The organism is Leuconostoc rapi (assembly GCF_016908715.1).
Lineage (GTDB): Bacteria > Bacillota > Bacilli > Lactobacillales > Lactobacillaceae > Leuconostoc > Leuconostoc rapi.
Window position 1 is genome coordinate 230,687 of sequence record NZ_JAFBEK010000002.1, and the last position, 57,671, is coordinate 288,357.

A 57,671-nucleotide genomic window follows, 5' to 3' on the forward strand; every position below is an offset into this window, starting at 1 on the left:
TGCCATTCTGATGGTATTAATTTTGGTAATACGCTTGTACATGAAAAATAAAAAACGAAGCATGCGTTGATGCTTCGTTTTTTATTTGATTTATGACGATACAACTAGTTATTTGTGGCTCAACTTTTTTGCTAAATAATCACCAATCAGTTGAACAACAAGCACGAAGATCAAAACGAGTAATGTTGCCACAAGTGTTGTATCTGTGGCAAAACGATTATAACCATAGGCAATTGCCATGTTACCTAATCCACCGGCACCTATAGCACCAGCCATAGCTGTTAAACCAATGAGACTAATCAAAGTCACTGTTGACACGCGAGCAATCTCAGAACGTCCTTCACGTAAGTAGACACCAAAAACAATATCCCAAAATGAAGCACCGACAGCTTGTGCTGCTTCAACAATACCACTATCAACCTCTGATAAGGCAACCTGTATTTGACGAGCGTAAAATGGAAAAACGCCAAGAGCTAAGGGAACCAAAGCAGCGGTCGTACCAATTTGCGTACCAACAACCAGTTTAGTGAAGGGTGCGATGAACGCTAAGAGGATGATAAATGGAACAGCACGGAAAATTGAAACGACCTTATCAAAAATCCAGAATGTCCATTTATTGGGGGCAATGCCGTTTGGTGCTGTGATAATTAATCCAATGCCGAAAATTAATCCGAGTAGGCCACCAAAAATAGCCGACCAAAAAGTCATATATAGTGTTTGTACGATTGAAGTCCACCAGCCGGTGTCACCAGTCCAACCTTGATAAACAACGTTTGGAAATGTATCTGAAAACCATTGTGTCATAATTATTTACCGCCTTTTAATATTTCAATTTCAACATGATGATCGGCTAAAGTAGATATGGCTGCTTTAATTTGATCATCTGTACCTGATAAAATGACTAGTAATGAGCCAACAGGTGTATTTTGCAAAATTTCAACATTGCCATATAAGATATTAGCTGTGACTTGGAAGTCACGAAATAGACTAGCAATCAACGGTTCATCAGTGGTATCACCAACATATGATAGGCGAATAAACAATTCATTTTCATGAAGATTTTTTACCAATGGTTGGGCGGAAATTGTTGCAATGGCTTTATCAATATTTGTTGCTGTTTCGATGAATTCCTTCGTTAATTGTTGCGTAGGTTTGGCAAAGATTTCAAGCAATGAACCACGTTCAATAATTTCACCATCTTGCATGACAGCAACTTTGTTAGCAATCTCTTTGACAGCTTGCATTTCATGCGTAATTAGGACAATCGTCAACCCAAGTTCTTCGTTTAACTTTTTTAAGAGACTGAGAATTTGGTTCGTTGTTTTAGGATCTAAAGCTGACGTTGCTTCATCAGAAATTAAAATTTCAGGGTCATTAGCTAAAGCACGAGCGATAGAAACACGCTGTTTTTGACCACCCGACAGTTGGGAAGGGTATTGTTCAGCACGGTCTGATAAGTTAACTAAGGCCAGTAGTTCAGCAACTTTTGCCTTTTTTTGTTCGGCGTTTAAGTCGCTATGCTTTAAGGCAAACGCCACGTTTTCAGTGACTGTACGTTCGTTTAATAAATTAAAATGCTGAAAGATCATACCAATTTTACGACGACGATTACGTAGGTCATTTGTTGTGATGCGTGTTTTTTTATTGGCTTTTTTATCAGATTGAAAAAAAGTTTCATCATTAACAACGACTGAACCATGAGTGGGTTCTTGCAGCAGATTAATGACACGTACTAATGTTGACTTACCGGCACCAGAATAACCGACAATACCATATACGTCGCCACGATTGATCGCAATAGAAACATCTTTAACAGCTTCAATGGTACGTTTTTTTTGATAAAATGTCACATCGATATGGTTTAGTGAAATTATGGGGTTACTCATTTATTTACTCCTTTTTTTAAACCAACAGTATGGCGATTATCAAGACACATAACTTTTGATAAGTGTTTTGATGACATCAATATGTTGGTTATAATCCGCTAAGCGAATATTTTCATTTGGTGCATGATCTTTTGTATTAGCGTAGCCAACACCAAGACTTGCAATTGGTGCTTTTAAAGCTTGATGAATGATCGCCATAGGTCCTGTACCTGGTGATGTTGGGATGACAACAGGGGCGACATGATAATAATCAGCCGCAACATCTATGACACGTAAGATCTCTGGATCAGACATGTCACTACGATAACCAGGCTGCCCCAACGTCTTAGTGATGATAATGTCAGATAAACCTGCTGCTCGTAAGTGATCAGAGATACGTTGTAAGGTGAGGTCTGGGGACATATTGGGTACCAAACGTGATTCCAGTTTAGCTGTAGCCGTGGCAGGTAAAACAGTTTTAACACCAGTACCATTATAACCTGAGGTGATACCTTCTATGTTAATTGTTGGTTTAAAATATAGGGTTTCTTTAAGGTCATCACCATTTCGGTCAGAATAAAGAGGTGCTGTTAAACCATGTTGGGCGATAAGTGATTCTCTTGTCAGAGGTAACGCCTGTACAAGTGCTTTCTCACGATCGTTTGGTGCAATCACATCATCATAAAAATGTGGCACAGCGATATTGCCAAGTGAATCAAATAAGGTAGCAATAGCACGTGATAGTCGCATTGGTGCGGAATCTACAACGGCAGCAAGAGATGAGTGTAGATCATTTGCTGCCGTTGTGACAGATAGGTCGAAAGTCACAATACCTTTATTCCCACCAAATATTTCAATAACATCTTCGGCATTTTTACCGCCAGATTCCCAAATTACGAGATCAGCTTGTAACTGATCTTGATATTTAGCTAAATACTCTGTTAAATAACGTGAGGCGGTTTCTTCTGATCCTTCAACAATGAAAGTGATGTTTATAGGTAGTTCTTGATTATTTTCAGATAAATATTCTGCGATAGCCGCTAATCTTGCGGTGAGATTACCCTTATCATCATCGACACCACGTCCGTACAATTTGCCATGATGCGTAGTCAAAGTCCAAGGATTAGATTGCCACAAATTTAGTGGTTCGGCTGGCTGTACATCATAATGGTTGTAAATAACCACTGTTTTTGCATTAGGCTTTTGGCTGAAAAATTTAGCTACAACAAAAGGTGCAAAATAAGTATCATCATAGATTACTTGTGCGCCAAGTTGACGAAATGCATTTGCAATAAGGGTTGCAGTTTCTGGCAAGTTGGTTTCGAGTGCTGAGACACTAGGTATCGCAACAAGCTGTTCCAGGAGTGTCATATATTGTTGACGAATATTCATCAGATTTTCTCCTATAAAAGACGTTCGTTATGTACCTGCAAAATAAATTGCAGATTGATCATTCATGTTGTTATTTTTTATAATCCCAAACAGTAATTTGGGCTGTACCATAAAACTTTTTAACAAGTGATTTTGTTTTGTCTGTTTGTAATGACTTAACAACGTCTTTATAAACTTGCTTATCTTTGTCTTTTTTGTTGGCCGCAATAAAGTTAAAGTATTGTTGAGAATCCTTATTTAACTTTTCAACGTAAATAGCTGAGTCGACATCTATTTTAGCTGATTTGGCGAAGTTCGTGTTAATAACAGAAGCACTTATAGTTGGGTCTTTCAAAGAAGAAGCTGTTTGTGAGGCATCAACAGGCGTCACTTTCAAGTTCTTAGGGTTAGATGTAATATCTTTTGGTGTGGCCTTAGTGGTGTCCTTAACTTTAATTAGACCTGCTTCAGCCAAAAGGTGAATACCACGGTTTTCGTTAGTTGGATCATTTGAAACTGTGATTTGATCACCAGATTTTATATCAGACACGTTTTTGTATTTGTCAGAATAGATACGCAATGGTGTGGTCCAAGTGTCACCAATAGAAACAATGTCTGTTTTGTATTGGTTATTCCAGTTATCAAGGAATGGATAGTTTTGGAAAGCATTTAAATCAATATCCCCTGATGATAAGGCTTTGTTTGGTTGTAGGTAATCAGTAAACTTTTTTGTTTTTAATGTGATACCATACTTGTCTTTGGCAGTCTTTATAACTGACTTCCAAATTTCGTCTTCATTTTTATCACCCGCCATCACACCAATTGTAACTGTTTTATCAGCTGCTTTGTTGCCTTGGTGACCAAAAATCGTATAGGCGCCTGCAGCAATGACAACAACAGCAACACCTGCGATAATCCAATTTGTTTTTTTACTCATAACTTGATTCCTTTCAAATTAACGATATGACTTATACGTTATTACTTACTAAAATCTTTACCCCAAGCGGCTAACTCAACACCATCATAGGCTTTGTTGATTGCATCTTTTGTGGCTTGTGTTTGATATGCCTTAACAACATTTTTCAAGTTAGTTTTGTTCTTATCTTTTTGTTGGGCAGCAATAATATTTACCCATTGGTGAGAATCCTTGTTAATCGGTTCAACAAAGATAGCCTTTTTATAGTCTAATCCAGCAGTATCAGCGTAAGTACCGTTAACAACAGCGCCTTGTACATCACTCAATGAACGGGCTGTTTGATCAGCAGCTAATTCTTTGATTTTTAAGTCTTTCGGGTTTTTTGTAATATCTTTAACGGTGGCTGTCGTCAAGCCTGGTTTGAGATCAATTAGACCGGCTGCTTTCAAAACGTAAAGCGAACGGCTTTCGTTTGAAGCATCGTTTGGTACAGAAATCGTGTCACCAGACTTGTAGTCTGATATTTTTTTGTAAGTATTTGAATACAAACGGATTGGTGAAATCACAGTGTCACCAATAGCGACAATTTTGTCACCTGTAGATTTGTTAGACGCATCAAGGAAAGCGTAATGCTGAAAGGCATTAATATCAATATCCCCAGCAGCTAACGCCTTGTTAGGTTGATTATAGTCTGAGAACTGTTTGAATTTTAAGGTAATACCATATTTGTCTTTAGCTGTTTTAGCCACTGTATCCCAGATGGCTGTGTCTTGCTTAGAGCCAGACATAATACCTACCTTAACGACCTTACTATCTGTTTTTGATTCTGACTTGTGTCCAAAACTGGCATAACTAATACCACCAATGACAACGACAGCAGCGCCGCCAATAAGCCATCCTGTTAATTTACTCATGATTTATTCTCCCAAATTTTCTTCTGTGAAGTGTCAATGATTTTAGAAAAAACGTGTGAAAAGTGGCGCGTGACTAGTGCATTATTTGGTCAAAAAAGCCGCTTCTGTACACTTAAATACAGAAGCGGCTAAAAAAGCGCGTTACCATTCTGAGTTGTAAGTTATCATTACCAATAACTTGCTCACTAACCATCAGATATCGGGAAATGACCCTAGTCGAATGGTGTGCCCAGTAACGAGGGCCAAACCGTTGTTAACTAAATGGTAAACCAATTCGTTAACACCAATCACAGGTCATTTTCACAATCTCACGCATGCTAATTTTCATCAACCATTAGCTTTCTAGGTTTTGCTTAATTGTTACTTTTCTGTTCAACTTGTTTATTCTAAAATCGTTAATATTTATAATACCTACAAGCTGAACATTTGTCAACTATTTTCTTCTGAATGATCAAAAAGTAGAAAAAATATACCGAGTAAAATGATAACTGAACCAATTAAAGTTGTTTGTCCAAGATATGTTGCTAAAAATGCTGACAGGAAAGCACCAATCAGGAACGCTAAAATAATGACTGAGAATAATCTCACATTTTTTAGTGCTGTAGGATTTTTTGTGTAATAGTATTGCACTAAATTAACACCGACATTTCGTAAATTACCCGTTGACATGACGCTTGTAAATGGCAAACCACGTACTCTAGGAAAGGCGTCTAATTGAATAGCTAGGAAAAAGGAAATTAACGTGATGAAAACGGTACTTGATATATGATCGTTAATAGCAATGATGATGCTAATACCTATGATTTCAACTAGCAAACTATGCTGTTTACTGGATAGTTTTTTTTCCGTCAATCGATGCCTAATAATGCCATTGAATGCGGCGCCTAGTAGGAAAAATAAAATAGGCATAAAAAAACTTAAAGAACCATTGAAATCTTTTCTAGCAAGCGCAATACCTGCTTGAATAATATTACCTGTTTGTAAACTGGCAAATCGCTCAGCATGATAGTGGAAGGTATAGGCATCAACGAATCCAGAATTAGTTGCTAATAACAAAGCAATTTTCAGTCGTTCGTCAGTTGGGTGTTTGGCATGTTCGGGCATAATCGATGTGTTAACAAGATGGTATCAATCGTGATAACATCTTGTTATTCCTTTCCAAATGAAATGAATTTCTGGTATGTACGTGTGAACGGTAACAAATGTGGTTAGTTTGTGTCATCATTGGTTTTAAAAGATAATTTTGATATACTTTTGTATAACATGGACAATGAGAGGGAGAAAATGAAAACCATAGCAAAATTGACAATGGCTGTATTGTTTAGTTTGTTAGTTGGCATAAAAGTTGTGCAAGCAGACTATCATATTACCAATTATCAACAACAAGTGCAAATTGGTCAAGACGGGACCGCTAAAATTGATAAAACCGTGACATATAAATTTGATGATGACATGAATGGTGTGTACCTTAAAGAAAAGCTCATGCGTTCCAATAGTGGTGGTCAACCGTATCAATGGGGTGGTATGCAATCAGTGGTCATCTCAAAAAATGGTGGTCAATTTCAATCAGTAGCTGTACACAAAAACGGTTCAGACATTGGTTATGTCGAATCAAAAACAGACACACATGTGCAAGAAAAAGTTTATTATCCGATTAAGGCACATGACAAAATAATTGTAAAATATACTTACCAACTGAAAAATATTGTTATCAATTGGGACGATGTCGCTGAAATTAATTGGCTCATCATTGACGATTGGGATCGGCCACTCAAGCAGATTAAGATTGTTGTGTCGCTGCCACAAAAACCAGCGAAAACACTTAAAGGTTGGGTTCATAGTGGCGCGAAAGGTCAGATTGATGTCGATAAGGAAAATGCTCGCCTTGTCATCACTGCATTTGATGTGAAAGCAAATGAAAAACTAGAATTGCGGGCATATTTTGATAAGGCGCAAACACCTGCAAACACTAATATACAAGCGGGTCAACGTGCTAAAACAATTTCTCAAACTGAAGCTCAAAAAGCAATTAAGCATAATCAAAAATTACGTCTCATTGCTATTTTTGGATTTATTATCATACCAGTTATTGTTTTAGGAATGGTCATCTTGACATTATGGGACGTGTTTCATATTAGAGCAAAGTTACGCCGAGCAAAACAACGGAGTGGCGTTGATCAAACAGCTGTGCATATTTATGAATTACCAAATGATCTTGGTCCAGCAATTATTAATGATAGAATTCAACAACGAGCAGAAATGCCGCAAGTTATTGTAGCGACTTTGATGGATTTGATTGCGCGTCGAAAAATTACGATCACCTATCAAGACGTGCGTGATGTGGATCAGGCACTTTACCAGGTTATTAATGAAGATAACTTGGCTGATTTTGAAATGAGTTTTATGACGATGATTTTTGGTAAAAAACGAGAACCAGTACATCAAGATGATTTTCAAAAACCAGAATCACGCGTCTCGAGACGTATTCGCCAAAAGATAGGACAATTCCAACGTGATGTGGCTGACGAGTCGATCAAAAAAACAATTATTGATGCGCGTACGACGCGGAAAATGACGCATGACAAAATTGCGATCTTGAGCGTATTGTCATTTATTAGTGTTAGTGCAATGATTGCTTTAATTGTGATGGCAAATTACAGCGATATTTGGCAATTGTGGCTTGTATCAGGTGCGATACTGGTTTTGAGTAGTGCGAGCTTAGTGATGTTAGGTATACAATCCACGACATTTTTTACAGAGCCTGATGGTTTTGTAGAAAAGTGGCAATGGGCTGGTTTTGCGTCAATGTTACACGATATTGCTAAACTAAATGATAAGACTGTATTAGATGTCCAGTTGTGGGATAAACTATTAGCATACGCTGTGATTTTTGGTGAAGCAAAAACAGTAGCTAAAACACTCAAAGTTTGGGCAAATGATATGAATATATCGACAACGTCTTTGCCTGTCTATATGATTTATAGTAGTTTTGGTATGAACTGGTCGTCTAATTTGACGAGTCATATCCAAACAGATGTGAGTTTTGATAGTAATGTGTCAGGCTCAGGTGGTAGTTTTTCAGGTGGTTATTCCGGCGGTGGCGGTGGTGGCGGCGGTGGTGCTTTTTAGGGGTGTTAAAGTGATCATTTATTTTCTGCAAAACCTTGCACCGAAACAACTGCTTTGGTACAATTGACTTATGATAATTCCTGAGGGAGTAACTGGCGGATTTTCCGCGATAATACCGTCAAAGCAAGCAAATCAATTTTGCTTATATCGAACGAGACTAGTTCCGGTACTATCTTAAATGGTGAGACTCATGTAAATGGCTAGCGTAAATTCGTTTAGTTGCTATTTACATGAGTTTTTTGTTTGAAGTGAAACTTAAGGTATAAACGCTTTAGCGTAGGAGGAAAAATATGGCAGAACAGCCATTGTATAATCAAGATGTCAAACAGGTACTCTCTCAATTGCGAACAAATGGGGAAACTGGGCTAACGCAGTCTGAGGCAACCAAACGTTTAAATGATGACGGCCCTAACCAGTTGAAAGAAGCAGAATCAACCACGCTTTTTCAAAAATTCATCAACCAATTTAAAGATTTTATGATTGCTATTTTATTGGTAGCGGCTGTTGTGGCGGCTTTTACTGGTGAACTTGTTGATGCCATCTTCATCTTAGCTATTGTGATCATCAATGCCGTGTTTGGTGTTTTTCAGGAAGCAAAAGCAGAAGATGCCATTAACGCTTTGAAAGAGATGTCTACGCCAAATGCAAATGTCATCCGTGATAGCAAAGAAATGTCTGTTAAATCAACAGAGTTAGTTGCTGGAGACCTTGTACGTTTAGAGGCAGGTGACATTGTTCCGGCCGATTTACGTTTTATTGAGTCTGCCTCTTTGCAGATAGAAGAGGCTTCATTAACTGGTGAGTCAGTACCAGTCGACAAAGTAGCAACGACATTAACTGATTCTGATTTGCCATTAGGTGATCGTAAGAACCTTGGATTTATGAACACCAATGTGACTTATGGTCGTGGTGTTGGTATTGTGATAAGCACTGGTATGGCTACTGAAATTGGACATATTGCTGGCATGCTTGAGTCAGCAGATGAAACTAAAACGCCTCTGCAAGAAAACTTGATTCGATTGGGTCGTGTATTAACATATCTTATTTTGATTATTGCTGCCATAACGTTCGTCGTTGGTCTAGTGCGTGGCAAAGAAACAATTATCGATATGCTTTTGACATCAATTTCACTTGCTGTTGCAGCTATTCCAGAAGGATTGCCCGCCATTGTTACGATTACATTAGCACTAGGCACAACACGTATGGCATCACGAAACGCTTTAATACGAAAATTACCTGCTGTGGAGACGTTAGGCTCAACAGATATTATTGGATCTGATAAAACTGGTACATTAACACAAAACAAAATGACAGTTGAAAAAGTTGTTGTCAATGCTGAGGTATCTGATGCGACAACAATTAAAGACTTTTCAGGCACATATGGTCGTTTAGCAGATATTTTAGCGTTAAACAATGATACCAAACGTACAGAAAACGGGTATGTTGGTGATCCAACTGAAACAGCCTTAATTGCTTTTAATGAAAGCCATCATCGTAATATTGATCAGTTGTTTCAGGAAATGCCACGTTTGGCCGAAATACCATTTGATTCTGAACGAAAATTGATGTCAACTGTCCACCCAGCGCCTAATGGCCATATTGTAACCGTTAAAGGTGCGCCGGACGAACTACTCAAGCGGGCCACAAAGATTGAAATGGCTGGTGAAGTCGTTGAATTGTCCGATGATATACGCGCTAAGCTTTTGGCAATCAATTCAGAATTAGCTACTCAAGCTTTACGTGTTCTTGGCTTCGCCTATAAGACGTTAGATGCAGTACCAGAAGACATGATTTCTGAAGTCGTAGAAAGCAATCTTGTGTTTACAGGATTTGTGGGTCTGATCGATCCAGAACGACCAGAGGTTGCTCGTGCCGTTGCTGAAGCTAAAACTGCAGGTATTCGTTCAATGATGATCACAGGTGACCACCGCGATACGGCAGCAGCCATTGCAATTCGTTTGGGCATCTTAGATGAAAAAGATAAAGATACAGCTGTGATTTCTGGTTCTGATTTAGATGCCATGACCGAAGAAGATTTTGCTGAAAATGTCAACAAGTATAGTGTTTATGCACGTGTAGCACCAGAACATAAAGTTAAAATTGTGCGTGCATGGCAAAAGAAAGGCAAAGTCGTTGCGATGACTGGCGACGGGGTTAATGATGCCCCAGCCCTAAAGACTGCTGATATTGGTATTGCTATGGGTATCACAGGAACAGAAGTCTCAAAGGGCGCATCAGATATGGTGTTAGCAGATGATAACTTTGCGACAATTGTTCATGCTGTTGAAGAAGGCCGTAAGGTCTTTGCCAATATTCAAAAAGCCTTACAGTACCTATTAGCTTCTAACTTGGCTGAGGTTATTTCTATCTTTGTCATGACATTATTGGGTTGGAATATTTTGGCACCTATTATGATTTTATGGATTAACCTAGTGACTGACACATTACCGGCCATTGCTTTAGGTGTTGAGCCAGCCCAAAAAGATGTGATGACTCAGCGCCCTAGAGGTCGAGGTGCAAGCTTCTTGTCTGGTGGTGTTGGCGCAGCAATCATTTGGCAGGGTATTTTACAAGCAGTCATTGTCTTATCTGTTTATGGCTTTGCTTTGGCGTATCCGGTACACGCAGCCGAATTTGAAGCACATCGTGATGCATTAACAATGTCATTTATGACACTTGGATTGATGCAGATGTTCAACGCTATTAACGTGAAGTCAGTTTATGGGTCAATGTTTGGCCCACAAGCTTTCCAAAACAAACTATTTAATTGGGCGCTATTAGGCTCATTAGTAGTTATGGCAGCAGTTGTTGTTATTCCTGCACTAAACCCCATATTCCACGTTTCTCACTTAGATGGTTACCAATGGGCAATTGTATTATGCGCAGGTATTAGTATCATTGTTATTGTAGAGATTGTTAAGTTGATACAACGTAAAATTTTTAATAAAGGATAATAGGACATTGGCAAAATTTAATCCAAAACAAGCACAAATATATATTCAAACTTTACAAAATGTGTTAACAAACACAGAAGAAACAGCAGAACGTGTGACGCCATTTTTCACAAAACTTGATGACGCCAAGCAGGCAGATAAGATTTCGGATATTCCAACTGCGGAATTTGCTGAAATTAAAGCAGAATTCGAAGATACTGTGGAAAACTACAAGCAAAATGCCGCACAACTAAATACTGCGTCAGCACCAATTCGTCTACTGGGCATTCATAAATCATTGGTATCAGCTTACCAAAACTATGCTGAAGCGACAGCTTTGATGGCAGATGCCGTTGTTGTTGCAAATCACGCCATTGATAACGATAAGTATGAAAAATCAGAGAACGATCAAGCGATTTATCTTGAAAAGATACACGCTGCTGTTTCAAAGATTATGACTACTAGCATGTAATTGTAGTTACAACTCAAAAAGCCAGAAACCGATTAGTTATCGGTTTCTGGCTTTTTATGTGCATTGATAATTTAAGCTACTTTGCTTCATCAGGGTCAACACCGTAAATTTCAATATGGAACCCGGTAATATTAAGACCGCTTGCTTGCCGTGCAGCTTCAAATAAAGGTGCGACATCAAAGTTATCCGCATCAATAATTTCATTCGTATTATTATTAATAATATGATAGTGTGGTTCGCCATAATAATCGTAATGACGTTTATCATCTTTTTGTGTATCAATGACAATAACAAGTCCCACATCAACTAGCTTTTCTAAAGTGTTATAGATAGTAGCTAAGCTGATTTCTTTCAAATCAAGGTGAATCATATCAGCTGTGGGATGTGTTTCGTGTGTCATTAGATAATCTAAAATGGTGATGCGTTGGAATGTCGCTTTTAAACCACGAGTTTGTAACATATCACGTAAGTTTTGATCTGTCATTTTATTACCTCATACTTCATAAAATATTATAGCACGTAAAATAGAATGTTTCTAATTATCTTGATTTTTTGTCAAATGTTTGGTATAACTAAATTAGAATAATTCTAAAAGAGGAAACAAAATGGACAAGCAAAGTTTAATGCAACGTAACAACTTAATTCGAGCTGGTGTTATGGGTGCAAACGATGGTATTTTGTCAGTATCCGGTATTGTTTTAGGTGTGGCGGGGGCTACAAGTAATACAGGGACAATTTTATTGGCAGGTTTTGCGGGCATGTTAGCTGGGACTGTATCTATGGCAATGGGAGAATATGTGTCAGTCAGTTCACAACATGACGCGCAGGAAAAGGTGCGTCGAATCCAAACAGACGCATTAGCAACAAACTATGATGGTGAATTTTCGTACATACAAGATAAATACACAGCGGATGGTATTTCCCAAAAATTAGCACGTCAAGCAACAGAAGAAATGATGAGCAAGGATGCGTTAACGACCACTGTGCGTGAACGCTATGGGTTCACATTGGACCATGAGCTTAGCGCAGGTGGTGCAGCGATGGTATCGCTAATTAGCTTTCCAATTGGATCTATTTTGCCGATGTTAGCTATTTCTATGACACCGAAAGACATGCGTGAAATTGCCACATTTATTGCGGTGATTATTGCGTTAACGTTGACCGGTTATTCAGCAGCTGTATTAAATGGTGCGAATAAAAAACGTGCAGCACTTAGAAACGTGATTGCTGGTGTCTTCACGATGGTTGTTACATATATCATTGGATCATTATTTAGATGAAAGGAGTGTTGCTATACTGCTTGAGCAATATAACAACTGTTGAAACATGGATATTAAAATTAAAAAAGAACATGTGGTAAAAGAACAAGCAACGATGGATGAACGTTTGAATGCCATTCGAGCAGGTGTATTAGGATCAAATGATGGTATTTTAACAGTTGTTGGTGTGCTTTTTTCTGTTGCAGCAGCGACAACAGATAATTTTGCTATCTTCATAGCAGGATTAGCTGATTTAATGGCTTGTGCATTGTCGATGGCTTCAGGTGAATATTCATCTGTGAGTTCTCAATCTGATAGTGAAAAAGTAGTCGTTGCACAGGAACAAGCGTTGTTAAAAACAGATTTTCCTGGTCAACATCTATCAGTTGAAAATTTTTATGTTGATCGTGGTGTCACGCGGTCAACGGCTAAGGCGATTGCAGATGAATTAATGAGCAAGAAGCCACTGGAGACGATGTTGAGTACGAAATATGATATCACTTTAGGCCATTATATGAATCCTTGGTCAGCTGCATGGGCTTCATTATTTTGTGCCGCTATTGGTGGTGTATTTCCACTCGCAGCATTGATTTTGTCACCTGTACGCTACCAATTTATCGCCACAATTTTAGCAACCGTTGTTGCTGTTGCTTTAACCGGTTTACTAAGTGCGAAAATGTCAAATGGCTTGGTTAAACGAGCTGTCGTGCGTAATATTGTTATTGGCTTACTAACGATTGCCATTCATTATGGTATTGGTATGTTATTTTAACTAAAATTTTAATACATGATCACTAAATGTTTGGCATAATAGAAGTATGATAAAACAAGCTAAACAATATTGGCAGGTACTCGATAAGCGATTTAAACTATCAATCCTAGGTGATTTATTCAAACGCGCCCAGGTTAATTATGTTGGACCTACGTTCGCTTACTATGTTTTGTTGACAGTCTTTCCGTTGCTGATCTCGGTAGCTATTATTATTTCTATTACAAATGTTAGCCAGACTGACCTGATTACAGCCATACAGAGTGTGCTGCCTAGTAACATTGAACAGATTGTGACACCTATTTTGCAGTCAGTTTTGTCATCTAAAAGCGCGTCGTGGTTGTCATTTTCGATACTCTTAACATTGTGGACTGTATCACGTGTTATTGCTGTTTTCAGATTATCATTTAATCGCATTGCAGGTGTGGAAGAACGTATTAGTAACTTGCTGACACGTGTATGGTCATTTATATGGTTGTTAATTATTATTGCTGTTTTTGGTGTGTTAATGGTCGGTAGTAATATTCTAACGATTGTGATCCAACAATTCCCTGATAATCACTGGACCTTTTTCTTAGAACATCAGTCACACTGGTTAATTTGGTTGGCTATGTGGCTGGCATTGACACTAATGAATTATTTGTTACCGACAAAAGAGGGGAGAGCCCCCTTTAGATTTGTCGCCCTTGGTAGTTTAATTGAGGTGGGGATGCTGAATTTGTTAAATATCGGATTTACCTGGTATACAAAATTTGGTTTAAAGCAGTATGACTTTTATCAGTCTATGAGTTCGATTATTGTTGTTTTAATCTGGTTAAATCTTATTGCTACGGTGTTAGTCATAGGCTATGTTTTAATTCAGTGGATGACGATTCTAAAAAATGATGGGCACCAATAGCGTATATCTTTTTGGGGGATGTTAAGTATGTTTAAGAATGAAGATTTTAATATATTTGCTGTTGAGTCGTTAGAAGAGCGTATGCAGTTGATAAGAGGTAAGCTAGGACCAAAATTTGAACAAAGTGCAGCAGTCATGTTGCCTGTTTTAAATGAAAATGGCCAACAATGGTATGCACATGTGGCAAAACACTTACGCCGCACAACGAATGCACCTGATAACACTTGGGTAGCTTTTGCGCCAAATAAGCGTGGTTACAAAATGATGCCTCATTTTGAGTTGGGTATTTGGGCAGATCATGTTTATCTTTATCTTGCTGTTGAAGAAAATATGAAACCAAAGGATACCCAAAGCATTGTGACAAAAATGACAGCGGCTCGTGACCTCGTTCAGTCATTGCCCAGTGATTTTGTATTGAGCCCTGATCATATGGTGAACGCGTCACAACAGTTGACTATACAGGCATATGATGACATGGTTGCGCGTTACCGTCAAGTTAAGCATAGTGAAGTGCTCATTGGGATTAATATACTACGTGGGGATCAAAGTTTTGTCCAAGACACGGACCTATCACAAATAATCACTGCGCTAAAATTATTGTTACCCATTTACGATGTCTTAAAATAAAAATGTCGCCCCATGAATGAGGCGACATTTTTTAATGGTATATTAACAGCATTGATAGCGCTAGCATTAGGACATAACCCATATGTTGCCAGTTACCAATTTTTGCTTTCACGAACTGGAGGATAAAAGCTAATAAACTAAAAATAATAATAAAGACAGTACTGATTGCCATTTCATGACTAAAGACAGTGACCCAAAATAAGCCTAGCGTCAAAATACTTAATTTACGACCATCGGGATTTGGCATAAAGATTGGGGTGAAATAAAAGCCAAAACCAAATAGCATAGGTAATAATTGCCAGATGAATCGTTGTGTTACGAAATTATTAGTGACATAAAAAATACTAATGGGTATCGTATAGGTTGCTAAGACACTGAATAAAACCAGTCCGAGCCAATTTTGTAAACCAAACCAATTTTGTTGGACGGCTGCACAAAATCCGGTTAACAACAAGAGTAGAATAAATATTTCGTGGCGTGTTTGGATGAGCGAACTAAAGGTGAACAGAATACTCAGTATTAAAAATAAATAGCTGAGGATACTACGAAAGTTTTGTGTCATCATCAGTGTCATGCCGATTGCAATGGTTAACGTGTAGCCAAACAAGGGCACAATTTGCCACGTCATCGCTGCGCCAGCCAATGCCTTTGTATGAAGTAATGGTTGACGCCACCAGACAATGTTTAAGCTGATAACGATGGCAGCGAGTGGTGCCCAACGACGCCAATCAAAAAAACCAGCCGGTGTAAAATTTTCATAACTACGACGCTCCTGTGGATTAGCGCTCATACGATTTGGTACACGGCGACCATCTGGTAATTTTTGAGATTGTTCTTGATAATTAAGATCCATAAGTAATATTGTACCCTAATTTAATAGGATTGCGTACGGTTTTGTGAAATATCTCAAAATACGAGATAAATATGATTTTAAAACATATTTGCATTTTTGTGAAAGCTCTGCTATTCTAAAGATACAATTTAAATCAGCTATCAAGAGTAGGCGAGTGATACAGCACAGTGACCCTACACCAACCGGTGATATATGGTAACATATATCAGCACGGTGGTCCGTCTGTACAGATAGTCGTCACGTTAGCGCGTACCGACTGATCGTTGGTGCGCGCTTTTAATTTGCGGCCAGTAGCTTTTTATTTTGAATTTTTTTAGGAGGTCATGTTTAACATGGCAAAGTATTTCACATCAGAATCAGTTTCCGCAGGACACCCCGACAAAATCGCCGATCAAATAGCTGACGCTATTTTGGATGCAGTGCTTGAGCAAGATCCCTACGCCCGTTCAGCGGTTGAAGTAACAACATCAACTGGCGACGTTTCTATTTTTGGCGAATTATCAACGTCAGCCTATGTTAATGTGCGACAAATTGCGACAGATACCATTCGCGAAATTGGTTACAATAAGGCAGATCTTGGGTTCACTGCTGATTCTGTCAATGTATCAAATCGTATTGTTGAACAATCGGGTGATATTTCTCAGGCAGTGGACAATGCCGATGATGATCCAGAGCAATTAGGCGCTGGAGATCAGGGCATGGTTTTTGGTTATGCCACAAATGAAACAGATAGTTACTTACCTTTGACGTTGGCTTTATCACATCGTTTGATGCGTAAAATTCGTGATGTCCGCGAAAGTGGCGTCGTTTCTTATTTACGACCAGATGCTAAAGCTGAAGTTAGTGTTGAATTGGATGATAATGATCAAGTGACACGTATTGCTGCTGTGGTTTTGTCAACACAACACGACGAAGACGTGACACTAGAACAATTACGTGAGGATGTCCGTCGATTTGTTATCGATGCAGTATTGCCACAAAATCTAGTGGATGCTGATACGATCTACTATATTAATCCTTCAGGTCGCTTTGTTCTGGGTGGACCGCAAGCCGATTCAGGATTAACAGGCCGTAAAATTATTGTTGATACATATGGTGGCGCAGCACATCATGGTGGCGGTGCTTTCTCAGGTAAGGATGCCACAAAAGTTGATCGATCAGCTGCGTACTTTGCACGCTATGTCGCTAAAAACTTAGTAGCAGCCGGTGTCGCTGATAAGTTGGAACTTCAAGTTGCTTATGCTATCGGTGTGGCACAACCTGTATCTTTGAATATTGATACGTTTGGTACTGCAAAAATTGATGAGGATAAAATTCGTCATATTACATCACAATTATTTGATTTCCGACCATTAGCCATCATTAACCATTTGAATTTACGTCGCCCAATCTATAAGCAAACAGCGGCATTTGGACACTTTGGTCGAACAGATATCGACTTACCTTGGGAAGAATTGGATAAAGTAGCTGAGATTAAGTCATTGTTATAATTTTTAATTTGTCGTATATGTTAAAATGAGATATGGCAAAAAAGCAATCAACAATACAAAGTTTAATGTTTGGCATGGCCGTTGGTGAAAGCATGACCCAATTAACGACTAGTCAAAAAGACAATCTATTAAAAGCACCAAGTCACTTCAATGACATACTGAGTTGGGGTTCGCAGACAAGCTTAGCTTTGACAACAATTGCGAGTTTATCTCGCGGGTATCAATTAGCAGATGTGATGAACCACTTTCAAAATTGGTATAAAAAACGGCAATTTGCCCCGGAACAGACGTTACAACGGGTCGATGAGGTCACTAAACAAGCATTGGAAAACTATAATAAGAATAGAGACACGTTAGCATCAGGGATATTAGAAGATACAGCAGATAGCGAGAATATTCTTGTGAGAATGTTACCGGTTGCGTTGTACTTACATCACGAATACGGTGTCTCTTTTATTAATGATGAGGTAGCAATGCTAACATTGCATCGCATAGCCGGTTTGACACATAATGATGAAGGTGCGTTGGTCAGCGTTGGTATGTTGAGTCTGATTGTTAGTCAATTATTAGACGGTCAAGTGATTCGAGATGCCGTTGAAAATGGGTTAGCATTTGGCTTTGAGTATTATTCGCGACATAAAGTATTTGAAGCGGAATTATCGGCTTTTGAAGAATTAAATTTACCAGATTTCGCTAATATTCCGGTTAATCATATCAAGTTGAATGGGCGTAGCGCCAATACATTAGAGGCAATTATTTGGTCATTGCTTAATAGTAATAACTATACACAAGCCATTGAAAATGCATTTTTGCATGGGCACGCTAATAGTATTGTACCAACAGTGGTGAGCGCTATTGCCGCAGTGGTTTATCGTGAGGATTTAGTTTTACAAGCCAGCCAACATTTAGTTGCACGCAAATTGATTGTTAGCGTGACAAACCAAGCTGAGAGATTAGGGCGGTTTAACTAAAATTATATCATTAAAAATTTTAAAACAGGTCTGAATCGGCTAATTAAAGCGATTCAGACCTGTTTTGTTGTACAAAATGTCAAATTATAGCATACGCGCTAACTGTATTTTCATAACCAAAAAGGATATACCTCGTGTTGAACAGTGAAAGCAAAGGTACCATTGCCTAATGATTTACCGTCCATATACCCTGTTTGAATGTCGTGTATATGGATATTTGCGTTGTCCGCTAGGGAAATATGATGCGCAGCTTTAAGATGTGGTGTTTCGCTATTTTTAATGAAAGAAGGCAGCATTGTTAAAAAGTTTACGATCGACATTTTTTCAGTAATAACTAAATTAAGTACCGTTTTATGGCAGTCAAGATGTGTTAAGTTATCATTAAAGTAAGGTTGGTTTTTGATAGTCATCAGAGTCGTATTGGTTATCTGCCGATAATGTTTACCGTTCAAAATTGTCATTTGAAAAGGTTGTTGTGTGATGGGCACAGCTGGTTTTGAAAGTAGGGGTGTAAGCATTTTAAACAGGGCATGCATCAATGATGAAGGGTGTTGCGTTTCTTGTTCTGATTTTTCGGCAGTGATAGCATGACAGCCAATATCGATACGATTAACAAAATATCTAGTTGTCTGGTGTGGTGCATCACCACAAATCTTACCAACATTGAGTAATTGAGAGTGATTAATTTTCTGTAATTGTGAAACAACCTCAGAAGCATGTGCAATATGAGTGCCTTTTAAAAAAGTCGGATCTAATCCTGTTGGTATGTAAGTGAGCGGTATTTTAACATCACGTTTGACTGCTAATAGCCCGTTTAATACTTCATTTAAAGTACAGTTGTCACCCACCGCTAAAATAACTGCTGTGGGGTCAGTTGTCTTTTTGGCTAGCATTTTAGCTAAGTATGTCGCATGACCAGCATACTTAGTATCGTGCCATGCTAAAATATTTGGCATCGCCTGAATAGCATGGATCATATTTGAATAATTATCAGTACCAACATGTGGATTATTAATAACGTAAAAGTTAGGCATGAGTCACAATTTCTTTCGATAAAAATTAGTTTCATTGTAACAAAAAAAGCCACAAAGGGCTATGGCATAAATAAATTATTAGCCTAGGAAGTGACGGAGTTGCGCCATGCGGTTAATGAGTGCTGTAGTGGCGATTGGGGCACCTTCCTTGATTTGTACCACCTGTAAGGCAATTGCAGCATGTTGCTGTTGCTCACGTGTCTTAGGGCCAATTTCGAGGTCAAAGATATTTTTCAATGTCATAATATCTTCTTCAACATCTGCCCAAGCAGGACTTTGCGTTTTTAGAATTTGCAAAGCGTCTAAATTGACATAGGCGGCAAGTTCACGAAAATCTTGTTTCATACTAGGATAGTTACGAACAAAGACCGATAGATGGTCTGCGTTCAAATGTGCTAAAGCACGACCAAAGCCTATAAATTCTGGGGGAACACCGATGGAATAGAATGATCCTGTAAAATTAATTGCACGTGGTAATTCAATACCGTCAACAGAACGTGAGTAACCAAGAACACCAACGTGTTGACGACGATCACGACGCTTGGGAAAAGCTTTGAAAATAGGTTGCATGTCAGGGACGAGTTGATCAAGTGTATGCGCATAAAATAAAGCAGACTCTTCAGCAATTTCAGCTAGTATTTTTTGATCATCATTTGAAATTTTTAGTGGCGTGGCAACTGGTAATTTCTCTTTTAGTTCAGTAATAGCTTGTTGAACTTCTTCCAGGGGAAAGTCATACCGGAAAGCTGATTGTACAGTAGCGGTGCGTACACCAGGAAATTCTTTGAGATAACGATCAATACGGCGTGGTGATAAACCACCACGGAAGATAGCAGATCCTGTACCTGAAATAGGGTAAATGTCAATGTTTTCTTCTTGTGCAAATTCATGCAGTCTTGCTATAGCAAGTTTATTACCCGTAATTGAACTCATGAATCCTGCTGTTAACGCAGAGTCTGATCCAGCCAAAAATACGCGGAGATATTTTGGACGGAAACCGAAATGTTCTTCATGCAACTTTAAATATTCTTTCAAAATTTCGGGTGCATGTAATTGTGTATTAAAGTCCTCAAATAAAGGAATCATTTCAATATAAGGTGTATTACGATCATTCTTTGTAAATTCAACCGATTTGAAATTAGCCAATTTCTCAAATAATACTTGCATTTCAATGAGTTGATCTGCACGTTGTGCCATGGGCAATATTGTTTCAAATAAAGGGCGTTGATCAAATCCTAAATCATGTGCAAAGTCTTCAGAACTTAAAATAGCAGTCATAGCCTGCATCAAGTTGTAACCTTTTTCTTCCCATATGTTTGGAAAACGAAAAGTCAAAAACTTATCACGACCAATTTGATCTTTTTTAAAATAATCATATTCGGTGCTAAACAAGCGATCAATAACAGCGGCATCGGCATGTTTACCTTCCCAGTCCCACATATATTCATCAACGTTTAACTCGCTGAAGTTTTCAAAGGCTTCGTTCATTTCACGATAAGCGCTAATGAATGGTTGTTGTGAGGCATCCCAAAATGGGGCGTTAGCATTGTCAGGGTGTTGTGTACCCATAATAGTAGGGATTTTTCGTTCTGTCATGATGGCTCCTTCATCTTATACTTATACCATTCTAGCATATCAATAGCTGATTAAAAATAAATGTGTCAAGTTTTTTTATGATAAAGAAAGGAAAGATAGGTTGATTGTTCGGAAAATACTGATCATATTTGAAAGTCAATTCGGAAGTGCTAATGTGTCACAAAAAAAACGAAACAACTATCTTATGAGTTGTTTCGTTTTTTGGGTTAAATCATAATCAACATTGGCAAAACCATCGGCTTGCGAGCTGTTTCTTTGTATAAAAATCTAGAAAGGTCATCAATAACAGCTTGACGGATGTCCGCTTCGCTAACATTGGCATTATTCATCACACGACGCATCGTACCAAAAATAATACGTCGACCTTCATTGATTAATTCACCTGATTCACGCATATATACAAAACCGCGTGATAGAATATCTGGACCAGATAAAATTTCTTTTTTCTTTAAATCAATTGTTGCAGTAACAACGACTAAGCCATCTTGTGATAACTTTTGTCGATCGTGTAATACGACGGAACCAATATCACCAATCCCTGAACCGTCAATGTAAGTATCTTCGCCAGGGAAGTGGCCAGCAACACGTGCATTTTCACCATCTAATGCCAAAACATCACCATTTTCTAAAATGAATGTATGGTCTTTTGGAATTTCTAATTCATGTGCTAGAGAAGCATGGACTTTTAACATCCGATACTCACCGTGGACAGGCATAAAGTATTTTGGTTTCATTAAAGCAATCATGAGCTTTTCTTCTTCTTGTCCACCGTGACCAGAAGTGTGGATGTTATTCACCTTACCGTAAATTACATTAGCGCCACCTTCTTCAAGTTTATTAATTACTTGGTTTACTGAAGCGGTGTTACCTGGAATTGGTGATGAAGAAAAGATCACGTTGTCTTTAGGCTTCAAACGAATTTGTTTATGTGTACCTTCTGCAATGCGTGCTAAAGCAGCCATTGGCTCACCTTGAGACCCAGTTGATAAAATTAAGAGTTCGTCATCTGGAATGTGTTTGATTTCAGACTGCTCGACCAGCATATTGTCTGGAATGTTTAAGTAGCCTAGGGCACGCCCATTGGTAACGGCCGATTCCATTGAGCGACCAAACACAGCAATTTTTCGGCCATGTGCGATAGCAGCATCTGTTGCCATTCGCACACGATTCATATTAGATGCAAATGTCGCAAAAATGATACGGCCATGTTCGATTTTATCAAAAATGCGGTTAACGGACTTTGCGACCCAAGCTTCTGATTTGGTCCACTCTGGACGTTCAGCATTAGTTGAATCACTCATCATGAGTAAGACACCATTTTCGCCAATGCGTGCCATAGACCAAAGGTTTGGTGGCTGTTTTGTCGTTGGTGTCAGGTCAAATTTAAAGTCACCGGTTTCGACAATTGTGCCAACAGGTGTATGGACAGCAACACCAAATACATCAGGAATTGAATGCGTTGTACGGAAGAATTCGACACTTAATTGGTCAAATTCTAATAACGAACCGTCAGTAATTTCATGCAGTTCAACGCGGTTTAACATTTGCTTTTCTTCAAGTTTGTTCTTGATTAAAGCCATAGCTAATGGGCCAGCGTAAACTGGGACGTTAACAGATTGTAAAAAGTAGGAGATGGCACCGATATGGTCTTCGTGTCCGTGGGTAATAACCAGTGCCTTAACGCGATCGATATTGTCAACTAAATAAGTATAGTCGGGAATCACATAATCAATACCAAGTAAGTCGTCTTCTGGGAACTTAATACCCGCGTCGACCACAATAATTTCATTTTGATACTCGATACCATATGTATTCTTACCGATCTCGCCTAATCCGCCTAGCGCATATACTGCGACTTCATTAGGTTTGATATCTACAGAATATGCCATAGTTAGAATGTCGTAATTTCGAAGGCAGGGTTGGCTTTTTCGTAAGTTAGCGCCTTGTCTGATAGTTCTTCGATAGCTTCCACATTGTAAGTTGTGTTTTCTTCAATAATTTCCCGCGCTTGTGGCAAACTTTCTGCCGTCAAATAAAGTGAAACTGTCGTCTCACGTTTGGGATTGCGTTCCGGATGTTCTTGATAATAAACTTTGTAAATCATAAATGCCTCCAATAATAGTAGTTAATTTTAATTTGTCACGAACGAAAACCTATATAATAGTGTACCACATAGCGTATACAAACGGGGAATTTGTCTGATTATTGCTTGATTATTGTGCTTAATATTGTTAAATTTATAGAAAGGAATAAATTTATGACAGTTCAATCAATTGCAGTGTTCATGGGAGCACAATTCGGAAATGATCCAAAATACACTGAAATTGCTAAACAGCTTGGCCAGACGATTGCGCAGCGGAAGCTCACTTTGGTTTATGGTGGTGGCAGAGATGGGCTAATGGGTGCTACAGCGCTCAGTGTTATGGCAAATGGCGGAGAAGTTTTAGGCATTACGCCTTATAATCTTGCTGAGGATGCCATTTCACCTGACCAAGTGACAAAGTTAATTGAAGTTGAAAATATGTCAGAACGCAAAGACCTGATGATGTTTTATGCTGATGCTTTTATTGTATTGCCAGGTGGTTTTGGCACTTTAGAAGAGTTGGCACAGGTTTTGAGTTGGGCCAAGATTGGTTTGCACGACAAACCATTAACCTTACTAAATGTTAATGGCTTTTATGACAATTTATGGGTATGGTTAAAAGAGATGGAAACTAGTGGATTTGTTGGGTCACATGACTTGGAACACGTACAGTTGTTTAATAATATTACTGACACTTTAGATTATCTTGACCATTTTCATGTGTCATCAGCAAAGTAACCTGGTAGCCATTAAATAATAGGCATCATAATTTGGGAGGATAAATGGCACACGATGATTTGCTAACGGAATTTATTGGTATATATATGTCATCGCTTAAAAATTTAGAAAAACTGATTTCACAGCCAACCAGTGAATTTGGTATTTCTTTTGAACAATGGCTAATTATGTCTGCTGTTGCAAAAAACACAAGCGAAAAGCCGTTAACTATGACAGAAATTGCAGCTGCACGCGGTGTTACAAAAGGGGCTGTTGCTCGGCAACTCAAACCGCTGTTTGAACGTGAATACTTACAGCAAATACACGATACTGCAGACCGCCGTCGCGTCTTACTCGTATTGACACAAATAGGGCAGGATGTTGAGTCAGTTATCACATTGCGCGTCAATCAGCGTTTTAACGGATGGCTGGATATCTACGGTCATGAGGAGGGATTAGATTTATTGAAAACCTTTCACCGTTTAGATGACTTAATTGTAAAACCAGAGTTAAAAAAGAAAAAATATTGAAAAAATATCATATTTGTGGTAAAATTTTAACTTGTTTGAATACTGCAATATAAGCAGTTTTCTGGTATAATAAACTATATTATTAATAAAAGAGGATATTAATCATGGCTATTGGCATGAATGATTTGAAAAATGGATTGACAATTGAGTACTCAAATTCAATTTGGCGTGTTTTGGACTTCCAACATGTTAAGCCTGGAAAAGGTGGCGCCTTCGTCCGCTCAAAGTTGAAGAACTTGCGTACAGGGGCTGTCAACGAAGTGACATTCCGACCTGGTGATAAGTTTGAACAAGCTGACATTACAACACGTCCCATGTCTTACCTATTTGCTGAAAATGATGGCCGTGTATTTATGGATGTCGAATCATATGAGCAAGTTAACTTGCCTGATGATAAGATTGAAAATGCGTTGAAGTTTTTGCTTGAAGGTATGGAAGTTAAAATCACAATGTATGGTAATGAAATTTTAGGTGCTGAATTACCATCAACAGTATCTCTAAAGGTAACAGAAACACAACCTGGTATTAAAGGTGCGACAGCTACTGGTTCAGGTAAACCAGCAACTGTTGAAACAGGAGCCACAATTACTGTGCCAGATTTCATCAATGAAGGTGAGACAATTACTGTGAACACAGAAGACGGCTCATATAAGGGCCGTGCTTAATTACTAAGTGTACCGATACAGACTGAACACGCCACGTTTAGTACGATAGCATTAAGCGTTATAATCGTGTTGATGTCGTATGAATCATGCGTGTTTAGATCGTAGGGAACACACGTCAAAAGTTCCCCAGTGGAACTTTTTATTTTAAAGAATATTTCAAGGATAGAATAATGGCCAGAGAAATTAAGCGTAGCAAACAAACAACAAAAAATATTATTTTGACAACTGACGATTCAGCTGTTGGGACAACACAAGTGACGCCAGAGGTTATCGAAGTGATTGCACAAATTGCAACACAAGAGGTAGATGGGGTCTATTCAATGCGGGGCAAGTTATCAGATCGCTTCACTGATGCTTTTGGGTCCAATGCGCGCGGAAAGGGTGTTGAATTGACACAAGCTGAAGATGGCTTGGTCATTGAGGCATACGTCTTTTTGCAATATGGGGTCACTGTACCTCGAGTTGCGCTTGAAATTCAAAACGCCATCCAATCACAAATTGCATCAATGACTGATATACATGTTGCGCAGGTCAACGTGCATATTAGTGGTATTGTGCCAGAAAAAGTGGCAAGCAAAATTGATCCTGATAATTTATTTGGAGAACATGCAACAGAGGTGGCCGATTAATGGCGAATTTAACACGACATGAGTCGCGTCAAGCAGCTTTTCAAGTGCTGTTTGCACTTGAAAAAGATCCACAAAGTAATAATATTGACAAATTATATGACATCGTTTTAGCAGGTAAAGACTATGATGATTATTTGCCACGACTTGTTAATGGTATTTTGGGAACAAAAGTTGAATTAGATGAACAAGTTGCGGCTCATTTAGCAGATGGTTGGGCCATTAATCGTCTTAATAAAGCTGATTTAATCATTTTACGTTTAGCAGTTTATGAACTATTAAATAATTTGGTGCCCTACAAAGTAGCTATTGATGAAGCATTGATTTTAACTAAAACATTTTCGGATGAAGACAGTCGTAAGTTTGTCAACGGTGTATTGAAAAACTTTGCACCATCAGTTGCACCAAAATCCGAGTAAGCATTGAAAAGTCGCTTGTCGGCTTTTTTTCTTCATTGACGGTTTTAATGAAATTTTTTAGACTCAGAATAAAGGAGAAGTGCGAGTTCGGTTGTACGTGAGGCATACCATACGTATCCGTACTCACCGCATTTAATTAATTATGGCAATTTATGATTTAACAAAGACACCAGCAGATAGTTATGATACCCACACGCATCTTAATGATGACAAATTATTTCATGACGTCCCCGCATATATCGGTCGGGCAAATGAATTTCGTGTGATGGAAATGAACATTGTTGGTTATGATGCAACAGGGAATGAACGCGCCTTAGAAATCGCGCAAGCACATGACAATATTTATGCAGTGCTTGGTTTTCAACCAGAAGACACAGGTACTTTTGATGCAGCAGCTGCAGTAAAACTTGAAGAACAATTACAACAAGATAAAGTTGTTGGTGTGGGTGAAACAGGTTTGGATTACTATTGGGAAACAACTGCACACGATGTACAGAAGAAGGCGTTTAAAGCTCACCTTGCTTTGGCTAAAAAATGCCAGTTACCTGTGATTATTCATAATCGTGATGCATTTGAGGACGTTTACGCAATGTTGAAAGAAAGTGGTGTTACCAAGGGCGTGATGCATAGTTTTTCAGGTACGCCAGAACAAGCATTGGCGTTTGTTGATTTGGGGATGCATATCTCATTTAGTGGTGTTGTGACTTTTAAAAAAGCAGAAAATGTTCGTGAAGCGGCGAAAGTAGTGCCATTAGATCGCATACTTGTTGAGACGGATGCGCCTTATTTAGCACCAACGCCTTTTAGAGGCAAAGACAACGAGCCAGCTTTCGTCAAATATATTATTGATTCATTAGCTGAAACACTTGATTTGACACCAAAAGATCTTGCAGATATCACGCGCAAGAATGCACACCAGCTGTTTTTAAACCATGATTAAACGATTATATATTAATGAAATGATTGTTGTTGAAGGCCGGTCTGATACGCAAAATTTAATGCGCGCTGTTGTTGCTGATACCATTGAAACTGGTGGTAGTGCGATTAAGACGGATGCTATTGAACGCGCAAAGCAGGCAGCAGAAACACGTGGCGTTATTATATTAACTGACCCAGATTTCAATGGCCAACGTATCAGACAAATTATGACGGATGCAGTGCCAACAGCAAAACAAGCATATATTACACAAGATGAAGCGCGTGCGGCTAAAGATACATCACATAAATCATTGGGCGTTGAACATGCGACACCTGAAATATTACAACTTGCTTTATCGCATGTGATGACACCAAAAATTGACGTGATAACGGATGTTGATCAACAATTTCTGTTGGAAAATGGTTTGTTGAGTGGCAAACATGCACGCCAGCATCGTGAATTGGTGGGTGAAACGTTGCATATTGGCTATAGTAATGGGAAACAATTACTCAAGCGTGTCCAACAGTTTGGTATTACGCAGGCACAAATTTTGGCAGTATTGAAAGGTGAATGATTGAATGGCAGAAATAATTGATATTGCAGACCCAATGCGTACTCAAGCAATTTTGAATACATATGGTTTACGCGCCAAGAAGAAGTTCGGACAAAATTTTTTAACGGATTTGACTGTTTTACACGGTATTGTTGATACAGCTGGGATAACAGACCAAGATTATGTCATCGAAATAGGCCCTGGTATCGGCGCATTGACTGAACAATTAGCACGCGTAGCCAAAAAGGTCGTGGCTTTTGAAATTGATACACAAATGGTTAATGTTCTCAGTGAAACATTGCAGCCATATGATAATGTTAAAGTCATTAATGGGGATATACTAGATATCAACCTACCTGAAGTTATTCGTGCTGAATTTGGTGAAAACGCACATGTTAAGGTTGTTGCTAATTTACCTTATTACATTACAACGCCAATTTTAATGCAACTTTTACGTACTAATATCGTATGGGATAGTATTGTTGTGATGATGCAACGTGAGGTGGCAGAACGTTTGAATGCCGAAGTTGGGACTAAAGCTTACGGTGTGTTAACTTTGATTATTCAATATTTTGCTAAGGCAGAATTAGCCATAGAAGTTTCTGCTGCATCATTTAACCCTGCACCTAATGTTGATTCAGCAGTGGTTAAGTTAACACCATTGTCACCTGAACTTGTGGTGGCGCAACCTGAACGTCTATTTGGCGTTATTAAGGGTAGTTTTTCGCATCGACGTAAAAGTTTGTGGAATAATATGTTACAAACCTACGGTAAAGATACAGCAATTAAAGAGAAAATAACGCGTGCCTTAGACCAATCTAATATTGCACCATCAATACGTGCAGAACGCTTAGATTTAAAACAATTAACTGCTCTTTACTTGGCTTTAAAAGCGCAAGGTTTGACGCAATAACCGTATATTTTATCATAAAAACGTCAGAATATACACCTTAATTTGTGATTAATGCTTATTTATGTTATAATTAAGTGAGTTTTTCACGAAAGGTGGTATAAAATGCCAAGTAGTTTACAAGACATCAAGTTCAAGCTCGACGCCCATGTGGGTGAAGCAGTTACTGTGGTGGCACAAGCCGGCCGCAAAAAGATCACTGAACGCACAGGCGTTCTACGTTCAACTTTCCCTTCGCTATTCATTGTAGAGTTAAATGAAGAAGCTAACTTTGAACGTGCATCGTATAGTTATACCGACATTTTAACAAATAATATTGATATTACTTTTGCTGATTAAATTAATTGCCCTTGTTGGGCTTTTTTTGTAGTTATGAGATAATTGAGTGATGAATAAACAAAGCATATACGCAATTTTAACAATTTTACTTATTCCAGTAGGGTTATTTTTAATCTCTATAAAAATGACAGTGGAAACCAAGCAACCGCAACATACACCGGTTCAAATTGTTACGGATAATGTAGCATATCAACAAATCGCGCAAGCGGTATCTGAAAAGAGCAGTCATGTGTCACTTGTGTCTGGAAAATTAGCATCGGAACGCGACATGCGCCTTTTTAAGCATGCAGAGGTAGTCATTGTTGATAGCCATCAAAATCAGCTACTGACACAACGGCGTAATTTGAAACGACATTCTAAGGTATTAGTAGCCAGTGATGTTGTGAAGGATCAAGGCCAAACTAATTATTGGCTCAGTCCAGAAATCACTTTGAAAACAATTACGCGACTATCTGACTTGTTAAGCGACTTTGACCCGCGTAATCGTGACATGTATATTAAAAATAGTCAAAAATTAACAGCTACAACACAGAATTTGTCCCAGGGAATTAGTGATTTAAAATCTCAAAAAAATGTTCAGTATGTCGCAACTAATAATGCGCAACAAGTTTTTATGGACCAATTAAACTATGCTACCGCAGTCCCAAACCTTGAATCTGTGTCAGATGATAAGTTCAAAAAAACGATATCAGAAATTCAAAATAAACAAGTGGCGTTTGTGTTAACAGCTAGTCAAGATCAATCAACAAGAGATCAAGAATTGGTGAAACAGGCCAAAAGCGCTAAGGTACCAGTGATTACAGTTAATCAGGTTTTGCCAGCTGATCAAAAAATATGGGATTGGCAATTAGTACTTGTTAAACAACTTCAAGCTGTTTTTAACTCAGAAGAAAGCGGTAAATAATGGGAATCATCCAAACAAAAGATTTTGGTATTCGCTATGGCGAGAAAATCATATTGTCAAACGCCAACATCAATGTGCCAGAGGGACGTTTTTTTGCTGTATTAGGCGAAAATGGCGCAGGAAAGACAAGTTTTATCAAAGCACTCATTGGTCAAAATCAACAAATTAATGGGCAGATACAATTGAATACAAAAAAAGTGGGATTTGTGCCACAATTTCGCGATATTACACGTGATTATCCACTGAGTATTGCTGAATTTGTCGGTTTAAATTATAATCATGGTTGGCGATTATGGTTAAATGAACAGGAACACGCAGCTGTTTTTTCCGCGCTGAAACGGCTTGATTTGTCTGAAATGGCTGATAAACGATTGGGTTTAGCATCAGGAGGTCAAAAGCAGCGTGCTTTTGTCGCTCAAGCACTTGTGCAACAACCTGACCTATTAATACTAGATGAATCAACAGCAAGTTTAGATCACGAACACAAGGTTGCATTATTGCAAACTATCAAACAATTACAAAAAGAAGAACACTTAACGGTGTTATTTATTACACATGAATTGAAGCTAGTGTCGCAGTTTGCTGATGGCTATTTGTTTTTTGAAAATGGCCATGTGAGCCAAGGTGAAGCACATGAGTTACAGTCACTCACGACTCAGATAACACATGTTCATGAAGAGGATGAGGTACGACATGTTTAGTTATGACTTTATGCAAAACGCCTTTATGGCTGGCACTGTTGTCAGCATTGTTGCAGGCATTGTTGGGACATTTGTTGTGGCACGAAATTATGCTTTTTTAACACATAGTTTAAGTGAAATTGGTTTTGCTGGTGCAGCCTTTGGCTTGTTTGCTGGGTGGCCTGCATTGCTGGGCATGATGTTTGCTACAAGTGGGGCATCTTTAGCCATTGGTGCGCTCGAATCAGGCTATACAAAACGAGATAATGTGACAAGTGCAATTTCAGCGCTGGCTATAGGGTTAGGCATCCTGTTTTTAGCGTTAGGACATACTAGCACGACAGCAGCGACGGGTATTTTATTTGGTTCAGTTTTAGGGATTAGCCGCCAAGATTTATGGTTGTTGTTAGCATTAGCTGTGTTTGTTATCATTATTTTGCTTGTTAATTATCGCGCACTAAAGCAATTAGCATTTGACGAAGCTGGTATATTTTTGCAAAGTCGTGCACAAAAGTCAGTACGTTATATATTTTTGGTGATGATTGCATTGTCTGTTAGTATTTCATCGCAATTGGTTGGTTCGTTACTCATTTTTGTATTGGTGACGTTGCCTGCTGCCAGTGCAAAATATTATGTGACATCAACTGTGAAACTCATGGGATTGGCTATTATATTTGCACTTTTTGGTACATGGGTTGGCCTAACATTAGCTTATTTGACCAATTTACCAACAAGCTTTTTTATCGCCATGATTGAAGTTCTGATCTATTTAATTTCAGTTTGGCAATTTCAAAAAAACGCTTAAATACCGAACGTTGCTATTTTAAAAGTGTTATAATTAATGTTAAATACTAATATTTATAAAGGAGAATACGTGCTAATAAGGTTCTAGCACGTTTATATATCATGAAAACACGTCGTTCTGATCGCCTTGTCGATATGGCGCGCTACATGCTTGAGCGCCCACGCACACTGATTTCTTTGTCATATTTTGCCAAACGTTATGACTCTGCAAAATCATCTATTTCTGAGGATTTATCGATTTTAAAGCGTACGTTCCAAGAACGTGGGACAGGTTTGTTAGAAACAGTACCCGGAGCTGCTGGTGGTGCGCGCTTTGTGCCTTATATGGCTGAAGATGAAGCGAAGACTTTTATTGAAGAAATTCGTCAAGATGTTAATGATGAAACCCGAGTTTTACCTGGTGGTTATGTTTATTTATCAGATTTACTTGGACGCCCAGATATTCTGAGACAAGCAGGTCGATTGATTGCCACCCAGTATTTGCGTGACAATATTGATGCTGTTATGACAGCTGCTACTAAGGGTGTGCCTTTGGCACAGGCAGTAGCCGAACAACTCAATGTACCGTTTGTTATTGTCCGCGACGATGCCAAAGTAACTGAAGGGCCAACGGTTTCTGTGAACTATTTGACTGGATCTTCTAAACGCGTTGAAAAAATGGAACTATCTCGTCGTTCGCTACGAACAGGTTCTCGCGTATTGGTCGTTGATGATTTCATGAAGGCAGGTGGAACAATTCAGGGCATGCAAACACTTGTTAGTGAGTTTGATGGGACTGTCGTTGGGACTGCTGTATTTGCCGAAGGACGTTCTGCGACGCGGCTATTGGATCGATTTACGTCACTATTGCATGTTGATACTAATTTGAAAAATGGGGAACCTATTTTAGTAACAGCTGGTAATTATTTGCAAGAAATTTATAAACGCGAGGCATAATTTTGATGAGTAATGGGGTAAATATTTTAGTATTGGCAGCAGGAAATGGCTCTCGTATGAAGTCAAACACACCAAAAGTGTTACATAATGTTGCTGGAAAAATGATGATTGATTGGGTTTTGGACGCAGTTGAACCCTTGTCTAATCGTAAACCAATCACCGTTGTTGGTGTCGGGGCAGAACGTGTTGAAGAACATGTTGGGGCACGCTCTGAATTTGTATTGCAGTCAGAACAACTTGGCACAGGGCATGCTGTTCAACAGGCGCAAGACAAACTATCACAAAGCACGGGTGTCACATTAATTATGTCAGGGGATACACCGCTGTTTCGTCCTGAAACCTTGTTAGAATTTATAGAAGCACATGAAAAATCAAATCATGCGGTTACAGTATTAACAGCCATAGCAGATGATCCAACTGGCTATGGTCGTATCGTCCGTGCAGATGATGAGACAGTTATTAAAATTGTTGAACAAAAGGATGCTAGCATTACGGAACGTCGTATTCATGAGATTAATACCGGTGTTTACATATTTGATAATAAACTATTATTTGATTCATTAGCACAAGTCAAAAATAATAATGTACAAGGTGAGTATTATTTGCCAGATACGCTAGATATTTTACGTCAATCTGGTCAACAAATTGGTGCTCATACATTGCAAAACTTCACAGAGTCACTTGGTGTCAATGATCGTGTCGCCTTATCAGTCGCTAATCAGGTTATGCATGAACGTATTAATCATCAGTTAATGCTAGATGGTGTCGAACTCATTGATCCAACGCATACATATATTGATGCAGATGTCGTTATTGGCAGAGATACTGTGATTGAGGGTGGCGTGACGATATTGGGCCATACAATTATCGGCAGAGACAATGCTGTGACGCAAGGATCGCGTATTTCAGATAGTATCATTGGCGATGGCAATGTTATCACTGCATCCCATTTAGAAGAAACAACGCTTGCCAATGGTGTGACGGTTGGACCATACGCTCACTTAAGACCTCAAGCAAACTTGGGAGACAATGTACATGTGGGTAACTTTGTAGAAGTTAAGCAAGCAACATTGGCTGATAATACTAAGGCGGGTCACTTAACTTATATTGGCAATGCGACTGTTGGTAGTGATGTTAATATTGGTGCTGGGACAATATTTGTTAATTATGACGGTGTTCATAAATTCAACACAACCGTTGGGGATCGTGCATTTATCGGGTCAAATACCAAAATCGTAGCGCCTGTTACGATTGAAAGTGAGGCGATAACAGCAGCAGGATCAACCATTACAGAAAATGTACCGGGTCATGCGATGGCTATTGCTAGAGCGCGGCAAATTAACAAAGAGAATTTTTGGGACAACATGCCTCATAAATAATGCATTTACCGTGTCAACAGAATTTAGTGTCAGTTTTACGCCTGAGTTCCAAAGAAAAATACTGGCATACGATAAGAATTGGTGAGGATGGGGTCATGCAAATTACAGGTGAAAAGGCACTAGCTAATATTTCAGAAGAGCTGATTTACGATGATACAATCAACATTTTAGATGACGACAATGTTAATTTAGATACCTTATTTTTGGCATTAGACCAGCATGTTTCAGATGAAACGTTTATGCGTATTGCGGGAGAAATTAACGGTGGCGTTGCTGCAGGTGGGACGACACTTGCTTTAGAGACAAACGTTATTAATTTACCCTTACGATATACAAATCAATTAAAAAAATTGATTTGGCCAGAAAAAGAAGATAATGAAATCAATTTATATATGATTGTTGAAAATGCTGACGTGAGTCGGTCTAATTTAAAAATAGCGTTAGCAAGCTCGGTAACAACATATTTAGATGATGCGGATAGTGTGAAAGCCAAAATTTCACAATGGTATGATGAACAGTTGGCCCACATTGTTGACGTACAACAACTTGCTGAAAAAACTGAAGATGATAAAACAGCCAAAGCATAACGCTTTGGCTGTTTTATTCGTCGTATGTGATTTTACCTGTTACACGTGATACACTAGCACCATTTAAATAGGTGAAGTCAAGTATGTGCTGAGAAACCGTTGTTTTCACACCATCCAATTCACCTAAATCATAAGTTTCAATCACATATTTAGCAATTGCTTTCTTGGAATCAGCATTGAAATCTGGAATGTATAAGTCGGCTAGTGCACTTTGTTTAGGATTAGCTACACGTTTAATATCGTGTGTTTGTAATTGCGTTAATTTTATCATATGTTAATTATATCAGGTTATCACTGGAAATAATGTGTTATAAACTTTTGACTAATAGGTTGATATTTGGTATACTATTTATATGCGATGAGTCGAAGCGCTTGAAAAATTAGCGCCGAAGGCGGCCTGCCGTGTTTAATCACAAGTCTCGTATAGACGCAGGTGTTAATGGTGGTTGTGGAACCCCATTTTCTCACCATGACTAACAGTGCTTGCACTGCGGTGACGCGACTTTACTATTAGTGTGACAACTATTAGTCGCCCGTAGGAGCGAATCCTACATGCCAAACTAACACCTAACATATTATGTTAGGTGTTTTTTAGTGTCATGATATATTTTAACGTATCATGACATGGAGGTGTGCTCATGATAGATATACTTGATTTAATTAAAGATAGAATGATGCAGTATAAAATATGGCTAATTGTTATTGGTGTTGTATTTGTGGGTGGTGTGCTGTGTTTATATTTAAAATCGGCAAAACCGGCTTCGAATACACCTGCTATTCAGAGTGCCAATACACATCATGCCAATAGTACAGTGTCTGCAACAAGTACTGCAGTTAGTTCAGAAAGCGTTGTGATTATGGTTGACATCAAAGGAGCCGTTAAAAATCCCGGCGTTTATGATATTGCAAATTCACCTCGTGTACAAACAGCGGTAGCAAAAGCCGGTGGGATCACAAACGAAGCTGACACGGTTAAACTTAATTTAGCTCAAAAATTAACAGATGGTCAAATGATTTATGTGCCAACACGCGGTGAAGTGACAACTGATATGGCCGTTGACAATAAAGATCGTATGGCACCGAATGATTCAGAGAAGGTGAATTTAAACACGGCAACACTAACAGAATTACAAACATTAGCGGGTATTGGTGAAAAGAAAGCGGAACAAATTATTAGTTACCGAGAAGCCCATGGTGGTTTCAAAAATATTGACGAAATTAAAGAAGTTTCAGGCATTGGCGATAAACGGTTTGAGACAATACAGGATAACGTCACAATATAATGGTTAATCGTTATTTATTAATCATTAGTCTAATGATTGCGGCTATTGGAGGATGTGTTTACCGTTTAAATATTGTGACAGTTATTTTGTTAGGGGTAACAACCGTCATCTTTGGATTAAATTTTAACAAACAATGTGGTTATTTATTTGTGATGTTAGCACTACCTTTTTTATGTTATTTTGCTTACGATGCAGGGAAACTAGCACATCAGGCATCGCAAAAAGAGAATGAGGGAGCATCGGTATGTGGTGTTATTTTACCAGATGAAATCACTATTAATGGTGATCGTTTGCAAGCAAATGCGCAATTAGAAGGTAGCGGCCAAACGATCAGACTCTACGCTAAATTAGCATCGCAATCGGAAAAAAAGGCTTGGTCATCAGAAAATCGTACGCTATATTTTCAAGGTGTTGGGGATTTTTCACGCATTAGGCCACCAACAAATTTTAATCAATTTGATGCCCAAAGTTATTATGAAACGAAACACGTGACTCATCAAGTCACGATGACATCATGGACTGTTCAACAGGCAAAAGAATCAAGTTTATGGCAAAAATGTCGGTATCAATTACATATTTGGCACGCAAAAGGGATCCATAACACGGAAACTTTACCACAGCCGTTAAGTGATTATGCGCAGGCATTGATTCTAGGAACAACACCGCAATCATTATACGGCAATAATCCAGGTGTTCAAACTTTAGGGTTGATTCATCTATTTAGTGTTTCTGGTTTTCACGTATCTTATGTATTGATGTTATTAATGGCAATTTTACGTCGATTATATGTCCCCAAAGAGGTGTCAGCAATCGTTGGGACCATCGTTTTACTGATGTATTTTGTATTTGCTGGTGAGCCAGCGGTACTTGTGCGCGCTTTGATTGCCGGGTTAATCATGATGACGCGCTTAGCTGGTTGTCGTCGTGTACCTGCGGAAAGTGTTTGGGCTGTTAGCTTGTTGGGTAGTTTGATATATGAACCAGGGATCTTATTATCTTTGGGTGGACAACTATCTTTTGCACTGACATTTTGTTTAATGTTTGTTAAAAAAATAAATTTTTGGCAAATTAACTTATTACTTAGTGCAGTCAGTTTACCATTAATTGTTAGTCAACAATATACGTGGCACGTGCTACAAACAGTGACTAATTTTGCGGCAATACCGCTATTTAGTATGATCATTGTGCCTTGTGTCATGATTGGATTTATAGGTCAATTATTGCCAACCGTCATGCATATGATGAATGCTGTGATTAAATTATTTGCGCAAACAGTAGATGGCATAGCAACTTTGCCCGGACAAATAGTGATTGGGCATATGCCTTGGTTTTCTGTTATTTTACTATTTATGCTGTCCCTTCTCTTGTTTGTACGACAAAAACGTGTTGCGCAGTTTGCAAGATTAAGTTGGGCAGGGTTATTAATATTGACCATGGTTTGGACACATTTTCCATTATATGGTGAAATAGCGACATTTGATATTGGTCAAGGGGATGCAGCTTTAATTCGAGAACCATTTAATCGAACGGTCACACTCATTGATACTGGCGGTAAATTAACATTTGGTGCACAACAACCTTGGCAAGTACAGTCTTTTCAGCGTACAAGTGGGGAAACGGTTATTATAAACTATTTACATAGCCGCGGTATCAATCATATTGATAATTTGGTTTTAACGCATCATGATTATGATCATATTGGCGATGCAAAAGTTATTCTGCAAAAAATGAAAGTGACACGTCTTGTGATGCCTGCTGGCATGATCAACCAACCAGCGTTTAATCGAGAAATTAAACCTTATTTAAGAAAAACAGTCATTGTTGAAGTCACGCAAGGTATATCAGTACCTGATTTGCCATTTCAGGTGTTACATCCTTTTCAAACTGGTCAAGCTGGCAATGAAGATTCTGTGGCACTCTATGGTCAATTTGGTAGACAAACTTTTTTTACATCAGGTGATTTGGATCAATCAGGAGAAGCAGCTATTGCAGCCCAGTATCCAACTTTGAAGGTTGATATTTTGAAATTAGGACATCATGGCTCTAAAACGTCTACTCATCCTGATGTTATAAAACAGTGGCAACCCCGTGTCGGCATTGTTTCTGCAGGGCGTAACAATAGGTATCATCACCCACATGCGGAAACGTTAAAAACAATACAAGATTCTCATATGACACTGTTTAATACACAAACAAATGGTATGATAAGATATATTTATACAAAGCAAAAAGGTCATTTTGAGGTAAAGTTAGCACATGAACTTGCAGCAACTACAACAGCAAATTAAAAATCAAGCACTGGCTAATTTTTATGTGATTTTTGGTGAAGAAGAAGCGTTGATTCAGCGAGCACAATCCGAATTTAAACAACTTATCCAACCCATTGATCGTGATATGAATTATGCACAATTTGATTTATCAATACAAAGTTTAGATGATGTCATCAATGATGCCATGTCCATTCCATTTTTTGGCGAAAGGCGCGTTGTTGTTGTCCAAAACCCGGACTTTTTGACGGCAAAAGGTAAAGTTTCAGATTTAGATCAGGCACAATTTTTACAATTATTAGAAAAGCCAGTGTCAGAAAATATCGTGGCTTTTTTTATTAATGACTTAAAAATTGATAAGCGTAAAAAGATAACGAAAATGCTATTAAAGTATGCTGAAAGTGTTGATCTACCTGCGCTAAATGAGCGGCAAGCGCAGCAAGCCATTTCAAAGGAACTAGAAGCCCGTGCTTATCGTATTGATCAAGATGCACTACAGGAATTAACACTCAGAACAAATGCACATTATACAACGATGCAAAATGAGTTACCCAAGCTAATAGCTGAGGCGACTCATACGAAGCATATACAATTAAAAGCAGTGACCGCGCTTGTTCCAAAAACGTTAACCGCCAATGTTTTTGATTTAGTGGATGCTGTTATGACACATCAAATTAAAAATGCATTGACGATATATCGTGATTTATTACAGAATGGCGAACCTGCGTTACGTGTCAATGCGGTATTAACCGGACAGTTTCGATTATTATTACAGATTGCGGGATTAAAAGGTACGGAACAAGATATGAGTAAACAACTTGGCATACATCCGTACCGTGTCAAACTTGCACGACAAATGTTAAAAAAATATGCACTTGGTTCATTACGGTCTCGTTATTTAGGCATGATTGCGATTGAAATTAAATTGAAATCATCTAATCAAGAGCCTGAATTGTTGTTTGAACGGTTTATCTTAAAAAACAAATAATTAGGACAAAATAAAAACGGCTTGGATAGTTTCCAAGTCGTTTTTTATTGAATGTTACTTAACGTACTTAGCCAAACGTGACTTTTCACGTGAAGCTTTGTTCTTCTTAATCAAACCCTTTGAGTAGGCGTGATCAATTGCAGAAGAAGCAGTCTTGTATAATTCTGCTAAATTGTCTTCACCAGCAGCTGAAGCTTTTTCAAAACGCTTAACAGCTGTACGGTAAGCACTGAGTTGTGGTTCGTTACGATCATGTTGCTTTTTCGTAAGACGAACACGTTGAATTGCTGATTCAATAACAGGCATATGTCTTTTCTCCTTAAATTTGATACGAGGTTTTCATGTAATCCTAAGATTAACGACGCAAACCTAAGCGTTGGATCAATTCACGATAACGTTGAATATCAGTATTACGGAGGTAACGTAGTAAGTTACGACGGCTACCGATCTTCTTCATCAAACCACGTTGTGAGTGAAAATCATGCTTGTGAGCTGCCATGTGTGTGTTCAACTCGTTAATATCAGCAGTTAAAACTGCGATTTGTACTTCAGCTGAACCTGTATCGCCTTCGTGGCGGGCATATTCCGTGATGATTTCGTTCTTACGTTCTTGTGTAAGGGCCATAATCATATCCACCTTTCTAAAATGTCGCCAAAGACTGTGTGAAGCGACGGTGAGACGCTAAACAAAGTAATTGGTCATGTTGTTTATACAACAAATTTAATTATACGCGAATATTACTAAAATGCAAGCGTAGACAAGGATAGAGTTATGGTAAAATGAATAAGTATATATGAAGTGTTCGTTGAACGAGTCAATGACCAACAAACACACTTAAAGGAGTAAGTAAATGTCTGAAACAACGATTTCAAAAGAAGAAGTTGCGCATGTTGCCGGTTTAGCAAAATTAGCGTTTAATGAAACTGAACTAGAGCAGTTCACCACGCAATTAGATAGTATTTTGACTATTTTTGATACATTGGGTGAAGTTGATACGGAGCAGGTTGAACCAACCTATTCTGTCACCGAAAATGTCAATCATTTACGTCAAGATGTTGCAGATAATTGGCATCAAAAGCAGGCGTTATTAGAAAATGCGCCACTTGAAGCGGCAGATTTGATTAAGGTACCAGCAATATTAGATGGTGAGGGAGAATAATCATGACAATTAATTTTTTTGATAATGACTTGACTTCTTTACATAATAAATTAATAAATAAAGAGTTAACGGCTACTGAACTAACACAAGCGACATTAGATAATGTTGCGCATACTGATGAACAATTAAATGCTTTTATTTCAACTAACCCAGAAGAAGCGCTGCTACAGGCTAAAAAAATAGACGATGCACATGATTTTTCTGATATTTTAACTGGTTTGCCAGTCGGCTTAAAAGATAATTTGGCAACAAATGGTATTCAAACGACTGGTGCTTCGCGTATTTTAGAAGGCTTCAAACCTGTTTATGATGCGACAGTGGTTAGCAAATTAAACACTGCAGGCGCAGTTTCCGTTGGTAAAACAAACATGGATGAATTTGCCATGGGTGGCTCAACAGAAACATCTTACTACAAAAAAACAACCAACGCATGGGATGCGACTAAGGTGCCTGGTGGCTCATCAGGTGGTTCAGCAGCAGCTGTGGCAGGTGGACTGGTGCCATTTGCGCTGGGTTCAGATACAGGTGGTTCAATACGTCAACCTGCTGCTTTTAATGGGATTGTTGGGTTGAAACCTACTTACGGCCGTGTATCTCGTTGGGGCTTGTTTGCGATGGCCTCATCCTTGGATCAAGTGGGGCCATTCACACGTACTGTGAAAGATAATGCCTTGGTTTTAAATACCATTGCTGGTTTTGACGAAAAAGATTCAACATCTGCTGACCGGGATGTACCAGATTTCACAGCCAAACTAACAGGTAATGTAAAGGGCTTAAAGATTGCTGTGCCTAAAGAATATTTTGGTGAAGGTATTGATCCCAAGGTAGCTAGCACTGTTAAAGCCGCCATTGCACAACTTGAGGCACTAGGTGCGACGGTTGACGAAGTTAGTTTGCCACATACGAAATATGGTGTTGCCGCTTATTATATTATTATGTCTTCAGAAGCATCTTCTAACTTACAAAGATATGACGGTGTCCGTTATGGCTTCCGAGCAGATGATGTTCAAAACTTAGAGGATTTATACGTTAAAACACGCTCTGAAGGTTTTGGGGATGAAGTTAAGCGCCGGATCATGCTTGGCACATTTTCACTGTCTGCAGGGGCGTATGATGCTTTCTTTAAAAAAGCAGCCAAAATTAGAACCTTGTTAATCGAAGATTTTAATCGTGTTTTTGCTGATTATGATGTCATTGTTGGACCAACAGCGCCAACGGTTGCTTATGGCATAGGTGAAGAAATTGACGACCCCACGGCGATGTATTTAGCTGATGCGTTAACAATTCCAGTTAACCTAGCTGGTTTGCCTGGCTTGTCTGTTAATGCCGGATTTGTAGATGGTTTGCCAGTTGGGTTACAGATTATTGGTAAACCATTTGACGAAGCAACTGTTTATCAAACAGGCTATGCTTTTGAACAAGCGAGTCGCTTATTTGAACAGTTACCAAAAATTGCTAAAAAATATTAAGCTAAGAGGGAGGAAACGCGTGAGGTAATTGATTATTGGATAACAGGTTTGTTATTTAATAATTATGATCTATGATTGACTTACGCTCTAAAATTATGGCAACAGGAAATTTTGAAACAACGATTGGTCTTGAAGTCCACGTTGAAATGCAGACAAACTCTAAGCTTATGTCACCTTCACCAGTGCATTACGGTGATAAGCCTAATGAAAATACGAATGTGATTGATTTTGGTTACCCGGGTGTTTTACCAGTAGCTAACAAAGGTGCATTAGAATATGGTATGCGTGCTGCGCTTGCTTTGAATGCCACGATTTCACCGTTTATCCGTTGGGATCGTAAAAACTATTTTTATCCTGATAATCCTAAAGCTTATCAAACAACACAATCACAAACACCGCTTGGTAAAAATGGTTATTTGGATGTGACATTGGCTGATGGGACAACAAAACGCATCAGAATTAAAGAACTGCACGTTGAAGAAGATGCTGGTAAGAATACGCATGGCACCGATGGTTATTCTTATGTTGATTTGAATCGTCAAGGCACACCATTAATTGAAATCGTGTCTGAACCAGACATTGCGTCACCTGATGAAGCTTATGCTTATTTGGAACAATTACGACAAGCAATTTTGTTTACGGGTATCTCAGAAGCGAAAATGCAAGAAGGTCAGATGCGCGCCGATGTCAATATCTCAATTCGACCATACGGCTCATCTGAATATGGCACTAAGGTTGAAATGAAGAACATTAACTCGTTTAACTATGTGCGTAATGCCTTAATTTTTGAAGAGAAACGTCAAGCGGAAGTACTGCGTTCTGGTGGTATTATTCAGCAAGAAACGCGACGCTACAATGAACCAACAAAGTCAACGATATTGATGCGTGTTAAAGAGGGTGCGGATGATTATCGTTATTTCCCAGAACCTGATTTGGCACCTGTTGTTATTGATCAAAATTGGATTGATAAAGTTGCGGACGAACTACCAAAATCGGCAGGTGATCGTCAAACAAGTTATGTGTCAACCTTAGGTATTGAACGTTATGATGCTGAAGTATTAACACAAACACTCGCTATGTCTGATTTTTATGACGCGACTGTTGCTGCAGGTGCAGATGCAAAGCGCGCGGCAAACTATTTAATTGGTGATGTGAACGCATTTATGAATAAACATCAAGTTGAGTTGCAAGAGACACAATTGACACCAGAACATTTAGCTGGCATGATTAAATTAATTGAATCTGGTACGATTTCAACGAAACAAGCCAAACAAGTCTTTGAAGCAATCATGGCTGGTGAAGAACCAGAAGCCTTTGCTAAAAAGAACGGGTTAGTACAAATTAGTGATCCAGAGGTTTTGTTAACGTGGATTACTGAAGTATTGGATAATAATCCACAATCAATTGAAGATTTTAAAGGCGGTAAGGACCGTGCAACAGGCTATTTGATTGGGCAACTTATGAAAATGTCAAAGGGTCAGGCAAATCCTGGTGTGATGAACAAGTTATTATTAGCTGAATTGGCTAAACGTTGATTTTCAAGCAGGCATTTGCCTGTGTACATAATTTTTAGGAAAGGATCGTGTGGCACGGCAACGTGCTTTGTAGTAATTATTTTTAAGCTATTATTACGCCACACTTTAACATGAGAGCACGAATTATATACAATCCGACATCGGGTCGTGAGGCCATTAAACGTGAAATGTTGGATATTTTGCGTGTGTATGAGCAAGCTGGTTATGAAACATCAGCTTTTGCGACAACACCTGAGCCAATGTCAGCAGCTAAAGAAGCCAAGCGCGCAGCGGAAGCAGGATTTGATTTAATTGTTGCGGCTGGTGGTGACGGCACAATTAATGAAGTCGTTAATGGGCTAGCACCACTGGCAAAGCGGCCAATGATGGCGGTTATTCCAGCTGGTACGACAAATGATTACGCCCGTGCTTTAAAATTACCACGTGATGAACCTTTAGAATCAGCCAAAATCATTTTTCAGCATGAAACAATTAAAATGGATATTGGTAAAATAGATCAGTCAGGCGATACGAAATACTTTATGAACATTGCAGCACTTGGTACGATCAGTGAGGTGACATACGCTGTACCGTCATTGATGAAGTCGTTATATGGTTATCTGGCGTATCTTGTTAAGGGCGCAGAATTAATTACGCGGATCAAGCCAGTTAATGCTAAGGTAACTTATGATGATGGCGAGTATTCTGGGAAAATATCAATGATCTTTTTAGCCTTAACGAATTCAGTTGGTGGTTTTGAATCAATTGTGCCTGATGCTAAATTGGATGATGGTAAATTCACACTATTAATTATTAAAGAATCTAACTTGGCTCAAATTTTACAAATAGTGGCTCAAATGTTAAATGGTGGGAAGCATATTGATAATGCTCACATGATTTACAAAAAGACCAACAAAGTTGAAATTACGCCACTAGATGATGACCAGCTAAAGGTCAATTTAGATGGTGAATATGGTGGTGATGCACCAATGCTGTTTACAGATTTACAACAACATATTGAGTTTGTGGCTAACCGTTCTGGTATGCCAGAAGCAGCGACAATTTCTGACCAAACTAAACAAAAGTTTGTAGCCGACGTCGAAAAACTCGACGTTAAATAAAGTTGACAGTGGGTGTCGAAAAACCCAAGAAAAGGAGACGTGTTGAAGAATTGATTTTTATTAAATCTTTGACACTAAAACATCATGGCAAAAGCTAATCGTGTTTACAAAACAGCAGTTCCAGTAACAAAGAACCAAGAAATTGAGGGTGAAGTGATTGACATCACTTATCAAGGTATGGGTGTTGTCAAAATTGATAATTTTCCTATTTTTGTCATTGACGCTATTCCTGGTGAAGTGATTAAAGTCGGGATAACCAAGGTACTTAAAAACTATGCATTTGGACGCGTCGTATCACGTATTCAAGAATCTGAAAACCGTGCAGAGCATGTGGATAAAGTCGCCATTACAACGGGAATTGCACCACTAGCAAATCTTAAATATGACGCACAGCTAGCATTTAAACAACATCAAATTGAACAGATGTTTAAAAAGGTTAATGTATCCGTTGAAGTTAAACCAACAATTGGCATGGCCGATCCAACCAAATACCGTAATAAGGCACAAGTGCCAGTTCAATTGATTAATGGTCGATTAGAAACTGGTTTTTATCGTCGTGGTTCACACAAATTGGTGCCAGTCGAAGATTTTTATATTCAAGACCCTAAAGTTGATGAAGCAGTAACAGTAACACGTGATATTTTACGTGATTTGGGCCTTTCAGCTTATGATGAAGAAACAAACAAAGGTGTTGTGCGACACATCATGGCCCGCAGAGGTTATTATTCACATGAATTGATGGTTGTTATTATCACAAACACAAAAAGGTTGCCTGAAGAACAAGAGATTGCGACACGTTTGCAGGCAAAACTACCCGAATTGAAGAGTTTTATCCACAATATTAATAATCATGATACTAACGTGATTATGGGGCAATGGAACGAAACTATTTGGGGCGCAGATGAAATCCACGATCAACTGATGGGAAAAGATTTTGTCATCGGACCCAACTCATTTTATCAAGTTAACCCACAAACAACAGCAACATTGTACACGTTAGCTGCTGAAAAAGCTGGGCTAAAGAAAACAGACACAGTTGTTGATGCGTATTCTGGTATTGGTACAATTACGTTGTCAATTGCTGATAAAGTTAAGAAAATTTATGGTGTTGAAGTTGTTGAAGGTGCAGTTGAAGACGCCGAAAAGAATGCTAAAAATAATCATATTGATAATGTTGAATTTGTAACGGCTGATGCACCAGAGCAGATGGTTAAGTGGGCCGAAGATGGCTTGAAACCAAATGTTGTGTTCGTTGATCCACCACGTAAGGGATTAACAGCTGAATTGATTTCTGCTGTTAGTGCTATGAAACCAGAAACGTTTGTTTATATTAGTTGTAACCCAGCAACATTAGCACGTGATGCAGTTCAAATTTTGGCAGAAGGGTTTGAAATTGATGGGGCAGTGCAACCTCTTGATCAATTCCCACAAACCACACATGTGGAAAGTATTACAGTCTTTAAACGTGTAGCAAAGTAAATCGCTATTAATTTGTTAAAATTAGTTATAAATATTTGACAAAAATAGGTTAACTCTGTATTATATATTAGGGCTCCCATTTAATGGGACAGACGTTAAAAGCTCCCAAGTTCATCTTGGGAGCTTTTCTATTTTAATTTTTCCCCTGAAACTTTGCGAGCGCGGCTGCGCTGAATCATAAGGAGGCATTATGTCAGATAAGCAAGTCAAATATATTTTCGTTACCGGTGGCGTTGTGTCGTCTTTGGGAAAAGGTATTGTGGCAGCATCATTAGGCCGTTTATTGAAGAACCGCGGTTTAAAGCTTGCCATTCAAAAGTTGGATCCCTATATTAACATTGACCCAGGAACAATGTCACCGTACCAACATGGTGAAACTTTCGTTACTGGTGATGGGCTTGAAACTGATTTGGATATGGGACATTATGAGCGTTTCATAGATATTAATACAAATATGTATTCTAATGTGACAACTGGACGTATTTATTCTGAAGTGCTTGCTAAAGAGCGTCGGGGTGATTATAACGGTGGTACAGTACAAGTTATTCCACACATTACTGATGCCATTAAAGATAAAATGAAAAAAGCAGCACAGTCAACAGATGCTGATGTTGTCATTGTTGAAGTTGGTGGCACTGTGGGTGATATTGAAAGCTTGCCATTTATCGAAGCTTTGCGTCAAATGAAATCTGATCTTGGCAGTGATAATGTTTTCTACATTCATACTAGTCTAATTGTTTACCTAACAGCGGCTGGCGAAGCAAAGACGAAGCCAACTCAGCATTCAGTGGCGCAATTACGTTCTCTTGGTATTCAACCAGATATGATTGTGTTGAGAACATCTGCACCATTGGAAGAAAGCTTAATCAAAAAGATTTCAACATTTACAGATGTAGATGCTAAAGCAGTGATTGAGTCTCGAGATGTTGAAACATTGTACGATATTCCTTTGAACTTGCAAAAACAAGGCATGGATGATGTCGTATTAAATAAATTAAATATTGATGCACCAAAAGCTGATATGGTTGATTGGTCAACAATGGTTGAAAAAATTAAACATCCAAAAAAGACAGTGAATATTACATTAGTTGGTAAGTATACTGATTTACCAGATGCTTATATTTCTGTTAACGAAGCACTTAAGCATGCGGGTTATGCTCAAGAAGCTGATGTTGTCATTAAGCACATTAAATCTGAAAAAGTCACGGCGGAAAATGTTGAGACATTACTTTCTGGTTCAAATGGTATTATGATTCCTGGTGGCTTTGGAGAACGTGGTACAGAAGGCAAAATTGAGGCAATTCGTTATGCTCGCGAAACAAACACACCATTCCTAGGTGTATGCTTGGGTATGCAATTAGCTTCAGTTGAATTTGCACGACACGTTTTGGGCTATGCAGATGCTAATTCAACTGAATTAAATCCTGAGACGACGACACCAATTATTGATTTGATGAAAGATCAAGCAGACGTTGAAAACCTTGGTGGTACTTTACGTTTGGGTCTTTATCCGGCAGTACTAACACCTAACACAGTAACAGCTAAGGCATATGACAATGTAGCAGAAATTCAACAACGGCACCGTCATCGTTATGAATTTAACACAGCCTATCGTGAAGAATTCGAAGCAGCCGGTATGGTATTTTCAGCCACATCACCAGACAATCGTTTGATGGAAGTCATTGAATATCCGAAAAATGATTTCTTTGTTGCTGCGCAATATCATCCGGAATTCTTATCTCGTCCAGAGCGTCCAGAAGGACTATATCGTGAGTTCATTGGCGCCGCTTTGAAGCAACAATAGTAATATGGTAATGACACGCGAACGCGTGTTTTTATTTTAGAACAAAATACTTGCATGGCTTGGTATAATAGAATTATGTTAGCAAATCCTTCAAAACACATTGAACAAAAACTCGCGTTGCTGCCTGCAGAACCTGGGTCATATCAAATGAAAGACAGAAACGGTAAAATTATTTATGTTGGTAAAGCCAAAAATTTAAAAAACCGTGTGCGATCTTATTTTAAACAAGATCATGATGGTAAGACGGCGGAATTAGTAGGAAATATTGTTGATTTTGATTTTATTGTGACAAATTCTGATAAAGAAGCTTTTTTGTTAGAAAATGAATTAATTAAAAAATACAAACCTTATTACAATATTCGCTTAAAATATGGGACCGGCTACCCTTACATCAAAATAACCAAAGAGCGTAATCCTAAAATGGCTTTGGTTAATGAAGTTAAAAAGGATGGCGGCTTTTATTTTGGACCTTACCCAAACGTCTATGCCGCACAAGAAACATTGCGCTTTTTAGAAAAAAATTACCCACTAAGACGTTGTAATGGGTATCAAGGTCGCCCATGTCTCTACTATAATATGGGGCAGTGTTTGGGCGCTTGTTGGCAAGATGTTTCTGTGGCAAAATATGATGAACAAATTAGCCGTATCAAGCATTTCTTAGATGGCAACACGGCCTCTGTCAAGAAAGTAATTGCTGAAAAAATGCAAGTAGCAGCGTCAACATTAGAGTTTGAACGTGCCGCTGATTTGAGAGACCAGTTAAAATACATTGACGAAACTGTTGAAAGCCAACGTGTTTTGTCGAAAGATACAACACCAAGAGATTTGTTTAATTATTACTTAGATAAAGGCTGGATGACGATTGAAGTTTTCTTTTTAAGACAGGCACGTTTAATTCGGCAATTTAAACAAACTTTTTCAGTTGTTGGTTCAGAAGATGAAGAAGTCATTAATTTTATTCAACAATTTTATTCGCAACGCAACATTCAAAAACCACATGAAGTTCTTGTGCCCAAGGGCATTAATACTGCTGCGCTGGCAGAAATATTAGAAGTACCTGTGCGCATACCTGTGCGCGGGGAAAAACGTGATTTACTTGATTTAGCGAAAAAAAATGCCCGCATTGCTTTGGAAGAAAAATTTAGGCTGATGCAGCTGAATGAAAAGAAAACAACAGGCGCGATGCGAGAAATCACAGAATCTTTGCATATTCCAATGGGCCATCGCATTGAGGCATTTGATCATTCACACACACAAGGCGTTGAAATCGTTAGTGCCATGGTAGTTTTTGATGATGGCGTGCCAAATAAAGACTTGTATCGTAAATATAAAATCAAGTCGGTGACACATGCGGATGAATGGTCAGAGACACAAGAAGTGATTCGGCGACGTTACTCACGTATTTTAAAAGAAGGTGGGGATATGCCAGACCTCATTTTAATGGATGGTGGCGAAATCCAGTTACATGCAGCCAAAGAAGTATTGGTAGATGAATTAGGTTTAACCCATGTTCCCATTGCTGCTATGGTTAAAAATGATAAGCATAAAACTGCTGATTTAATTGATGGTAAAACTGGCGATGTGGTGGTTTTAGATAAACAATCAGAAGGTTTCTTCTTAATTCAACGGGTACAAGAAGAAGTACATCGGTTTGCTATTAATTTTCATCGGCAATTGCGTAGCAAAAATTCGTTAGCATCTCGATTAGATACGATTGATGGTGTCGGTCCAAAGACGCGGCAAAAATTACTACGAGAATTTGGATCGTTACCTAAAATTGCAGCTGCATCGGTTACTGAGTTACAAGCTATTGGTATCAATGAAAAATTAGCACGTGTGATTCATATGAGTTTAAAAGTTGGTGGCTAAGGGTGTTTATTTTGCTTAATATCGTTTAAAAGTTACTGACTAGCAATATTGCTCGCATGATATCGTATAGTATGTTAAACTAGAGTATTAATCATCGCAAGCTCACCTGTGTGAGCAGACAAGGAGAAAACGCATAACGAGTTGTTTTGCTGTGTGTATAGATTGGATTAGGGTGGTAGTTATCGCACACTCTACGCCGATTTATGACTTATTTGGCAGTATACAAACCGCTATGTACAACGACTATGGCATTCGTAGATCAAGCTGAAATTGAAGTAAAAGCCGGAAAAGGGGGCGATGGTATCGTCTCATTCCGACATGAGAAATTCGAAGCAATGGGCGGCCCATTTGGTGGGGATGGCGGCCATGGTGGCTCAGTTATTTTTAAAGTTGACGAAGGACTCAGGACATTAATGGACTTTCGTTATAACCGTCATTTTAAAGCACAGCCAGGTGGCAACGGTGGGACCAAGGGGATGACTGGTGCCTCGTCGAAAGATCGTTATATTAAAGTACCACAGGGAACGACTGTCACAGATACCGAAACAGGCGAAATTTTAGGTGATTTACTTGAAAATGGCCAAGAGTTAGTTGTAGCCAAGGGTGGTCGTGGTGGTCGTGGTAACATTCGTTTTGCGACACCTGCCAACCCAGCGCCAGAATTATCTGAAAATGGCGAACCCGGCATTATACGTAATTTGAAGTTAGAGTTAAAGGTTTTGGCAGATGTTGGTTTGGTGGGCTTCCCATCAGCAGGAAAATCGACTTTACTGTCAGTTGTCTCTAATGCTAAACCAAAAGTTGCTGCCTATCACTTTACAACTTTGTCACCTAACATTGGTATGGTCCGTTTGGATGACGAACGCGATTTTGTGATGGCTGATTTACCCGGTCTAATTGAAGGCGCTTCGCAAGGTATTGGCTTAGGTTTTCAATTCTTACGTCATGTTGAACGTACTAAACTTGTGTTGCACTTAGTTGATATGTCTGGAATTGAAGGGACAGACCCTTATACGCAATATCGTAAAATTCTTGACGAACTACAACAATATGATGAAACCATTTTGGATCGACCACAAATTGTCGTACCCACAAAAATGGATATGCCTGACTCACCAGAGAATTTAGTTAAATTCCGCGAGTCAGTCGCAGCTGATTCTGGCTTATCAAGTCAACCAACGATTGCCCCTATTTCGGCATTAACACGAGATGGGGTGCAAAACTTAATGCGTTTAACAGCCGATATGCTAGCTGATGCACCAGCACCAGAGAGTTACCGCCCAGTGGTAGAAACTGTTGGAAATACCAAAAATTATGACTTCAAACCTGAAAAGCATGACTTCACAGTCGAGTGGTCTGAAGAAAGTGAGCAGTGGATTGTTGGTGGTGCAGAAGTTGAAAAATTGTTCTTAATGACAAATATTCAACGAGACGCTACAATTATGCGCTTTGGTCGTCAATTACGTCATATGGGCGTTGATGATGCATTACGTCAAGCGGGAGCTAAAGATGGCGATGATGTACGTATCAATGATTCGGATTTCGTTTTTGAATTCAGTGATTAAACTTAACAATAGCAATGATCAAAAAAGTCTAATGGGACACAATACCGTCAGGCTTTTTTTGATGTAATAATAACTAGTTTGTGAATTCTGATAGCTTGATATAGAGATAAACTTCACAATGTTTGACTGGCATTAAAGACGCAAAAAGTGCTATGATATGGTTATTGAATAAAGTATGGAGGAAATGAGCGACGCAACGCGATCTTGTTTTGTAACATGATGTTGTCATTTCAATGAAGACACGAAACGCAGGCTCTTAACATAAATATGTCAGAACAAAAGTATGGTGCAGATATTGTCACGGATAGTTTAGTCAACCACGGTGTTGATTTGGTTTTTGGTATTCCTGGTGCAAAAATTGATCGTTTATTTGAAACGTTAGAACACCCAAATCCAGGTCAAAAGGTACCACAGCTTGTCGTGGCACGTCATGAGCAAAATGCTGCATTCATGGCTCAAGCCTTTGCCCGCATCACTGGTAAAACAGGTGTTGTTATTGCTACGTCAGGCCCTGGTGTAGGTAACCTTGTGACTGGCTTAATGACATCAAGTGCAGAAAGCGATCCTGTTGTCGCAATTGGTGGCCAAGTGCCTCGTAAAGATTTATACCGCTTGACGCATCAGTCAACGAATTCAGTTGCGCTATTTGCACCGATTACAAACTTCAGTTCAGAAATACAAGATCCCAATAATATCTCAGAAATTTTGGCAAATGCGTTTGCAGCGGCTAATGGTGCTAAAAAGGGTGCATCGTTTGTATCATTACCTCAAGATGTTGATGATGCCCCTGTAACAATTGAAGCTTTACCACAAGTACCACAGGCACAACAAGGTGCCGCTGCTTTGTCAGATTTAGATTGGTTAGCTGAACAGATTAAGCATGCCAAGTTACCCGTATTGTTAGTAGGTGCACGCGCCTCTGACGATGACTCTGTTGTTGCTTTGCATAACTTACTTAAACAAGTGTCTTTGCCAGTTGTTGAAACTTTCCAAGGGGCTGGTGTCATTTCACGTGAGTTAGAACCAACCACCTATTTTGGTCGTATTGGGCTTTTCCGTAACCAAACAGGGGATAAGTTGTTGCAACAATCAGATTTGGTCATTACACTTGGCTATGACGCCATTGAGTATGAACCACGTAACTGGAATAAAGAAAATAATTTAAACATTGTTTCTATAGATACTGCACCTGTACAAATTGATAATAATTTTGTGCCAGAACGTCAATTAGTAGGTGATTTAGCACAAAGTCTTGATTTATTGACTGGTCGTATCATTGGCTATCATATACCAGATGAGAGTCAAAAAATCTTGCATGAATTAAAAGCAGACTTACGTGCATCAGATGAACCAACTTACACGCCGGCCGAAGGTAACTTGAATCATCCTTTGCACGTGATTAAGGCTATTCAAGCCCATGTGACTGATGATATGACAGTTTCAACAGATATTGGATCACATTATATTTGGATGGCTCGCCACTTTAAGTCATATGTTGCACGTCACTTTTTGATTTCAAATGGTATGCAAACACTTGGTGTTGGTTTGCCATGGGCATTAACTGCAGCTATGGTTCGTCCAAATGCTAAATCGGTGTCTGTTTCAGGGGATGGTGGGTTCTTCTTCTCAGCAATGGAGTTGGAAACATCGGTTCGATTGCATTTGAATACGGTTCACATTGTTTGGAATGATAATGCGCACTATGATATGGTTAAGTTCCAAGAGGAAATGAAATACAATGGCGCCTCTGCAGGTGTTGATTTTGGCAATATTGATCTTGTCAAATATGCAGAAAGTTTCGGTGCCAAAGGTTTGCGTGTCACGACGCCAGATCAACTTGATGCAGTCTTGGACGAAGCCTTTTCAACGCAAGGACCTGTTGTGGTTGATATTCCAGTTGATTATTCACATAACTATGAATTGGGTTCACAGCTGATTCAAGGTGAAGGGTAATTCATTATCGTTTACTAATATATTGTTTGTCTTATTGAGCATGCGCTTAGCGTATGCTTTTTTATTGTTCGGATATTCTATATTTACTCATATCACAGTAAAAACTGTAAAGAAAATGTCATATTTATGCTTATGCAAAAGTGAGCATGAATAAAAGTGTGATTAAGTGAGCGGTTAAACGTTTACTTACAAAAAATAATGAATAAATACTTGATAGTCTAACCTAAAAAAATAGTTGTTACTGCAGTCTTATTAGACATATTTTTAAAATTAACCATAAATTTTAGTGTCTATTTATGCATAGAACAGGTGTTTGACTCTAGTGTATGAAACGCGCATAATTTGAAATGCAGTCAAACAATTGTTGCCATAGGCCTAGCTTAATTGACACAGTGTTTTACTAAAAAAGTGGGGGTAATGATGATATGAATACAAACAATTTATTAACAACAGTTACGAAACGTTCGGGTGAGGTGGTCCAGTTTCAACCTTATAAAATCGATTTGGTTCTTGATACGCTAGCTGTTACAAAAACTGTTAAGCAAGATATTATGTCAGAAATCACGACAAGAGGAAACGCAACAGACTTAACAACGACAATTATTTTTCAAGTTATTTTGTCTCGACTTAAATCTGATTTGCCACAGGCAGCAAATGTCTATCAAGCAGTTCATGATCAGAATGAAAAAGTATGGTTGCAAGCAATTAATCCGGAAAATAAGCTTAACTCGCTGGTTAATCAGGATGATAAGACGATGCATGAAAACGCCAATAAAGACTCACAGGTATTTAATACTTTTCGTGATTTAACGGCTGGTATGATTGGTAAATCTAAAGGATTAACAATGATGCCTGAAACGGTGGCAAAGGCACACTTGCGTGGTGACTTACATTGGCATGATATGGATTACACGCCACTTGGACCAATGACGAATTGCTGTTTAGTTGATTTTGATTATATGTTTAAATCCGGCTATACCATGGGTAACGCCCAAGTTGAAACGCCTAAATCAATAGGCACTGCTACTGCACAGATGGCTCAAATTATAGCCAATGTGGCCTCTTCTCAGTATGGTGGGACGTCAATTAATCGTGCAGACGAGCTACTAGCACCTTATGCGGAAATGAACTATCAGAAGCATCTTAAAGCTTCTGAAACGTATGTGGTAGCTGATAAGCGTGTTGAATATGCTACGGCATGTACAAAAAAAGATATCTATGATGCCATGCAAGCTCTAGAATATGAAATTAACACGTTAGCTTCAGCACAAGGGCAAACACCGTTTACCACTTTAGGATTTGGATTAGGTACAAATTGGTTTGCGCGTGAGATTCAACGTGCCATTTTTAAGATTCGAATTAAGGGTATTGGGCCAGATCATCGAACTGCTATTTTCCCAAAGTTAGTCTTTTCATTGAAACGTGGTGTGAATATGAATCCTGAGGATCCCAATTATGACATTAAAAAATTAGCCATTGAATGTGCCTCAAAGCGTATGTATCCTGATGTTTTGAATTATGAACAAATAATTGATTTGACGGGTTCTTTCAAAGCGCCAATGGGTTGCCGGTCTTTTCTTCAAGGGTGGCGAGATGCTGATGGCAAAGAGGTGAATGAAGGTCGCATGAACCTCGGTGTTGTGACTTTAAATATACCGCGTATGGCCTTACAATCACATGGCGATATGACACTATTTTGGGAAATCTTTTCAGATCGACTAGCTTTGGCTAAAAAAGCGTTAAAATTTAAACTTGCGCGTACGAAGGAAGCAGTACCAGAAAACGCACCAATTTTATATAAAAATGGCGCCTTTGGGCATCAATTACCAGATGGTGGGCAAGTAGATGACTTATTTAAAAATGGTCGAGCAACATTGTCATTAGGATACATTGGGTTATATGAAGTCGGGACGTACTTTTTTGGATCAAAATGGGAAAATAATCAAACGGCTCATGACTTTACTGTTGAAATCGTACGCCGACTGAATGAAGCTTGCAAGTCATGGGAGGCTGAAGATGGTTATCACTATTCAGTTTATTCAACACCTGCAGAGTCATTGACTGATCGTTTTTGTGAATTAGATAAAGCGCGTTTTGGCGCAATTTCTGACATCACAGATAAAGATTATTATACAAATTCATTTCATTATGATGTGCGTAAGCATCCCAACCCATTTGAAAAACTATTATTTGAGGAAGCGTATCCGAAATATGCGAGCGGTGGCTTTATTCATTATTGTGAATATCCCAACTTGCGCCAAAATCCAGCCGCGTTAGAAGCCGTATGGGATTTTGCCTATGATCATGTGGGTTATTTAGGTACGAACACACCAATCGATAAATGCTTTAAGTGTGGTTTTGAAGGTGATTTCAAACCAACAGCGCGCGGATTTTGCTGCCCTGAATGTGGCAATCACGATCCACAAACTTGTGATGTCGTTAAAAGAACTTGTGGTTATTTAGGAAATCCTCAAGCACGACCAATGATTCATGGCCGTCACGCTGAGATTACATCCCGCGTTAAAAATATGTCACAAACGGAGGTTAATACAACACATGTCAAAAAAACTAGCTAATGGCATAACAGTTCCTGAGCATAAAGAATGGCGATCAGAAGCCTTGTCGCAGAATTATGTGGCTGATTATAAGCCATTTATTATGGTTGATGGTCCTGGTGTGCGCTGTTCGATTTATCTTTCAGGTTGTAAATTTTTATGCCCCGGTTGTTATAATGTCGTGGCTCAAAATTTTCATTATGGTTCTGAATACACGCAAGAATTAGAAGATCAAATTATTGCTGATTTGAGCCAGTCTTATGTACAAGGATTGACATTATTAGGTGGCGAACCATTTTTAAATACAGCAGTGGCATTGAAATTAACAAGACGCATTCGCGCCGAATTTGGTCATACAAAAGATATTTGGTCATGGACAGGCTATACCTGGGGAGAATTAATCCATGAAACGGAGGATAAACAAGCATTATTAAAAGAAATTGATGTTTTAGTTGACGGTCGCTTTATACAAGCATTGATGGATTTGAAGTTAAGATTTAGAGGGTCGTCCAATCAACGAATCATTAACGTCCCTGAATCATTAGCGACAGATCGGATTGTTTTGTGGTCAGATGAATATGGTGGTTGATAGGTGAACGGCACTGATTTATTGATGTGCCGTTTTCTTTATGATTTTAGCGTGGTTCGACTAATGGCCTATAAATAGGTTATAATATAGTATTGTGACTTTTTCACACATTGATATTTTGTCGGAGGAAAGACATGGCTGAAGATAACAAAAAAACTGTTTATACCCCTGATGATCCACGTGGGTTAAACGAACCATTTTTGCCGGTAGCAATTGCCAAGCAGATTGATTTACCGGGTAATAAAAATGTGTCTGATGCACCTATTAAAGTTACTGGACGTTATATTACAAAAGAATATGACATGGGTACATCACGTAATGAAAAAATTCAAGCAATTTTAAATCCATTAAAATCTAATAAAGAAAAATTTTGGGGATTAAAGGGTATCTCGTTTGATGTATTTGAAGGGGATGTCGTTGGTGTTATTGGCGTGAATGGCTCCGGTAAATCAACATTATTAAATATTTTAAGTGGCGCTTTAGTTGAAACCTCTGGTCGTTTAGTGATAAAAGGTCAAACATCGCTCTTGTCTGTTTGGGATGGGTTGCGTGATAATCTAACAGGGTTGGAAAATATTCGGTTAAAATCACTTATGATGGGCCTGTCTAACAAAGAAATTGATGATCAAATTAATGACATAGCGGAATTTTCTGAATTAGGAAAGTTTATTAAACAACCAGTTAAGAATTATTCTTCTGGTATGCGTTCAAAATTAGGTTTTTCAATTGCTGTGCATCAAGACCCAGATATTATGATTATTGACGAAGCATTATCTGTGGGTGACCAGACATTTACCCGTAAAGCACTAAACAAAATGAAAGAATTTAAAGCGGCGGGTAAAACGATTTTTTTTGTTTCTCATGCTTTGGGTCAGATTGAAGAATTTACTGACAAAACAATGTGGATTCAATATGGCGAATTACGGGCTTATGGAGACACGGCTACCATATTACAAGAATATAAAGACTGGACCAAATGGTATAACCAACTGGATGATGATGTTAAGAAGTCTTATGTGTCTGCGCGTAAACAAGCACAAAATGATTTTAATCGAACGCAATTAGCCGAGCGTATTGCAGAGGATGGTCATCTGGACAACAATGAGAAGAAAAAAATTGTACGTGATAATGAAATAGGTGGACGGCTAAGTTTATTGAACTGGCTACTTGCGCTTGCAGGTACGGGTATTTTCGCGTATGCAGTGTATATGTATACGTATTTGGGGCGGTAATTAAAAAATGAAAGAAATTTGGATTGTGCTACGGGAGCAAATAAAATACTTCCCCGTCATTCTACGTTTGGCTCGTTATGAGACACGTGCCAAATATAAGGATCATTCACTTGGTATTTTATGGGATTTTATTAACCCTGTGATGCAGATCGCAACATACTGGTTAGTATTTGGTATTGGTTTGCGTCAAGGTGGGACGACTGATGGCGTTTCTTATGTGGGTTGGTTAGTTATTGGACAAGCAACTTGGTTATTCCTGAATACATCGTTTATGGATGCTACTTGGAGTATTAGAGCAAATGTGCGCCAAGTGTCGAAAATGAACTTTCCTATCAGTATCATGCCAACAGTTAGAACATGGATTAATGTGATTCCCTTTGTTTTGACGCTTGCTGTTGGTGTTTTGATTGCTGTAGGATCTGGTGTTCAGCTGACAGCACATGCGTTTCAGTTTGTTTATTATTTCATCGCTATGTTAGCTTTTTTACATGCATTGGGTATTTTTAACGCTACAATAACTGTGATGTTCCCTGACTATCAACAGTTGATTCAAACAATTATGCGTTTTGTTTTCTGGTTCTCTGGGGCAGTTATTGATATTGCCAGTAAGTTGGGACCAACTCATGGTCGCATTGGTCGCTTAATTGAGTTAAATCCGTTTTATTATCTCATTGC

At 38.7% G+C, this 57,671-nt stretch carries 55 protein-coding genes and 1 other annotated feature (1 of these 56 cut by a window edge); of the genes, 40 read left to right on the plus strand and 15 right to left on the minus strand.

Annotated features, from left to right (window positions below; translation table 11 throughout):
- Positions 1–108: 108 nt before the first annotated feature.
- From JOD28_RS03500 to JOD28_RS03525, 6 genes are all read right to left on the minus strand, one after another.
- Positions 109–804, minus strand: coding sequence for a methionine ABC transporter permease (locus tag JOD28_RS03500; protein ID WP_204769496.1), 696 nt, complete (start codon positions 802–804; stop codon positions 109–111).
- 2 nt (positions 805–806) lie between these two features.
- Entirely contained in the window at positions 807–1,886 is a 1,080-nt protein-coding gene (locus JOD28_RS03505; protein WP_204769497.1) for a methionine ABC transporter ATP-binding protein, read from the minus strand.
- A gap of 39 nt (positions 1,887–1,925) precedes the next feature.
- On the minus strand, positions 1,926–3,257 hold the full coding sequence (locus JOD28_RS03510) for a M20/M25/M40 family metallo-hydrolase (protein ID WP_204769498.1): 1,332 nt from the start codon (positions 3,255–3,257) through the stop codon (positions 1,926–1,928).
- Positions 3,258–3,327: 70 nt separating this feature from the next.
- Positions 3,328–4,173, minus strand: coding sequence for a MetQ/NlpA family ABC transporter substrate-binding protein (locus JOD28_RS03515; protein WP_204769499.1), 846 nt, complete (start codon positions 4,171–4,173; stop codon positions 3,328–3,330).
- Positions 4,174–4,214: 41 nt separating this feature from the next.
- The gene (locus JOD28_RS03520) at positions 4,215–5,066 is read right to left on the minus strand and encodes a MetQ/NlpA family ABC transporter substrate-binding protein (protein WP_204769500.1); all 852 of its coding nucleotides are present in this window, start codon (positions 5,064–5,066) and stop codon (positions 4,215–4,217) included.
- Positions 5,067–5,183: 117 nt separating this feature from the next.
- Positions 5,184–5,451 (minus strand) — a binding site (T-box leader).
- Between the two features lie 44 nt (positions 5,452–5,495).
- Positions 5,496–6,170 carry a YoaK family protein gene (locus JOD28_RS03525; protein ID WP_204769501.1) on the minus strand — a complete coding sequence of 225 codons (675 nt, stop codon included), beginning with the start codon at positions 6,168–6,170 and terminating at the stop codon, positions 5,496–5,498.
- 180 nt (positions 6,171–6,350) lie between these two features.
- Here JOD28_RS03525 and JOD28_RS03530 point away from each other — a divergent pair, with 180 nt between their 5' ends.
- The 3 genes from JOD28_RS03530 to JOD28_RS03540 all read left to right on the plus strand — a co-directional run bounded on the left by JOD28_RS03530 (position 6,351) and on the right by JOD28_RS03540 (position 11,600).
- Complete coding sequence (locus JOD28_RS03530) at positions 6,351–8,195, plus strand: DUF2207 domain-containing protein (protein ID WP_204769502.1); 1,845 nt, start codon at positions 6,351–6,353, stop codon at positions 8,193–8,195.
- Between the two features lie 290 nt (positions 8,196–8,485).
- Positions 8,486–11,149 carry a cation-translocating P-type ATPase gene (locus tag JOD28_RS03535; protein ID WP_204769503.1) on the plus strand — a complete coding sequence of 888 codons (2,664 nt, stop codon included), beginning with the start codon at positions 8,486–8,488 and terminating at the stop codon, positions 11,147–11,149.
- A 7-nt stretch (positions 11,150–11,156) separates the two neighbouring features.
- Positions 11,157–11,600, plus strand: coding sequence for a chemotaxis protein (locus JOD28_RS03540; protein WP_204769504.1), 444 nt, complete (start codon positions 11,157–11,159; stop codon positions 11,598–11,600).
- Between the two features lie 76 nt (positions 11,601–11,676).
- Here JOD28_RS03540 and JOD28_RS03545 read toward each other — a convergent pair whose 3' ends face one another.
- Positions 11,677–12,084 (minus strand): Fur family transcriptional regulator, encoded by a 408-nt coding sequence (locus JOD28_RS03545; RefSeq protein WP_204769505.1) that lies wholly within the window; start codon positions 12,082–12,084, stop codon positions 11,677–11,679.
- Between the two features lie 121 nt (positions 12,085–12,205).
- On the opposite strand from JOD28_RS03545, the gene JOD28_RS03550 reads away from it, so the two are divergent.
- From JOD28_RS03550 to JOD28_RS03565, 4 genes are read left to right on the plus strand one after another with little or no spacing between them, the layout of a single operon-like run.
- Positions 12,206–12,880 carry a VIT1/CCC1 transporter family protein gene (locus JOD28_RS03550; RefSeq protein ID WP_204769506.1) on the plus strand — a complete coding sequence of 225 codons (675 nt, stop codon included), beginning with the start codon at positions 12,206–12,208 and terminating at the stop codon, positions 12,878–12,880.
- A gap of 46 nt (positions 12,881–12,926) precedes the next feature.
- A complete protein-coding gene (locus tag JOD28_RS03555; RefSeq protein WP_204769507.1) occupies positions 12,927–13,631 on the plus strand; it encodes a VIT1/CCC1 transporter family protein in 705 nt (234 codons plus the stop codon).
- Between the two features lie 46 nt (positions 13,632–13,677).
- The gene (locus JOD28_RS03560; RefSeq protein WP_204769508.1) at positions 13,678–14,526 is read left to right on the plus strand and encodes a YihY/virulence factor BrkB family protein; all 849 of its coding nucleotides are present in this window, start codon (positions 13,678–13,680) and stop codon (positions 14,524–14,526) included.
- 27 nt (positions 14,527–14,553) lie between these two features.
- Positions 14,554–15,153, plus strand: a complete 600-nt coding sequence (locus tag JOD28_RS03565) for a DUF1054 family protein (protein WP_204769509.1) — start codon at positions 14,554–14,556, stop codon at positions 15,151–15,153.
- Between the two features lie 31 nt (positions 15,154–15,184).
- Here the strand turns inward: JOD28_RS03565 and JOD28_RS03570 are convergent, their stop codons facing one another.
- Complete coding sequence (locus JOD28_RS03570; RefSeq protein WP_204769510.1) at positions 15,185–16,006, minus strand: hypothetical protein; 822 nt, start codon at positions 16,004–16,006, stop codon at positions 15,185–15,187.
- A 332-nt stretch (positions 16,007–16,338) separates the two neighbouring features.
- Here JOD28_RS03570 and metK point away from each other — a divergent pair, with 332 nt between their 5' ends.
- A complete protein-coding gene (gene metK / locus JOD28_RS03575) occupies positions 16,339–17,496 on the plus strand; it encodes a methionine adenosyltransferase (protein WP_204769511.1) in 1,158 nt (385 codons plus the stop codon).
- 32 nt (positions 17,497–17,528) lie between these two features.
- Positions 17,529–18,467, plus strand: coding sequence for an ADP-ribosylglycohydrolase family protein (locus JOD28_RS03580; protein ID WP_204769512.1), 939 nt, complete (start codon positions 17,529–17,531; stop codon positions 18,465–18,467).
- Positions 18,468–18,577: 110 nt separating this feature from the next.
- Here JOD28_RS03580 and JOD28_RS03585 read toward each other — a convergent pair whose 3' ends face one another.
- The 4 genes from JOD28_RS03585 to JOD28_RS03600 all read right to left on the minus strand — a co-directional run bounded on the left by JOD28_RS03585 (position 18,578) and on the right by JOD28_RS03600 (position 23,201).
- A complete protein-coding gene (locus JOD28_RS03585; RefSeq protein WP_204769513.1) occupies positions 18,578–19,501 on the minus strand; it encodes a diacylglycerol/lipid kinase family protein in 924 nt (307 codons plus the stop codon).
- Between the two features lie 78 nt (positions 19,502–19,579).
- Positions 19,580–21,097 (minus strand): phosphoenolpyruvate carboxylase, encoded by a 1,518-nt coding sequence (ppcA, locus tag JOD28_RS03590; RefSeq protein WP_204769514.1) that lies wholly within the window; start codon positions 21,095–21,097, stop codon positions 19,580–19,582.
- A gap of 206 nt (positions 21,098–21,303) precedes the next feature.
- Positions 21,304–22,986, minus strand: a complete 1,683-nt coding sequence (gene rnjA, locus JOD28_RS03595; protein WP_204769515.1) for a ribonuclease J1 — start codon at positions 22,984–22,986, stop codon at positions 21,304–21,306.
- A 2-nt stretch (positions 22,987–22,988) separates the two neighbouring features.
- Positions 22,989–23,201, minus strand: coding sequence for a DNA-dependent RNA polymerase subunit epsilon (locus tag JOD28_RS03600; RefSeq protein WP_204769516.1), 213 nt, complete (start codon positions 23,199–23,201; stop codon positions 22,989–22,991).
- Positions 23,202–23,354: 153 nt separating this feature from the next.
- On the opposite strand from JOD28_RS03600, the gene JOD28_RS03605 reads away from it, so the two are divergent.
- The 15 genes from JOD28_RS03605 (at position 23,355) to JOD28_RS03675 (ending at position 34,148) form a co-directional block, all read left to right on the plus strand.
- Positions 23,355–23,918 carry an LOG family protein gene (locus JOD28_RS03605; protein ID WP_204769517.1) on the plus strand — a complete coding sequence of 188 codons (564 nt, stop codon included), beginning with the start codon at positions 23,355–23,357 and terminating at the stop codon, positions 23,916–23,918.
- Between the two features lie 44 nt (positions 23,919–23,962).
- Entirely contained in the window at positions 23,963–24,427 is a 465-nt protein-coding gene (locus tag JOD28_RS03610) for a MarR family winged helix-turn-helix transcriptional regulator (RefSeq protein WP_204769518.1), read from the plus strand.
- 104 nt (positions 24,428–24,531) lie between these two features.
- Entirely contained in the window at positions 24,532–25,092 is a 561-nt protein-coding gene (gene efp, locus JOD28_RS03615) for an elongation factor P (RefSeq protein WP_204769519.1), read from the plus strand.
- 170 nt (positions 25,093–25,262) lie between these two features.
- Positions 25,263–25,721 (plus strand): Asp23/Gls24 family envelope stress response protein, encoded by a 459-nt coding sequence (locus JOD28_RS03620; RefSeq protein ID WP_204769520.1) that lies wholly within the window; start codon positions 25,263–25,265, stop codon positions 25,719–25,721.
- Entirely contained in the window at positions 25,721–26,137 is a 417-nt protein-coding gene (gene nusB, locus JOD28_RS03625) for a transcription antitermination factor NusB (RefSeq protein WP_204769521.1), read from the plus strand. Before JOD28_RS03620 ends, nusB begins: the two co-directional genes overlap by 1 nt.
- Positions 26,138–26,279: 142 nt before the next feature.
- A complete protein-coding gene (locus JOD28_RS03630) occupies positions 26,280–27,077 on the plus strand; it encodes a TatD family hydrolase (RefSeq protein WP_204769522.1) in 798 nt (265 codons plus the stop codon).
- Positions 27,070–27,630: a ribonuclease M5 gene (rnmV, locus tag JOD28_RS03635; protein ID WP_204769523.1), complete on the plus strand. Its 561-nt coding sequence runs from the start codon at positions 27,070–27,072 to the stop codon at positions 27,628–27,630. The genes JOD28_RS03630 and rnmV overlap by 8 nt, the downstream gene beginning before the upstream one ends.
- 4 nt (positions 27,631–27,634) lie before the next feature.
- Entirely contained in the window at positions 27,635–28,522 is an 888-nt protein-coding gene (gene rsmA, locus JOD28_RS03640; protein WP_204769524.1) for a 16S rRNA (adenine(1518)-N(6)/adenine(1519)-N(6))-dimethyltransferase RsmA, read from the plus strand.
- Between the two features lie 102 nt (positions 28,523–28,624).
- Entirely contained in the window at positions 28,625–28,858 is a 234-nt protein-coding gene (locus JOD28_RS03645) for a Veg family protein (RefSeq protein ID WP_204769525.1), read from the plus strand.
- Positions 28,859–28,907: 49 nt separating this feature from the next.
- The gene (locus JOD28_RS03650) at positions 28,908–29,762 is read left to right on the plus strand and encodes a metal ABC transporter solute-binding protein, Zn/Mn family (protein WP_204769526.1); all 855 of its coding nucleotides are present in this window, start codon (positions 28,908–28,910) and stop codon (positions 29,760–29,762) included.
- Positions 29,762–30,463: an ATP-binding cassette domain-containing protein gene (locus JOD28_RS03655; protein ID WP_204769527.1), complete on the plus strand. Its 702-nt coding sequence runs from the start codon at positions 29,762–29,764 to the stop codon at positions 30,461–30,463. The genes JOD28_RS03650 and JOD28_RS03655 overlap by 1 nt, the downstream gene beginning before the upstream one ends.
- Complete coding sequence (locus JOD28_RS03660; protein ID WP_204769528.1) at positions 30,456–31,247, plus strand: metal ABC transporter permease; 792 nt, start codon at positions 30,456–30,458, stop codon at positions 31,245–31,247. The genes JOD28_RS03655 and JOD28_RS03660 overlap by 8 nt, the downstream gene beginning before the upstream one ends.
- Before the next feature lie 101 nt (positions 31,248–31,348).
- On the plus strand, positions 31,349–32,182 hold the full coding sequence (gene purR / locus JOD28_RS03665) for a pur operon repressor (RefSeq protein WP_204769529.1): 834 nt from the start codon (positions 31,349–31,351) through the stop codon (positions 32,180–32,182).
- 5 nt (positions 32,183–32,187) lie between these two features.
- Complete coding sequence (glmU, locus tag JOD28_RS03670; protein ID WP_204769530.1) at positions 32,188–33,561, plus strand: bifunctional UDP-N-acetylglucosamine diphosphorylase/glucosamine-1-phosphate N-acetyltransferase GlmU; 1,374 nt, start codon at positions 32,188–32,190, stop codon at positions 33,559–33,561.
- A 95-nt stretch (positions 33,562–33,656) separates the two neighbouring features.
- Complete coding sequence (locus tag JOD28_RS03675) at positions 33,657–34,148, plus strand: hypothetical protein (protein WP_204769562.1); 492 nt, start codon at positions 33,657–33,659, stop codon at positions 34,146–34,148.
- Positions 34,149–34,161: 13 nt separating this feature from the next.
- On the opposite strand, the gene JOD28_RS03680 is transcribed toward JOD28_RS03675, so the two are convergent.
- Positions 34,162–34,419: a hypothetical protein gene (locus tag JOD28_RS03680; RefSeq protein WP_204769531.1), complete on the minus strand. Its 258-nt coding sequence runs from the start codon at positions 34,417–34,419 to the stop codon at positions 34,162–34,164.
- Positions 34,420–34,786: 367 nt separating this feature from the next.
- On the opposite strand from JOD28_RS03680, the gene JOD28_RS03685 reads away from it, so the two are divergent.
- Genes JOD28_RS03685 through holA form a run of 3 tightly spaced genes read left to right on the plus strand, consistent with a single transcriptional unit; the run spans position 34,787 to position 38,686 of the window.
- The gene (locus JOD28_RS03685) at positions 34,787–35,431 is read left to right on the plus strand and encodes a helix-hairpin-helix domain-containing protein (protein WP_204769532.1); all 645 of its coding nucleotides are present in this window, start codon (positions 34,787–34,789) and stop codon (positions 35,429–35,431) included.
- Positions 35,431–37,719 (plus strand): DNA internalization-related competence protein ComEC/Rec2, encoded by a 2,289-nt coding sequence (locus JOD28_RS03690; protein WP_204769533.1) that lies wholly within the window; start codon positions 35,431–35,433, stop codon positions 37,717–37,719. Before JOD28_RS03685 ends, JOD28_RS03690 begins: the two co-directional genes overlap by 1 nt.
- Positions 37,688–38,686, plus strand: coding sequence for a DNA polymerase III subunit delta (holA, locus tag JOD28_RS03695; protein ID WP_204769534.1), 999 nt, complete (start codon positions 37,688–37,690; stop codon positions 38,684–38,686). The genes JOD28_RS03690 and holA overlap by 32 nt, the downstream gene beginning before the upstream one ends.
- A gap of 54 nt (positions 38,687–38,740) precedes the next feature.
- On the opposite strand, the gene rpsT is transcribed toward holA, so the two are convergent.
- Together rpsT and rpsO are read right to left on the minus strand one after the other, a co-directional pair.
- The gene (gene rpsT / locus JOD28_RS03700) at positions 38,741–38,992 is read right to left on the minus strand and encodes a 30S ribosomal protein S20 (RefSeq protein ID WP_010016113.1); all 252 of its coding nucleotides are present in this window, start codon (positions 38,990–38,992) and stop codon (positions 38,741–38,743) included.
- A gap of 49 nt (positions 38,993–39,041) precedes the next feature.
- Positions 39,042–39,311, minus strand: a complete 270-nt coding sequence (gene rpsO, locus JOD28_RS03705; RefSeq protein ID WP_013103687.1) for a 30S ribosomal protein S15 — start codon at positions 39,309–39,311, stop codon at positions 39,042–39,044.
- A gap of 226 nt (positions 39,312–39,537) precedes the next feature.
- On the opposite strand from rpsO, the gene gatC reads away from it, so the two are divergent.
- The 13 genes from gatC to JOD28_RS03770 form a co-directional block, all read left to right on the plus strand.
- A complete protein-coding gene (gene gatC, locus JOD28_RS03710; protein WP_204769535.1) occupies positions 39,538–39,846 on the plus strand; it encodes an Asp-tRNA(Asn)/Glu-tRNA(Gln) amidotransferase subunit GatC in 309 nt (102 codons plus the stop codon).
- A 2-nt stretch (positions 39,847–39,848) separates the two neighbouring features.
- Positions 39,849–41,315, plus strand: coding sequence for an Asp-tRNA(Asn)/Glu-tRNA(Gln) amidotransferase subunit GatA (gene gatA, locus JOD28_RS03715; protein ID WP_204769536.1), 1,467 nt, complete (start codon positions 39,849–39,851; stop codon positions 41,313–41,315).
- A gap of 95 nt (positions 41,316–41,410) precedes the next feature.
- On the plus strand, positions 41,411–42,850 hold the full coding sequence (gatB, locus tag JOD28_RS03720; RefSeq protein ID WP_204769537.1) for an Asp-tRNA(Asn)/Glu-tRNA(Gln) amidotransferase subunit GatB: 1,440 nt from the start codon (positions 41,411–41,413) through the stop codon (positions 42,848–42,850).
- A 110-nt stretch (positions 42,851–42,960) separates the two neighbouring features.
- Positions 42,961–43,950 (plus strand): diacylglycerol kinase family lipid kinase, encoded by a 990-nt coding sequence (locus JOD28_RS03725; protein WP_204769538.1) that lies wholly within the window; start codon positions 42,961–42,963, stop codon positions 43,948–43,950.
- An 84-nt stretch (positions 43,951–44,034) separates the two neighbouring features.
- On the plus strand, positions 44,035–45,429 hold the full coding sequence (gene rlmD / locus JOD28_RS03730; RefSeq protein ID WP_204769539.1) for a 23S rRNA (uracil(1939)-C(5))-methyltransferase RlmD: 1,395 nt from the start codon (positions 44,035–44,037) through the stop codon (positions 45,427–45,429).
- Between the two features lie 190 nt (positions 45,430–45,619).
- Complete coding sequence (locus JOD28_RS03735) at positions 45,620–47,233, plus strand: CTP synthase (RefSeq protein WP_204769540.1); 1,614 nt, start codon at positions 45,620–45,622, stop codon at positions 47,231–47,233.
- A gap of 75 nt (positions 47,234–47,308) precedes the next feature.
- Entirely contained in the window at positions 47,309–49,102 is a 1,794-nt protein-coding gene (gene uvrC / locus JOD28_RS03740) for an excinuclease ABC subunit UvrC (protein ID WP_204769563.1), read from the plus strand.
- Between the two features lie 245 nt (positions 49,103–49,347).
- Positions 49,348–50,667, plus strand: a complete 1,320-nt coding sequence (gene obgE, locus JOD28_RS03745) for a GTPase ObgE (protein ID WP_204769541.1) — start codon at positions 49,348–49,350, stop codon at positions 50,665–50,667.
- Positions 50,668–50,934: 267 nt separating this feature from the next.
- Positions 50,935–52,620: an acetolactate synthase AlsS gene (alsS, locus tag JOD28_RS03750; RefSeq protein ID WP_204769542.1), complete on the plus strand. Its 1,686-nt coding sequence runs from the start codon at positions 50,935–50,937 to the stop codon at positions 52,618–52,620.
- A 425-nt stretch (positions 52,621–53,045) separates the two neighbouring features.
- Positions 53,046–55,196: an anaerobic ribonucleoside-triphosphate reductase gene (nrdD, locus tag JOD28_RS03755; protein WP_204769543.1), complete on the plus strand. Its 2,151-nt coding sequence runs from the start codon at positions 53,046–53,048 to the stop codon at positions 55,194–55,196.
- The gene (gene nrdG / locus JOD28_RS03760; protein WP_204769544.1) at positions 55,177–55,764 is read left to right on the plus strand and encodes an anaerobic ribonucleoside-triphosphate reductase activating protein; all 588 of its coding nucleotides are present in this window, start codon (positions 55,177–55,179) and stop codon (positions 55,762–55,764) included. The genes nrdD and nrdG overlap by 20 nt, the downstream gene beginning before the upstream one ends.
- Before the next feature lie 134 nt (positions 55,765–55,898).
- On the plus strand, positions 55,899–56,996 hold the full coding sequence (locus tag JOD28_RS03765) for an ABC transporter ATP-binding protein (protein WP_204769545.1): 1,098 nt from the start codon (positions 55,899–55,901) through the stop codon (positions 56,994–56,996).
- Positions 56,997–57,003: 7 nt separating this feature from the next.
- Positions 57,004–57,671: the 5' portion of an ABC transporter permease gene (locus JOD28_RS03770; RefSeq protein ID WP_013103701.1), read on the plus strand. It continues 148 nt past the right edge of the window; the window shows 668 of its 816 coding nt (coding positions 1–668); the start codon lies at positions 57,004–57,006; the stop codon falls past the right edge of the window.

What these genes read in the sequence shown, in the direction of transcription:
- gatC (WP_204769535.1), top strand. Translation starts at nt 39,538, where the DNA reads ATGTCTGAAACAACGATTTCAAAAGAAGAAGTTGCGCATGTTGCCGGT.
- gatB (WP_204769537.1), top strand. Translation starts at nt 41,411, where the DNA reads ATGGCAACAGGAAATTTTGAAACAACGATTGGTCTTGAAGTCCACGTT.
- efp (WP_204769519.1), top strand. Translation starts at nt 24,532, where the DNA reads ATGGCTATTGGCATGAATGATTTGAAAAATGGATTGACAATTGAGTAC.
- alsS (WP_204769542.1), top strand. Translation starts at nt 50,935, where the DNA reads ATGTCAGAACAAAAGTATGGTGCAGATATTGTCACGGATAGTTTAGTC.
- JOD28_RS03620 (WP_204769520.1), top strand. Translation starts at nt 25,263, where the DNA reads ATGGCCAGAGAAATTAAGCGTAGCAAACAAACAACAAAAAATATTATT.
- JOD28_RS03645 (WP_204769525.1), top strand. Translation starts at nt 28,625, where the DNA reads ATGCCAAGTAGTTTACAAGACATCAAGTTCAAGCTCGACGCCCATGTG.
- holA (WP_204769534.1), top strand. Translation starts at nt 37,688, where the DNA reads ATGAACTTGCAGCAACTACAACAGCAAATTAAAAATCAAGCACTGGCT.
- nusB (WP_204769521.1), top strand. Translation starts at nt 25,721, where the DNA reads ATGGCGAATTTAACACGACATGAGTCGCGTCAAGCAGCTTTTCAAGTG.
- JOD28_RS03550 (WP_204769506.1), top strand. Translation starts at nt 12,206, where the DNA reads ATGGACAAGCAAAGTTTAATGCAACGTAACAACTTAATTCGAGCTGGT.
- ppcA (WP_204769514.1), bottom strand. Translation starts at nt 21,097, where the DNA reads ATGACAGAACGAAAAATCCCTACTATTATGGGTACACAACACCCTGAC.
- metK (WP_204769511.1), top strand. Translation starts at nt 16,339, where the DNA reads ATGGCAAAGTATTTCACATCAGAATCAGTTTCCGCAGGACACCCCGAC.
- JOD28_RS03505 (WP_204769497.1), bottom strand. Translation starts at nt 1,886, where the DNA reads ATGAGTAACCCCATAATTTCACTAAACCATATCGATGTGACATTTTAT.
- JOD28_RS03565 (WP_204769509.1), top strand. Translation starts at nt 14,554, where the DNA reads ATGTTTAAGAATGAAGATTTTAATATATTTGCTGTTGAGTCGTTAGAA.
- JOD28_RS03725 (WP_204769538.1), top strand. Translation starts at nt 42,961, where the DNA reads ATGAGAGCACGAATTATATACAATCCGACATCGGGTCGTGAGGCCATT.
- JOD28_RS03510 (WP_204769498.1), bottom strand. Translation starts at nt 3,257, where the DNA reads ATGAATATTCGTCAACAATATATGACACTCCTGGAACAGCTTGTTGCG.
- JOD28_RS03515 (WP_204769499.1), bottom strand. Translation starts at nt 4,173, where the DNA reads ATGAGTAAAAAAACAAATTGGATTATCGCAGGTGTTGCTGTTGTTGTC.
- JOD28_RS03580 (WP_204769512.1), top strand. Translation starts at nt 17,529, where the DNA reads ATGGCAAAAAAGCAATCAACAATACAAAGTTTAATGTTTGGCATGGCC.
- nrdD (WP_204769543.1), top strand. Translation starts at nt 53,046, where the DNA reads ATGAATACAAACAATTTATTAACAACAGTTACGAAACGTTCGGGTGAG.
- JOD28_RS03660 (WP_204769528.1), top strand. Translation starts at nt 30,456, where the DNA reads ATGTTTAGTTATGACTTTATGCAAAACGCCTTTATGGCTGGCACTGTT.
- JOD28_RS03610 (WP_204769518.1), top strand. Translation starts at nt 23,963, where the DNA reads ATGGCACACGATGATTTGCTAACGGAATTTATTGGTATATATATGTCA.
- JOD28_RS03530 (WP_204769502.1), top strand. Translation starts at nt 6,351, where the DNA reads ATGAAAACCATAGCAAAATTGACAATGGCTGTATTGTTTAGTTTGTTA.
- rpsO (WP_013103687.1), bottom strand. Translation starts at nt 39,311, where the DNA reads ATGGCCCTTACACAAGAACGTAAGAACGAAATCATCACGGAATATGCC.
- JOD28_RS03735 (WP_204769540.1), top strand. Translation starts at nt 45,620, where the DNA reads ATGTCAGATAAGCAAGTCAAATATATTTTCGTTACCGGTGGCGTTGTG.
- nrdG (WP_204769544.1), top strand. Translation starts at nt 55,177, where the DNA reads ATGTCAAAAAAACTAGCTAATGGCATAACAGTTCCTGAGCATAAAGAA.
- rnmV (WP_204769523.1), top strand. Translation starts at nt 27,070, where the DNA reads ATGATTAAACGATTATATATTAATGAAATGATTGTTGTTGAAGGCCGG.
- gatA (WP_204769536.1), top strand. Translation starts at nt 39,849, where the DNA reads ATGACAATTAATTTTTTTGATAATGACTTGACTTCTTTACATAATAAA.
- JOD28_RS03765 (WP_204769545.1), top strand. Translation starts at nt 55,899, where the DNA reads ATGGCTGAAGATAACAAAAAAACTGTTTATACCCCTGATGATCCACGT.
- rsmA (WP_204769524.1), top strand. Translation starts at nt 27,635, where the DNA reads ATGGCAGAAATAATTGATATTGCAGACCCAATGCGTACTCAAGCAATT.
- rlmD (WP_204769539.1), top strand. Translation starts at nt 44,035, where the DNA reads ATGGCAAAAGCTAATCGTGTTTACAAAACAGCAGTTCCAGTAACAAAG.
- JOD28_RS03525 (WP_204769501.1), bottom strand. Translation starts at nt 6,170, where the DNA reads ATGCCCGAACATGCCAAACACCCAACTGACGAACGACTGAAAATTGCT.
- JOD28_RS03555 (WP_204769507.1), top strand. Translation starts at nt 12,927, where the DNA reads ATGGATATTAAAATTAAAAAAGAACATGTGGTAAAAGAACAAGCAACG.
- JOD28_RS03650 (WP_204769526.1), top strand. Translation starts at nt 28,908, where the DNA reads ATGAATAAACAAAGCATATACGCAATTTTAACAATTTTACTTATTCCA.
- JOD28_RS03600 (WP_204769516.1), bottom strand. Translation starts at nt 23,201, where the DNA reads ATGATTTACAAAGTTTATTATCAAGAACATCCGGAACGCAATCCCAAA.
- JOD28_RS03585 (WP_204769513.1), bottom strand. Translation starts at nt 19,501, where the DNA reads ATGCCTAACTTTTACGTTATTAATAATCCACATGTTGGTACTGATAAT.
- JOD28_RS03605 (WP_204769517.1), top strand. Translation starts at nt 23,355, where the DNA reads ATGACAGTTCAATCAATTGCAGTGTTCATGGGAGCACAATTCGGAAAT.
- rnjA (WP_204769515.1), bottom strand. Translation starts at nt 22,986, where the DNA reads ATGGCATATTCTGTAGATATCAAACCTAATGAAGTCGCAGTATATGCG.
- JOD28_RS03560 (WP_204769508.1), top strand. Translation starts at nt 13,678, where the DNA reads ATGATAAAACAAGCTAAACAATATTGGCAGGTACTCGATAAGCGATTT.
- rpsT (WP_010016113.1), bottom strand. Translation starts at nt 38,992, where the DNA reads ATGCCTGTTATTGAATCAGCAATTCAACGTGTTCGTCTTACGAAAAAG.
- purR (WP_204769529.1), top strand. Translation starts at nt 31,349, where the DNA reads ATGAAAACACGTCGTTCTGATCGCCTTGTCGATATGGCGCGCTACATG.
- glmU (WP_204769530.1), top strand. Translation starts at nt 32,188, where the DNA reads ATGAGTAATGGGGTAAATATTTTAGTATTGGCAGCAGGAAATGGCTCT.
- JOD28_RS03545 (WP_204769505.1), bottom strand. Translation starts at nt 12,084, where the DNA reads ATGACAGATCAAAACTTACGTGATATGTTACAAACTCGTGGTTTAAAA.
- JOD28_RS03570 (WP_204769510.1), bottom strand. Translation starts at nt 16,006, where the DNA reads ATGGATCTTAATTATCAAGAACAATCTCAAAAATTACCAGATGGTCGC.
- JOD28_RS03535 (WP_204769503.1), top strand. Translation starts at nt 8,486, where the DNA reads ATGGCAGAACAGCCATTGTATAATCAAGATGTCAAACAGGTACTCTCT.
- JOD28_RS03690 (WP_204769533.1), top strand. Translation starts at nt 35,431, where the DNA reads ATGGTTAATCGTTATTTATTAATCATTAGTCTAATGATTGCGGCTATT.
- JOD28_RS03675 (WP_204769562.1), top strand. Translation starts at nt 33,657, where the DNA reads ATGCAAATTACAGGTGAAAAGGCACTAGCTAATATTTCAGAAGAGCTG.
- JOD28_RS03685 (WP_204769532.1), top strand. Translation starts at nt 34,787, where the DNA reads ATGATAGATATACTTGATTTAATTAAAGATAGAATGATGCAGTATAAA.
- JOD28_RS03630 (WP_204769522.1), top strand. Translation starts at nt 26,280, where the DNA reads ATGGCAATTTATGATTTAACAAAGACACCAGCAGATAGTTATGATACC.
- JOD28_RS03680 (WP_204769531.1), bottom strand. Translation starts at nt 34,419, where the DNA reads ATGATAAAATTAACGCAATTACAAACACACGATATTAAACGTGTAGCT.
- JOD28_RS03655 (WP_204769527.1), top strand. Translation starts at nt 29,762, where the DNA reads ATGGGAATCATCCAAACAAAAGATTTTGGTATTCGCTATGGCGAGAAA.
- uvrC (WP_204769563.1), top strand. Translation starts at nt 47,309, where the DNA reads ATGTTAGCAAATCCTTCAAAACACATTGAACAAAAACTCGCGTTGCTG.
- JOD28_RS03520 (WP_204769500.1), bottom strand. Translation starts at nt 5,066, where the DNA reads ATGAGTAAATTAACAGGATGGCTTATTGGCGGCGCTGCTGTCGTTGTC.
- obgE (WP_204769541.1), top strand. Translation starts at nt 49,348, where the DNA reads ATGGCATTCGTAGATCAAGCTGAAATTGAAGTAAAAGCCGGAAAAGGG.
- JOD28_RS03500 (WP_204769496.1), bottom strand. Translation starts at nt 804, where the DNA reads ATGACACAATGGTTTTCAGATACATTTCCAAACGTTGTTTATCAAGGT.